Genomic DNA, 57,203 nt, shown 5'->3' with positions numbered 1-57,203 from the left:
AGGGCGGCCCGCTCGTCACCCTGGTCGAGGTCGGGGAGAACCCCGAGCGGGAGAGGCGCCTGGGGCCGGGCGAGCATGAATGAGGCCGCGCTGACGATGTCGCCGCTGGGGTGGCGGAAGACCTTACTGGGACAGTAGGCGGGCCCGGACGCTACGAAGCCCATCGCGCCACCCGTGGCAGGAAGCTTCTCTGCGGGGTGCGGGGTGCGGGGTTCGGCGAAGGTGGAGTAGCCCGCGGTCGGCGCTCTACCCGGGATGCGTCACGAGAACGGAGATCCCGGGCCTGCGAGTGTGTGAGCGTCGAGTCGGAGGCGCTCGGCCATGACGTTCACGTGGTGGCGGACGCGGTGGTAAGTGTCCTCCCCGGGGACTGCCGGCGGACGTGCACGGGCATGTCGACCTGGCCGACGGGGTCCCCGCTCGAACTGGTCGATGGTCAGCGGCGCCAAGAACTTCCCGTCGGAATCGATCAGTTCATGACGGTTCCTCCGCCGCGTGGGATGCGTTGCATCCGGGCGGGCAGCGCCTTCGAATCAACCTCTCGGAGTCGCCGGCCGTCTACCGGCAGGGTCTGGATCTGTTCAGGCACAACGCAACCAATCCGGCTCCTGACCCGACGTCAGCGGGCGGACCGCGCAAGACCCTGATCGGGTGTCTCGGAGTGCCACTCCACTCGAACGTGTGAGTTCAGAATCCGCTGTCCCCGGAGGAACTGACCTGCACCCCCGCTTCGCATATCAGTTCGAAGAATTCCCCCTTCCGTGTCCGTTACGGCACCCGGGCGTGAGGGGTTGTTCGACCAACGATCGGTTCCACGTCAACTCAGGGAGGACCCATGCCGTCAGCACGACACCCCCGTGCGGCTGCTGCCCGAATCGAACAGGCGGGGCCGGGCTACCGGCCGCTGATGAAGGTGGTGCTGCTCGCGCTGCGTTCGGACGGGCGGGTGGCGCTGGTCCGGCGGGCGCGGTGCCCCGACCGGGGGCAGTTGGCCTTGGTGGGCGGGCGCCTGGAGCCGGCGGAGTGGTTGGACGAAGCGGCCTGCCGGGGGGCCGGTCAGCTGTTGGGGATCAGGGTTGGCGTGCAGGATGTCGAGCTCAGTGGTCTCCTGCACTACCGCAGCGAGCGGGGCGCGGGGCGCGTGTGCGCCGTCTTCGCCACGCAGCGCTGGTCCGGCGAGCCCCGCAACACCGAGCTCCGTGAGTACAGCGAGGTGGTGTGGGCCGATCCCGGTGGCCTCCCGGCCGACTCCCGGCCCCTGACCCACGCCGTTCTCAACCAGTACGTGGCGGGCACCCTCTACAGCACCGTCGCCATGCCTTCGGCCGGATCGGTGGCGGTCGAGGGGGCAACAACTGCGCGGGTACCAAGGGGAGACGAGCCGCGCCTGCCCGTCCGCGGAACAGCCGGGCCGATCAGCACCGGTGCACGACCGGATGCGAGGGGGACGAAGTGAGCAAGGAGTCGAGCGGTGATGCGGAACGGACGACGGTGTCCGATTCGGAGCGGCTGCTGTTCGGTGGGGAGCTGGCCTACGACGTCGGATGGGACCAGCACGAGGGTGCGTGGGTCAAGCTGGGCTTGTGGACCATGGCCAAGGGCTTACCCCGGATGGTTGCCACCGGGTTGCGGCTCGCACGTCTCGCCGACGCGCGCGCCCTGCGCGTGGTCCTGGGCGCCGAATTGGGGCGCGGGGTCGCGCAGGCGGCGGGGCTGGTCGCGGTCAACAGTGCCCTGGGGCACATTCTGGACGGTGGTGGGACGCAGGAGCGGCTGACCGGAGCGTTTCCGGCGCTGGTGGTCGTCGCGGTTGTGGCATTGGTGGGTTCGCTGTTCAGGTCGGCGTCCACGGCGGCGACCGGTGAGCTGGAGCCCAAGGTGCAGCGTGTGGCCACGGAGCAGTACCTGGGGCTCGTTCATAGGGTGGAGCTCGCGGCGATCGAGGACGACGAGTTCCACCGGTTGCTGGACGCGGCTCGCTACGGGGCTGATTCGGCCCAGCGGATGATCCGGTACTGCGCCAACACCTTGAACTCCGGGATTTCCCTGGTCGCGGCGGCCGGCGTGCTGACGGTGCTCCACCCGGTGCTCCTGCCGCTGCTCATGCTGATGACCCTGCCGAGCGGCTGGAGGTCGCTGACGATCTCTCGGCAGCGGTACCTCTCCTTCCATGCCTTCGTTCAGCATGCGCGGGCGGGACACCTTCTGGGACAGTTGCTGACCCAGCGGGAGGCGGCCGCAGAGGTCCGCGTGCACGAGGTCGGACCCTTCCTCCTCGGTCATTTCCGGGAGATGGCGGAGAGGAGCGAGCGCGAGCAGACCCGGCTGGCTCGCAGCGCTGCGCGGATCGGGCTTATCGCCGACGGGGCCTCCGGTATCGCGACCCTGCTCACGTACGGGGCGCTGGGGTTGTTGCTGTGGGGTGGACGGATGGACCTTGCGGTGGCCGGTACGGCGGTCCTGGCCATCCGTACCGGTTCTGCCGGCCTGGACGGTCTGGTGCTGCAGATGGCCGACCTGCATCAGGAGTCCCTCTTCGTCGCCGACTTCGAGCGACTGTGCGAAGAGGCCAAGGTGCGGGCGATCCCGGAGACCGGTGAGGATCTGCCCGAGCGGGTGCGGGAAGTCCGTTTCGAGAAGGTGACGTTCACCTATCCGGGCAGCGGTGACCATACGCCCGAACCGACGCTGCGGGAGGTGTCGCTGTCATTCCCCATCGGCAGGGTGATCGCGCTGGTCGGGGCGAACGGCTCGGGGAAGTCGACCGTGGTCAAGCTCCTGGCCGGCCTCCACCAGCCGGACCCGGGTGGCGGCACGATCTGGTGGGACGACGTGGATGCCGCCGGGGCCGACCGCAGCCAGATCTTCGCCCGCGTCGGGCTCATGTCCCAGTCCTTCTTCAGGTGGCCCTTCACCGTCCGCGTCAACATCGGCATCGGAAATCCGGCGCTCCCCATCGATGACCGGGCGGTGCGGGAGGCTGCGGCGTTCTCCGGGGCCGATCGCTTCATCGCCGGTCTGCGGCGCGACCTGTCCACTCTGCTCGGTCGCGGCTACCGGGGCGGGCAGGAGGCCTCCGGTGGGGAATGGCAGATGGTCGGGATCGCCCGAGCCTGGTACAAGAGGGCACAGATTCTGGTGGTCGACGAGCCGACGAGTGCGCTCGACGCCGTTGCCGAGCAGCGGGTCTTCGAGCAGATTCGGGCTCTGGCCGCGGCCGGGCAGACCGTGGTGCTGATCACCCACCGCCTCCATTCGGTGCGTCACGCGGATGTCATCCACGTGATGAAGGACGGGCGGCTCGCCGAGTCCGGAACGTTCTCCGAGCTGATGGAGGAGGGTTTCGGCACGGGGGAGTTCCGCCACGCGTACCGGATTCAGGCTGCCGCGTTCGCCGATTCCGTGCCCGGCCCGCGTACGGAGTCCGCGCCCTCCGATGTGGAGGAGAGGTCGTGACGCGGACGCGTCCCTCGCGGTTCGGGCCGGGGCTCAGCCGGTCCGTATCCCGGGCGCGCGGAGGCGGTCCGTACGAAACCGGTCGCCACTCGCCTCCCTGGCGCCCGTAGCGTCCGTGGCACCCGGCCTCTTCGCCGGAGGCCCGCGGCCCCGTGCCGGCTCCCCCGGTCCAGCTCGCCCACCCACCTACTCCGTGAGGTCCCTTTGTCGCCCTCCGACGCCCACATCCGCGAGCTCCTCACCGCCTACCTGGCACGCAATCCCGCCGAGGCCGACCAACTGGCCGACCTGTCAGCTGCGCTGGAGGCCGGAGCCGAGCTCACGTCCCGCACGACGCACCCCGCTCACATCACCTGCGGCGCGGTCGTCATCGACTCGAACAGGCGTGTCCTGCATGTGCATCACAACGCCAGCGGCAAGGTGCTCGTACCCGGCGGGCACGTCGAGCAGGACGACCGCACGCTCCTCGGCGCAGCACTTCGTGAGGTCCAGGAGGAAGCCGGCATCCCGCCCGGCGCCTTGTGCGCCACCGCCGCGTTCGGGCACGAGCCCATCGATGTCGACGTTCACGACATCGACGCCAACGCGGCCAAGGGTGAGCCTGCCCATCTGCACTACGACTTCCGGTTCGTGTTCTGCCTCGCCGACGACACCGTCGACGTCGTGCCGCAGGCCGAGGAGGTCTCAGGCGCGCAGTGGCGTCACTTCCATGAGGTGACGTCGCCAACCCTTCGGGCCAAGCTCGAAACCTCCGCACTTGACGGCCGGATCGAACCGGTGAACGCGGCCACCATGATTCACGACGGTCGAGGCCGATACCTCCTGCACCTGCAGGACGACATCCCGGGCATCTGGGAGCCGGGGTCCTGGTCCCTGCTCGGTGGTGGTCGCGAGCCCGGGGACGTGTCGCTGGAGGCGACCGCCCGACGCGAACTCCAGGAGGAGGCCGGACTCGCGCTGCCGGTGCTGGAGCCGTTCGCCGTGGAACGGGCCACCGGCACCGACGGCATGGCCGTGCCGATCCAGATCTTCTGCGGGCAGTGGGCCGGTGATCCAGCCGGTCTCGACCTTCACGAGGGGGTCATGCTCGCCTGGTTCCGCCCCGAGACGATGCCCCGGCTCAGGCTGAGCCCGTCCACCCTCGACCTCGTGCGCCGGCACGCGACCCGGCAAGCCGCCGGCACCCTGCCCGAGACGGCGCCCGCGTCCGCTGTGGAACGACGCCGCAGGTCACGGGCGGGCAGTGGCAGCGTCCCGCACATCGTCGGCGTCCACCTCCACCTCCAACGCGAGGACGGCAGGGTCTTCCTCGGACTGCGCCACCCGACCTGCGCGTTCGCCCCCTCCACGTACCACTTCCTCGCGGGCCACTGCGAACAGGAATCGGCGGTCGGCTGCGTGGTGCGGGAGGCCCGGGAGGAAGCGGGACTGCTGATCGATCCGAAGGATGTGGAACTGGTCCACGTGGTGCACATGGTCGACCGGCCCGGGGCCCAACCGCGGATGGGACTGGTCCTTCAAGCCCGGCGGTGGCAGGGCACGCCCGAGGTCCGCGAACCGGACCGCTGTACCTCCTGGGGCTGGTTCGACCCGGGCCGGCTCCCCAGCCCCATCGTGCCGTACGCCGCGGTCGCCATCGAAGGCATCCGGGCCGGCCGCGTCTACAGCGAGCTGGGCTGGACCTGACCCCACCTCTCCCGCCCCGCTCCTCCACTACCTGCAACGCCGTGACGGTCGCTGCCCGCCTCATCCCGAGCTCGTCGAACGCAGACAGCAGGCCTTGACCCGTACCCGTACCCGTACCCGTACCCGCGCCGGCGCCGGCGCCCGTCGCGACGGGATGTTCGTGGGAACCGAACCAGTCACCGCATCCACCGCACTCGAACAGAACAGGAGCAGCAACGTGGGTTACGTCGTCCGCGAGGAATGGCAGCAGCACTACGCCGACGGGAAGGGGTTTCGACCCCTCGGCGATGCCGAGCGGGTGCTGCTCGCCGAGCACGTTCGCGCGCCGGAAAGCGGCGGGCGGGCCCTCGATGTGGGATCCGGGACCGGGGAGCTGGCCATCCACCTCACAACGCTCGGCTACGAGGTGGACGCCGTCGACTTCGCCTTCAGTGCGATCGAACGCGCCCGCCGGGAACACCCGGAGCCGGAGGGCGTGCGTTGGATGTGCCTGGACGTCGAGAACGCCGACCCGGCCGGCCTGCACCCGGACGGCTACGACCTGATCACCTTGCGCCTGGTGGTGCCGTTCCTGCTCGACCGCAGCCGTGTCCTGCACAGGCTCGGGAAACGGCTGAGGCCCGGCGGTGCCCTCGTGATCATCACGCCCACGGCCGAACGGATGGCCAAGGAGCACCGGGACATCGCCCTCGACGAGACGGAGATCCGGCAGATCGGCGGAGGCTGGAAGGAGTCTCTCCGGCTCGACGCGGAAGATCTCGCGGTCCTGGTGCTGCGCGGCTGCTGCCACACCGGTACGACGGCGGTCGAGAAGCCACCGACGACCGGTCACGCCCTGACCGGAGCCGTGGCCGTGGTCACCGACCCTTCGGGCCGGGTCCTGCTCGGCAGGACCACCCGCGGAGTGTGGGAGCTGCCCGCGGGAAAGACCAACGGGTCGGAGGACTTCGCCGCGGCGGCCGTGCGGGAGCTCTTCGAGGAGACCGGTCTGACGGCGGCCGCGTCCGACGCTCATGTGGTCACGATGCTCGTCGACGACAGCCACGGCATGCCGCGTCTCACCGCCGTCGTCCGGGTCACCGCCTTCACCGGCACCCCGACGAATCCGGAGGAGCGGCTCTTCGACCGGTGGGAGTGGCACGACCTGCACTCTTTGGCCTGCCTCGGGCCCGTGTTCACGCCGGCCGCCCAGTCACTGGAGGCCGTCTGGCCCGGGATCCTTCCCGGCCTGCCGGCCATCCACTCCCATCCGCTCGCCACCGTCCACCCACCCGTTCCCGGCGAACCCGCGGAGGCCGTGCGGTTGCGCGAGCAGATGGCCGACGCCGTCATCGGCGGCGGCTGGGCCCCTTCCGAGCCGGTCCGAGAGGCCTTGCGCATCGTCCCCCGTCACCGGTTCGCGCCGGAGATGGACCTGAGGACCACGTACGACGACGACCTGGCGGTCGTCACCCGCCGCGACGACGCGGGCCGAGCCATCAGCTCGGTGTCCGCGCCGTGGCTCCAGGCCGACATGATCGAAGGTCTGCGGCTCACGCCGGGGGCGCACGTGTACGAAGCGGGCTCCGGCGGCTACAACGCCGAGCTGATCGCCCACGTCGTCGGCCCGGAAGGTTCGGTCGTCAGTGGCGACATCGACCCGTACGTCGTGCGCCGCACCCAGCGGTTCACCGCGGAAGCGGGCAGCGGACGAGTCACCGCCTTCCAGGGCGACGCGGCCTTCGGCGCCCCGACGAAGCTCGTTCCCCGCGGCGGGTTCGACGCCTCCGTGATCACCTACAACGTCCGGGACATCTCGCCCACGTGGCGCGAGCAGCTCGCCGAGGACGGTCACCTCGTCCTACCTCTGGAGATCCACGGCTACACCCGCGCGATCAGCTTCCAGCGCCGAGGAGACGTCCTCCACTCACGGAGGTTCACGTACTGCGGCTTCGTCCGTGACCAGGGACGGCACGGGCGGACCGCTCCGCTCGTGGACCTCCTCGACGGCGAGCTGCAGCTCCGGTTCGAGGACGGCCCCCAACTGCCGACCACGGGCCTGGAGGACGCGCTGCGCGGACCACGCCACGAGGTCCCCACCGGACTGGTCATGGGGTTCCGCTTCGACTTCTCATCGCTCCAGCTGTACGCGGCCACGACGCTGCCGGGGTTCTGCCGGCTGGCCGCGCACGTGGACAAGGGCTCCGGCGTCACCCTGATCGCCGAGGGATCCGATGCCCCGGCCGTGCTCGCCGACCGGTCGATCGCCTACCTCGTCCACGTACGGACCCACCACGGGGACACCCCGCAGGAGAGCGAGTGGGAGTTCGTCGTCCACGCCTTCGGCGACCAGGGCCCCCGCCTCGCGCAGCAGCTGCGGGACACGGTCAGGGCCTGGGACCGCGACGTGCGCGCCGGCTCCGAACCCGCCCTGTCCGTCCACCCGGCCGGCACCCCCGATCATCGACTGCCCGCGGGGGATGTGCTGGACAAGCCGCTGTGCCGGCTCGTGTTCCAGTGGCCGGGACGTGACGGCCTCCTACCCGCACCCGTTACTTGGCGAAGTGCCAGGTGACATCGATCTTGCGCTTGTCGAGCGGGGCGAGTGCCTTGAACGCACCCGGGGTGAGGTCGAGACCGTACCGGCTCGCCCCCGGAGCCTCATCGAGGACCGTCGCCGTGATGGACTTCCCCTTGTAGGTGATGACGATCTTGCGCCCGCAGTTGCTCGACGGGTAACCGGGCCCGAACATCGTGGGGTCGAGTGCGACGGCGCGGTCGCTGTCCTTGATCACCTTCCCGCACGCCCCCATGCCGGGGGAGAAGAACGTAGCCGAACCCTTGTGGGTCTCAGTCGGCTTGTCCGGCTGCGGAGACCCGGTCGTGGTCTTGCTCGGCTTGGGTGGGGGTGTGGTGGTCCTGCCCGGCTGCGGGCTGCCCGACGGAGCGGGCGTCTTGCTCGGCTTCGGCGGCGGCGCCGTCGTGCCGCCGGCTTGCGGAGCGAGGGTGGAGCCGGCCGGCTCCGCGACGACCGTGGCGCCCGGCTCGGCCGCGACGGTCGCGGCCGGCTTCGCGGCGACCGTCGCGCCCTGGGCCGAAACGGCGGTGTCGGCGGTCTCCGAAGCGGAGGCGGTGGCTACGGTGATCACGGCGCCGGAAGCGGCGGCGAGCACGGCAGCCGCGACGGCGGCCTTGGCAAATTTTGCTCTCATCGTTCTCTCTCCGAAGGTGTTGCCTTCCAGCGCTGCTCGCGGGAAGTGACTGACGGTGTGCCAACACGCGCACGATCGGTTGCGTCCAACGTTCTTGCCGACGAACGGAATCGTCCGAAGTCCACAGCGGACCCCGATCACGAATGCCGTCGACCGGTCAGTGCCGTACGGCGGACCGACCCCGTTCGAACACCCGCCCAGGGATCGGCTGCGGGCCGGTCGACGAGCACTCCGTACCGCGGGTTGCCCGGGGCCGCCAGGAGGCCCGCGGTGCCGTCGAGGGGGCGTGCCCGTGTCGGACCAGCCCGTCCGCCCGCAGCCGATGCCTCGGGGCGGTTCCACGGTCCCGTACCGCGTCGAGGGGCAGAGGGTGCTGCGAAGCGACGTGTCGACGTCTTGAGCCGAAGGCGCCGGCGCGATGCTCGCGCGCCATCGCGGGCAGGGCTGCCGCCATGGCGCTTCGGATTCTCATGAGGGAGCTCTCTCTCGCCCGGCGCCTGCCGGAGACGTGCTGTGCGTGTGCCCCCAGCCAACCGGCAGCAGCGTGCGCAGACCATGCAGTTCCACCCGCAAAACTCCGCCCGGGCTACTTTTGCGGGCCCCGCCAAGCCGTCCTCCGCCCTCGTGGGCGCCGGTCACCTCGATGCGGACGGTCCCCTTCCCGAGCGCGCAGCGCGCGGAGTCCCGCGCTCCGCCGATCGACCCGGGTCGTACCGGGACGGGTTGTTCGTCGGGGCTGATCGACTCGTCCCGATCCAACGACCGTGCGGGTAGCACGGCCAGAACCACTGTCAGACGCGAGGGCTAGGGTCAGCGGCGTGCAACCAGCAGCAATAGGAGACCTCATGTCGTCAGGGCACATGCGTCAGGACACCCCTCCGGCTCCGGCGGCCGGGCCCCGCACGTTGGCGCCGATACCCTTCGATGTCGAGTCGGTCTTTCCGGAGCTTGCCGGTACCGGCCGCGAGGTCACCCTTCTCCACCCTCGGGCCGGACAAACGGGCCCGGCGACAGCTCCATCGGTGGGCCCCTGCTGTGGCCGGCCGACGAGCCCTGGCCGATGTGCACCGAATCGGACCACTACAAGCCGCTCGCCGCGCCCGTCGGACCCGAACCGGTCGCGATGGTCGCGGTGGTCCAGTTGTACGCGCGTGACGTACCCGGCCTCGTCTTCCCCACCGGAACGGACCTGCTGCAGATCCTGTGGTGCCCGCTCGTCCACAACGACGCCCCGTACGCGGCCAACCCCCGCCTCCACTGGCGCGACACGGCGCTGACGGCCGCCGACGCAACTGCCGGGCAACCGCCCCTCCCGCACACTGCGTACAAGGACTACCTGCCCCGGCCGTGCACGGTGTCCCCCACACCGGCCGTGGAATACCCGAACTGGGACCTGCCGGACGAACTCAGCGAGCTGCTCGATGAGCGTTCCGAAGCCATGCAGGAGGAACGCGGCTTCGGCTACTTCGAGGTGGCCACCACCCAGCAGAGCAAGGTCGGCGGATATCCGAGCTGGACCCAGCCACCGAACTGGCCCGACTGTGCGAACTGCGGCACGCGCATGGAGCACCTGCTCAGCGTCACCGCGACCGAGGCGGGCATGGGCCGATGGCTCCCCCTGGACGAGCGGAACCCTGCCCAGGACCATGCCGCGACCCCATCCTGGCGAGCCGAGGCGGACCCCGCCCTCCTCGACACGTTCGGACACAACATGAGTCTGGGAGATCTCGGTGGCATGTACTTCTTCATCTGCCGTACCTGCCCGGACACTCCGTACACCCATCGATACGACTGCTGAGCCGGCCGCTGCCGCGCTCGGTCGTGGACGGTGATGGGTGCCTGATCACGTAGACCCGTGCGCCGTTCCGGGGACCCGCTGGGACTCACCGGGACTCACCGGGATTCACCGGGACGTGCTGGGATTCGCCGGTATCGACGAGGTGGATGCCCATGCCAAAGCGGCTACGGCCGCGTTCGGGACGGTCGAGGTGGCGGCGAGGCGCCGCGCGACCGGGCCGCGCGACCGGCTCTGCGCGACCGGGCTGCGGCCAATTCTCGGATGCATCGCTACACGTCGACGTCATACAGTCACAAACCATGTCTCACTTGAAGAAGCTCCCTCCCATTGTTGTCACCGGGGCCACTGGGACGATCGGCCACCCGGTCGTCTCAGGGCTGGTTGATGCCGGTCACGCGGTGCGCGGAATTACGCGACACCCGCAACGTGCCTCGCTCCCGGGTGGTGCGGACGTGGTCTTCGGCGACCTGGACGACCCGTCCACACTGGGGCACGCGTTCGACGGTGCCGCGCAACTCGTCCTGATCGCGGTCCCTGAGAACGTTCAGGCGGTCGTCTCTCGCGCGAAGCAGGCGGGCGTCGAGCACGTGGTCGTGGTCTCCTCCGCCGCGGTGACTGCCGGCTACGACACGACGTACAACGCCGCCGTCGAGCGGACCGTCATGGACTCGGGACTGGATTGGAGCATCGTCCGTCCCGGTGAGTTCGCGACGAACTCACTCCTCATATGGGGACCAGCGATCAAGGCGAGTCGCCGAGCCGTGGAGCCCTTTCCTGACCAGATCGGGCACCCCATCCATGAAGACGACGTCGCCGACGTCGTCCTGGCCGACCTGCTCGACCCACACCGCCGCGGACGGATCGACACGATCATCGGACCGGACAGTCTCACCAAACGCGAACAGATCGCGGTGATCGCAGAAGCGATCGGAGAACGGATCGCGCTCGATGAGGTCTCCGCCGAGCAAGCCCGCGACTTCTACCGAGCCCAAGGGGGCTTCGCGGCCGCGAGCGCAGACTTCCTGTTCGGGTTCGAAAGCTACGACGGCATCAAAGGGATCAGAGATGAAGCGCCTGACACGAGGGCCCCGGACGGCGATGCCTACCTCACACTCGACCGGATAACGGGAACTCCGGCCCGCACCTTCCGCGACTGGGCTCACGGTCACGCCTCCGACTTCATGTGAGCGATGGCAGGGGCGAGCATTCTCGGAGGTCGCTTCCTCCCGGTGTTTCATGGCCGGCTGTTCATGGTGATGGATCTCCTGGGCTCCGGGAAGGCCGCGCCCCGGCCGCAGTACTGGCCCGACGCCCGGCGGGCTGCCGACCGGGGAGCCGTCCGCGCGGTCGGCACCGCGGAGCGTCAGGTACCGGAACACCTCGAACGTGCCCATCGAATGCCCGACCAAGGGCCAGAGCAGCAGGGGAGCCTGCACGAGGAGTCCCGGTGAAGAACATCCGTGCCGGATCGTGTGCGTGCAACGGGGGGAGGTGTGCGAGGCGTACATCGGCCTTCGCCGGTGCGGGGCCCATCCTGATGTCCGATCCCGCCCGCCGGAACGTCACGGAGAGCCATGTCCGAGCCCGCCGCCCCCGAAGCCACCGCCGCTGCCCTGTTGCGCCGTCCGCAGCTGTGGCTGATCCCCACGATCCTGACCGGCCTGCTCGCCCTGCTGCTGTCCCTGCTCTACATGGGCGGCATCGTGAACCCCAACGCGGACCTCCGCGACCTCCCCATCGCCCTCGTCAACGACGACATCGGCAAACCGCCGGCCGGACAGCAGCAGAACCTCGGCGCGCAGATCACGGCCGCCCTCGCCGCCGACACCGCGGGCGGCAAGGCCGACTGGCGCACGGTGACCCGTGCGCAGGCCCAGGACCAGCTCGACTCGGGCAAGATCTACGGCGCGCTGGTGATCCCGTCCGGTTTCACGGACTCCGTCACCGCGCTCACCACGCCCGGGGCCACGGGGCGGCCGATCATCACCGTGCTCACCAACCCCGGCAAGGGAAGCCTCGGTTCCTCCCTCGCCGGCCAGATCACCACCCGGGCGGCCCACACCGCCTCCCAGAACATCGGCCGGCAGCTCACCGCCGCCGCGGGCGACCGGGTGAACCCCACGACGAAACTCCTGCTCGCCGATCCGGTCGAGATCGTCACCCAGGTCGGCCACCCCATCGGCACCCACAGCGGCCTCGGCCTGACGGCCTTCTACTACACCCTGCTGCTGGTGCTGGCCGGGTTCATGGGCGGCAACGTGATCAGCAACGGCGTCGACACCGCCCTCGGCTACGCCGACAACGAGATCGGCCCCTGGCACACACGCCGCCCGACCGTGCCGATCAACCGGACCCAGACGCTGCTCCTCAAGATGGTGATGACCGCCGGCATCACCCTGGTCAGCACCGCTCTGGTGATGCTGGCCTGCGTCGTCGTACTCGGGATGGACGCGTCCCACCTGCCGCTGCTGTGGATCTACTCCTACTGCGCGGCCCTCGCCGTCGGCCTGGGCGTACAGGCCATCAACGCCGCGTTCGGCGGGATCGGCCAACTGGTGTCCATGTTCGTGTTCATCGTGCTGGGCCTGCCGTCCTCGGGTGCCACCGTGCCGCTCCAGGCGGTGCCGGACTTCTACCGGTTCCTGTCGCACTTCGAACCGATGCGCCAGCTCAGCGACGGCGTGCGCGCGATCCTCTACTTCGACGCCCGTGGTGACGCCGGCCTCACCCGCTCCTGGATCATGATCGCGATCGGCACCGCCTTGGCCCTGCTCTTCGGGTTCGCCATGACCGCCTACTACGACCGCAAGGGACTCAAGCGCTTCACCCCGCAGCCCGCCTGACATCGCCGGCACGCCCCTGCCCTAGCAGGGGCGTACCCGCGTGACCGGGTGGCCGTACGTTCGCACGTTCGCGCGGCAGTGCGTTCGCCGAGGTGGTCCGGACACGCTCGATCGAGCCGGAGGACGTCCCGAGTGCTGTGGCGCCCTTCTCCGGGCCGCCGGGTGCGGGACTGGATGCTGGGTGCGTCCGTCGGACCTGCCGCGCTCGCCACTGGCGGCGGTAGGGAATGGACCGCGGCGGCACGTCAGGCGCCCACCCGGCGGGGTTCGCGTGCCGAATTCAAGAGGCGAGCTGCGGTTCTGTTCCCTCGGGCGCGGTCTTCGCAGGTGTCCGGCTGCCCGTCACCCTGCGCTCGACCGCCTCTTGGCCTCTCGCCAGCCATCGCACCGGCCAGTACAGCAGGATCGCGAGGCACAGCAACCAGCCGACCGCGTGCACCGCCCACACGCCCGCCATCGTCGGGCCACCCCATGCCTGGTGGTAGTCGGTGTCGTAGTACCAGACCGGATAGGCGAAGTTCCGGACCGAGTTGAACAGCGAATAGCCGATCAGTGCGAATGCCGCCATGTCCAGCGGCAGGCTCAGCATCGCCCGGCCCAGCACCCTTCCACCCGTCCACCCCGAACCACCCGACAGCCGCCCCTGCACACGTGCGGCTCGCCCGGGCTGCCCCAGGAGAACCAGTAGCACCCCCACCAGGCCGACCGGCAGCGCCAGGAACGCACTCACCGCACCACGGACAGTCCTTCGGACCACGTACATGGCCATCCCCCACCCCGTTCACCCGTTGACTTCCCCCTGCCCCGCCGACGAAGTTCCGCGACGTTCGACGAGGGATATCGGCACGGCCCGTGCCGTGCCGATATTGGATCATCATGAGCGTCCGGGCAGGGCATGTCAACGGCACAGAGCGTGCCGATATAGTCGGGTCCATGACGGACGAGGAGGCTCCCCCGCGACGCCGTGGCACCGCACGCACCGACGAACTGCTCCGGACGACCATCGAACTGGGAGCCGAAGTCGGTTACGCAGGGTTGAGCTTCGAGGCACTCGCCCGCAGGGCAGGAGTCGGCAAGCACACGCTCTACCGGCGCTGGCCGTCCAAATCGGCCCTGCTCCTCGACGCGCTCAACCGCGTCTGGACGAAGGGCCTGGACTACCGCGACACCGGCGACGTCCGCGCCGACCTGCGCGAACAGTTCCTCCGCTCGGCCTCCGCCCTCTCCGAGCCTCCGATCGGCCCCCTCTACCGCGCAGTCATCGCCGAGGCACAAGCGGACTCGGCACTGCGGGCAACCCTGCACGCGCGGTTCCTGCGCACGGTGGAGCAGAGCACCCTCGACCGCATCACCCTCGCCCAGCAGACCGGCGAGCTGGACCCGGACGCGGACCTGACGTACGCCGCCGAGGTACTGAGCGGGACGCTTTACTACCGCTGGCTCGTGACCGACCTCCCCATCGACGAGTACGCGGTGGATGGCCTGCTGGCGATGTTCCTGGCGGCGTACGCGAGGTAGCCGAAGGCCGCCCTAGGACACCCGCGCAGCAGCGACGCGAGCGGGCGGCGGGCGGGTCCGGTGCGGGCTACGCCGCAGCGGGAAGTCGGACGTGTTCCGGACGACCGGTGCGGCCTTGCGTTCCTTCGCCGTCCGAGCGGAGGAACGCAAGGCCGCAAGACCGGGGAACCGCCCCGAGCACTGAGGGCCGAGGGCCGGTCAACCAATGGTCGGCGTCTCGGCTCGGGCTCGGACCCTCGGCGACCGCCGGGCACTCCCGCCCTGAAAGCAGAAGGAGCCGCAAGCGGCGACACAGAGTTCCTGCTCCTGTGAATGCCTGCTGGAAATCACCGGAATCCGAAGCAGTTCCAGGAAGTCGGGTTCCGACTCGCGGAGACCGGTGGGAGAAGTGGCAGTAGGCATGGGGACCTCCTGAGGACGAACGGAAGGAGAGGAAATCTGACCCCTCCATCTCACCGACCCTCCTGGTTCATCCCGTCCTCCGAACGGACGAAACGGCGGACGAAACGGCGGACGAACGGCGGACGAAACGGCGGACGGCCCTCGCGAGAGCAACGGAGCGGCACGTTCGCACAGGCCGTCGTCCCGGCCGTCAGCCCGGCCGTCAGCCCGGCCGTCGCGACCGATGGCCCTCCGCACCGCAGCCCCCGGCCGCTCCTCAGCACGCCTGACGATTGCCGGGCCGACCGGGTGCCCGGAGGATGGGCGGATCATCGTGACTCTTCCGTCGGGAGAGGCACGGGACCGATGATGCTTCGGTAGAGCTCCGGGCGGCGGTCGCCGAGCACATCGTTGTGCTCGCCCACGCGTTTGTCCCGGGCCCCGGCAAGCGCGCAGTCGGCGATGAGCAGATCCTGGCCGGTCTCGGTCGCGGGACCGGCGACGGGAAAGCCGTCCAGGTCGACGATCACGGAAGCGCCGGTCCAGAGGACGTCCCGTTCGGTTCCGGCGCGGTCGCAGGCGGCGACGTACATCCGGTTGATCGCCGCGTTGGCCTGCACCCGAATCACTTCTGACGGTCGCTCGCCCTCGGGTCTGGGGAACAACGGCCAGTTGACCGGCACGCACAGCAGGTCCGCGCCGCGCAGTGCGAGCGTGCGCACGTACTCCGGGAACTCCTGGTCGTAGCAGACCAGCAGGCCGATCCGGCCGACGGAGGTGTCGACCACGGGTGGCAGTTCGGCGCCGGGGACGAAGAACTCGTGTTCGATGCCGAAGAGATGGGCCTTGCGGTGGACCGCTCGCAGTCCGGTCGGGTCGACGAGGACGGCCGAGTCGCGGATCAGGCCGTCCTCGTCGAGCTCGCAATGGCCGCCGACGACGATCATCCGGTGGCGCCGGGCGAGCGTCGTCCAGTCGGCGAGGGTCGGGCCGTCCAAGGGCTCGGCCAGCGACGCCGCCTCCGCCGTGTCGTGGAAGACGTAGCCGCTGTTGGTGAGTTCGGGCAGGACCACGACGTCGGCCCCGGCGGCCGCGGCCCGCTCGATGGCCTCGCGGGCGGCGGCGCGATTGCCGTCCCGGTCGCCGACGCGCAGCGTGAGTTGCGCGCAGGCGACGCGGGTGGTGTCGGCGTTCGGAAAGGTCACCTCGGGCCGCCGGTGGAGGAGCCGTTGTGGGCATCGGGGCCTTCCGCGTCCCGACCCTCCAGTTCGCGGTCGCTGGCAGCGATCGCGTCCGCCTCCGCATCCAGGTCGAGGCTGCGGGTGAGCCCGTAGTACAGGGCGCCGGCCACGAGCAGGCCGACCGCGAAGGAGATGTCCGCGCCGCCCAGCGCGCTCGCGACCGGTCCGGTCCAGAACGAGGTGACGAAGAACGGCACCATCGCTGCGAAGCCGACGGTGTAGGCGGTCAGGCCCTGCCAGGACCAGAGGCCGTAGATGCCGCGCGGGTCGAAGATCGCGGTGATCGCGTAGCGGCCGCGGCGGACGAAGTAGAAGTCCACCAGGTTGACCGCCGTCCACGGGATCAGGAAGTAGAGCATCAGCAGCACGAAGTTGTTGAAGTTCGCCAGGTAGTCGGCGGGCAGGAGCAGCGCGACCACGAAGACGATCAGCTCGATCACGACGATGCCGGCGATCCGGGACTTCACCGTCGGGCGGACCTTGCGGAAGGCGTCCACGGCGCTGGTGGAGGTCAGCATCGCGCCGTAGGCGTTGACAGCCATGATCGAGATCAGGGCGAGCGAGGAGACGACGACGGCGAAGGTGCCGAAGCCGGGCAGGACGTCGTTTCCGACCTGGCGCAAGGCGGTGATCGCGTCCGGGTCCGGCAGCGCGGAGGCCAGCAGGGAGCCCAGTGACATGAGCCAGACGGCCGAGCCGGCCGCGCCGAGGTAGGTCCACCAGATGACCTTCTTGGCCGGGACGTCCTTGGGCAGGTAGCGCGAGTAGTCGGAGACGTAGACGGCGTAGCTGATCTGGTAACCGGACGCGGCCGAGAAGACGACCAGGAACGCGGTGAACCCGCCACCGGAGCCGCTCGCGGCCGCGGCCTGCGGGTCGAGTTGGACGATTGCGCCGACGGTCAGCACGCCGAACACGAGGATCAGCAGGTAGGTGAGCCAACGCTGCACGGCGTGCAGCAGGTCGTGGCCGACCACGGCCAGCACGATCGCGAGGCCGATCAGGATCGCGTACCAGAGTGTGGTGCCGCCGGGCAGGATCGTCTGAAGGCCCTGGGTTGCCAGGATCACGTTGAAGACGTTGAAGCCGATGTAGACGAAGACGACGGCCGCGAACGGGACGATCGCGCCGCGGATGCCGAACTGGGCGCGCGACTGGATCATCTGGGGCAGACCCATGCGCGGGCCCTGGTTGGCGTGGAAGGCCATGAAGAAGGTGCCGAAGCAGGCGCCCAGTACGACCGCCAGTACCGATAGGCCCAGGCCCAGTCCGAGCGAGGGACCGATGAAGCCGGTGACCATCGTGGTCAGCACGAAGTTGCCGGTGAACCAGAACGGTCCTTGGTGCCAGACCTTGCCGTGCCGCTCGCGGGCGGGGACGTAGTCGATGGAGCGTGTTTCGATCAGGCCGCCGGACGCGTTGGCGCCCGGCCTGTCGCCGACCGGCGACGGGGGGTGGGGTCCGTTCTCCATGTGGCCCTCCTGAGGTGGTCGCGGAGGCGGGATGGTCAGCAGCAACCTATGCCGCCTCGGGGCTCACAACGATGGATGCCGGGGCGTTTCCTCTTCGGCCTGATGGACGGTGTGCCTGTCCGTGTCGCTCCACCTCGCCGACCTGGTCGCGATACCCGAGCTTCGCGTGTCGGTGGTCGCGCGCGCCGGACCGGCTGGACCGGGCAGACCGGGCGGACCGGGCGGACCGGGCGGTCGAGACGGCACGCGTGTCCGAACTCCTCCTTCCGGAGCCGATCACGCCAAGGCGCGAGCCCGTGGACGACACGAGTTCGTCGAGTTGGGGACGCCGAGGAGCGGGCCGAGTTGGCGCAGCGTCAACCTCGTGCGCCAGTGGGGCGCGGCCAGCAGCACCCGGTCCTCCAACGGCAGGCTCCACGGGCGGCCGTGCCGCGGCTCGTCCGGAAACCCTGTGCCGCACCACGGTCATAGAGTTGCCGAAGCTGCGCGGGCCCAGCCCGGTGAACAGGACTGTCCAGGACGGCTCCGATGCCATGGTCACATCCGCCACAGCAAGATCATTTCACTGTGGCCGAGCCCTCCAGCCGGCCAGGATGGGCCCCGGACGCGAAGGCGAGGATCTCCGGGGCTGCCTCCCACAGACTGCCGAAGTGACGATGCACCCCATCGACCGCCGCGGGGGTGTTGACGCCCCACACCGCCATCCCGGCGCGCAGCCCGGACTGCACCCCGGAGGGAGCGTCCTCGATGACCAGGCAGTCTTCCGGTTCGGCACCGAGTTGTGCGGCCGCCCGCAGATACGGCACCGGCGACGGCTTGCCGTCCGCCACGGCGGCCGCATCCACGACGACCTTCGGGACCGGCAGGCCCGTCCGTGCGAACCGCCCCCGTACCCGGTGCTCGTAGTTCGAGGTCACGAGGGCCCAGCCCCCGGGCTCCAGGGCGTTCAGCAGTTCTGAGGCCCCGTCGAAGGCCGAATATGAGCCGGCCCGGACGTCCTCGTCCTCCAGCTCGTGCAGTGCGGCCAAGCACTCTTGAGGGTCCCGGTCCGGGGCCACCTGCGCGAACGTCTCCGTCGGCCTCGTCCGCAGCGCCACTCGGTGGACCTCATCAGGGTCGAGTCCGTACCGCTCTGCCCACGTGCGCCAGACCAGGCGCTGATTGTCCACGGCATTGATCAACGTGCCATCCACATCGAACAGGACATACCGCTTCGCAACGGGACGGCCTCGGCCGCGTTCACTGATCACGCCTCGATCATGCCATCAGGCCCCGAGCACGCAGTTTGCGGGACGAGGCCGAGGAAGGCTTCGTGGATGTCGTCGCGCCCTTCCCACCGGATGCGGAGCCGACGGAAGCCGCGGAGCCGGGCGATCGTCCGCTCGACACCACATCGGTGGATTCCGTGACCGGGTTCGTACGGGGCGCCGCGGCGGGCGATCACCGGTTGGCTGTTGAGCGCCCGAACCGGGCGGCGGTATTCGTCGCGGTCGTAGCCACCAAGTGAGAGCAGGGGACCGGCCGGCCGGCCGGCCGATACGAGCCCGCCGAACGGATGGGGGCAGGCGGAATGAGCAGGGTCTACAGGAACGTCGACCAGTTCCTCCAGTGTCCGGTCGCCGCGAAGGTCGTCCCCGACGACCTGGAGGACTTGGTCGCGAGCGCCCGGTTCCGTCGTCAGGCAACCACCGGCGCTCGGCTCCGGATGTGGTGTCCTGCCGGGGCACACACCGCGGGGACCCACACCCTGGTGTCGCCCGGTCAAGCCGCGCCGAAATCGTCGGCACACCCCGAAGACCGGGCAACCGGCAAGCCGGTCCGCCAGTTGAGTTGTCGGACCGATCCCACTGCGGAGGCTCTTGTCAGAGCCCCTCGGTCACCCTCAGGGTCGAGGCAAGGGCACGCAGGAAACAACACCCCCACCTGTGCCCCTTGCACAGGTTCCAGAGGAATCCTGCGACCAGGAGTGCGACGAAGACTCCCGCCACGATCGCCGCTCCCACCACGTGCCAGCCGAAGAAGACGAAGATTCCGACAGAGACCCAGACCACGGAGGCCAGCCACTCCGACCGCAGCACGGCGAGCAAGGAGACCCGGGTGCTACGCGGCTCACCGGCCGGAGGACGGTCGAGCCTGATGTGCTCGGGCGTTCCGCAGAGCCTCCGTTCCACGGATAATGCCGTCACCCCCTCGTCCATCGTCATGCGGCCTCCTCGTCCCGCTCCGCCCAAGACGCCGTCTGGGCACCGACGTATCGACACTAGCCCCGCGCGCCCGGGCGACCGGGGGGCGCTCAGACTTCCTCAGCCACCGGACAGGACCAAGGGTCCGCCGGGGCGAAGGCGCAAGCCCTGCCTCCACCCGGGCGCCGGGCCGATCAACCCTTCGGGCAGGGCCGGCAGGTCACGTCACGACCCGCGCGCAGTCACACGGGCGTACCGGACGTGAAGGCGTACGTTCACGGCGGCCGTCGTCACGAGGTGCGGCAAAGGCGGCTACGTGCTCCTTGGACCGGTTGCAGCAGCAGCCTTGGTCATCCGGCTCCCCCACTGATGGGCCGGCCACGTCCACGTGGTGTCCTTCTGCCTGACGGCGGACGGAGCGCGTAGCGGCCGGCGTTGCGGCCCGCGTCACCGGCGGGGTGGACGCCCGACGGCGGAACGGGCCGGAGCCGAGGAGAGGCGCTCGGGATCCCGGCGGGCACCGCCCCGGAGGCGGCCGTCCGGGCTAGGGCCTGTCGTCAAAGTCCCGTTGTCGCCCGGAGGGCGGCCTCGCGGTGTCCGGTCCGTGCTCCCGGCGTGCCGGGCGGAAGCCGGTGCACCGGACGCACTCGGGCTTTCGCTCGGTGCGGCGGGAGTGCGTGCCGGACACCGCAAGGCAGACGGGATTTGACGACAGCCACCAAAGGCCTTCGCGGCCCGCTCATGCGGGGCGAGTCGTCAGCGAACCGGCCGCCCGCCTTCGCGAACTCGCCACCCCGACCGGCCGCGGACGGCGCGGAAGCCGCCCGGTTCGACAACCTCCGCGACCAGGCGCCGTCCCGCCGATCGGAAGGATCCGAGACGGACCCGCCGAACCTCCCCGCCGACGCCCAGCAGGGTTCTAAGGTCGGCTGCCGGCTTCCGATGTGAGACTGAAGGATCCGAAGGTGCCCCTCGTCACGAAGAACAGCCCACCGTCACCCGCGGCCGCGAGGGCATCGAGGCGTTGGCCCCGCAGGGAACACCGCTCCGCGGGTCCGCTGTCGGGTCCGACGCTCCGCAATCCGCCGTTGGCGTCCCCCACCAGCAGGCCACCGGAGTACGGCACCGGATCGGCCACCACATGCCGCCCTGTTCCGGCCGACCACACCGGCGTCCCATCGGCGGGATCCACCCCAAGGAATCCCTTGCCTCCCCGAAACATCCAGACCGCCCCGGCGGCGTATCCGATCCTGCCGAACGAGTCGTACGATCCGAGCCGGGCAGGCCCCTCCGAGCCGACCCCGAACGTCACCAACGACCCTCCCTCGCATACCGCCACCACCCGTTCCTCACCCAGCGGGACGAACGCTGTCCCGTCGGACTCCGCGAGCGGCTCCGGCAGCTGCCACCGCGCAAGGACGCTCCTGTCTGTCGGATCGAGCAGCGACACCTCCCTCCCACTGCCGGTCAGCACCCCGCCGGCCCACACCAGGGTGGTCACGGACTCCACCCGCGACGGAGTGGCCCAACGCACGCGCCCGTCAGCCAGGTCCAGTCCGGCCATCGGGGTGTATCCACGCCAACCACCGATCACCACGGTGTCCGCGCAGACCACGAGATTCCCCGTCCACCTCGGTGTGGGGACGCTCCACAGCAACGCCCCGGTCCGCAAGTCGAGGCAGGACAGCAGGTCCGGTGTCTGCGGCAGTACCAGGACCCTGTCGCCCGTGAGCACCATCCCCCGCAGCCAGGTGCCCATCGGGACGTCCCAACGCACCGCGCCATCGGCTCGCTCCAGGCAGACCAGCCGGGTGCGCCGCTCGTGCAGGACGACGCAGTCCGGCCCGACGGCGAAGGCGGAGCCGCGTCCCCTTTGGTACAGGTCGCGCCGCCAAAGCACCGTTGCGATCATCGGACCATCTCACCACACCCGAGACCCGCGTCCGGCTGCGGGATCAACCCGCCGCATGCTGCTCCACCGCCACCCGGCCGCCTCGAACTCCGATGGCTCTTGCACCACTTCACGCAGTCCCTCCGCATCGCGGACCGGAACGGAACGAACCGCGAACCTTTCAGGCTGCGCCGGCGCGTCGCCGGCGTCGCCGGCCAGATTGACGTGCCGTTGACGGGCGACGGCGACGGCGACGGCGACGGCGACGGCGACGGCGACGGCGACGGCGACGGCGACGGACAATAACGATCCGTCGAATCGCCTCGCTCCGTTTACGGGATTACTCCTGCGGTGGGCCGATGACGGAACCGCCGATCTGCTCCGCGAGCCAGGAGGCGTGTCGTTCCTCGGACCCATCGCGACTACCGCGGCGCACGTGAACGAGCACAGTGTGGTGATCGGAGCGTTCGTCAAGGCTTTTGGTCCGGCAGTTGAACAGCAGGGAAACGCGGGCGTTGTTGGCCTCGCCGGGAATGTCACGGTCCGGTACGTCGGGCCAGATCAAGCTCGACCACCAGATCTCGCCGATGTTCGAACCAACCAGGGCGGCGAACTGTTCCTCGATGCTGTCAACGGCCCGGTATTCCATCGATGCCCAGAGCGGCAGGTGGGAGGCAAGGAAGTCCGGATCCGTGGAGAGTTCGGGTGCGTGGACACCGCCGTGCAGGCCCGTCGGGTCGGAAGGATCCCGCGCCCAGTCCTCGACATCCACCTTGCGGAACCAGGCATCCGGCAGCGCCTCGCGCATTCGCAACACTTCCGGGACGGTGCACAGCTCGACGTCCACCGACACCTCCGCGTACTGCTGGTCGCCCACTGCCACGAGCTGACGCGCCACGCTCAGAGCCAGGACCGGGTCGGTGGTGCGGTGGACCGGGTACGCGATGGGGTTGGACATGCGAGCACCCTGCCACAACCGACATCGGACGAAGATCCCTTTTTGCTTTCGGTCAGTCAGAACGAACCAAGTCCCGTTGAACCGTCACATGAGCGGCATGACAGAACCGGTCCTGCCGCGCCGTCAGCCCGGGCACGGGTGCGCACCGTGCGCTCGCAGTCGGCTCGTCGGCTCGTCGAGCCGTCGGGTCGTCGGGTCGTCGGGTCGTCGGGTCGTCGGGTCGTCGGCGATTCCGCCGCCCTGAGGCCATCGGTGCAGGCTGGGTCTGTTCAGTCAGCTCCAGGGGTGGACGACCGCTCGCTCGGCCCGCCTGCGCACGATACGCGAGGCGCACGCCAGGGCTCCGCTCGCGACGATCATGGCCGGACCACCGACGAAGGCGACCTCCGCCGCCGTCCGGGCCGTCGTGGGGTTCCCTTCCGAGCCCACGACGCGGTACTGCACCGCCGAGAGGGGGAACGTACCGGTCTCGGCGGTCGGCGCCGTTCCTTCGTCGGGTTCGAACTGGTCGCTGACCGGGCTGCGGCGGCCGTCCCCCAGAACGATCAGCCTTCCCTCGGGCACCTTCACCTCGAAGTCGGCCGAGCCACCACTCACGACCGCGTGATCCACGTACGGTTCGTCGAGGACCTTCCCGTTCAGCGTCAGATGGCCTTCGCCGCCCCGATAGGCAAGCGTGTCCCCTCCCAGCGCAACCACCCTGCCGATCACCGAGCCCCCGTCGGGATGCTCGACCGTCACGTCGAAACCGATGACGTCCCCATGGCGCACCTCATCCCCCGTGGTGGTCTCCGCGTAGAAGACCTCGCCCTGCGGGTAGGCCGGAGCCATGGAGTCGTCACCCATCCGGTTCGTGAAGGTGTACGAGTGCGCGAAGAAGGAATGCACGAGTCCGAGACAGAACCCGGCCGCGCCGACGGCCAGCGTCGAAACAGCCGCACGCCGCAGCCACCGCCCCGGTCTGCGCACTTCGACGTTCCCGGACTGCCCCATGTCATCTTCCTTCTCCCGGTGGTGCAGGAACCCTACGATCCGGCCGCAACCGGCGTGTCAGCGGGAGTGGAGGGCGAAGTTCAGCCCGCGACGCGGGTAGCCCCGCGCGCAGGTTCCGGTTCAGGAGAGCGAGAGCGTGTCGCGGCGATCCCCTCGTTCATGGCCGTGAACGACCAGGCCAGGGTGTTCACCGCGGTGGTGGCTGTGCCCTTCCCGGCCGCGGCGGTGGGCCGTTCCCGCGCTGCGGCGACGGCCACCTCGGCCATTACTTGAGAACCACCCTCTTCAGACAGGTCGCAAGCCGACTCGGGCCAATCCGGAACAGGTGGACCGGGGTCTGGTGGTCCGTCGCCGCGGGTTCGGCCTGACCGGATCGATCATGGCGGTCCCCGGACGGATGGGAGTCGGCCTGGCCTACGTCGATCCACGCCCTGGGTCGGGGAAGCTTCCCCCCGGGTCCCGGGCAACTGCGCGGACACGCCCCCGGTATGTCGGTGGCGTGTCCGGCGACAACACGCCCCCGGATACGAAGCGGTACATCACATGCCGCAGCGAGACCTTCGGCGGCGCGTACCCGTCCACGATCTGCTGCGGGCGTTTCACGAAGCCATATCGATACAGGGGCCCCGTCGGATGGCCGTCAGCCCGGGATATGGATGCCGTCTTTCCTCGGCTATCGCGAGGAATGGCACCTCATGCAGTCGGAGCACTCAAGTAGCTCGGGCCGCGCTCGCCGACGGCCGCCCAGCCCAAGCCCGGGTGCCGGTGCGCAGACGTTTCCTTGTGCCCACCCGCACCAATAAGAAACAAATAAGATCGAATGCATGGCCGGGGTGGGGTCGGGCACACGGTGCCTCGGAGGTTGATAACCATGGTTCCCCTGCTTCTCGTTCTTCTGCTGGCACTGATCCTCTTCGGCGCGGGTTTCGCGGTGAAGATCCTTTGGTGGATCGCCATCGCCGTCCTGGTCCTGTGGCTGGTCGGCTTCGTCGCCCGCCCCAAAGGCAGTAGTGGCCGCTGGTACCGCTGGTAGCCGCGACCGCACAACGCAGCCACAAGCTGCATGCCGGTGGCCTGGCCCCCCGATCGTGACGGGGAGCCAGGCCACCGGCATGTTCGCCTACCCGAGCTAGGGGCCGGTCGGTGTGAAGTCCCACCGCGGGGGTACCCGCATGACAGCCGGGACGGTCGCCGTGACGCAGCAGGGGACCTGCTCACCTCCAACGATCGACGGCCGCCCCGGTCCCGAACCCAATCCGGGCGGGGCGGGTGTCGGGTTCTCCGCAGCACCGGCCCGCGGCATCCGGTCGGGCACCTTGAGGCCCTCTCCGCGTTCGCGGCCTTCGGCGACCTCGCATCGCGGGCCGACTACGACAAGAAGATCGCCCGAGGGAACCACCACGCTCAGGCTTTGCTCTGCCTCGCTGCGCGCCGTGCCGACGTCGTCTTCGCGATGCTCCGCGACCGCACCGGCCAAAAACCCGCAGCCCGTTCGGGCCATCGTTCCACGGGCCTGGACCACGGTCAGGAGGTGGTCCGTGGGTCCGTAGTCGATCTTCCAGTCGGCATAGACCCCCACTGCACCATCCCACCGGCACCGCAGCCCAACCGTCACCCAGCGGACCGATCCGTCGTCGGCAAGCGAGAACGCGACTGCCGCCTCGAACTCCCGGCTTCCGCAAGGGCAGCCGGCCTCGCCAGGATCCACGTCCTCCCAAAACTCCTCACTGTCCGCAATGAACGCGCGGCCGCCGCAAGCAACACACATGTGCTCGGCCCCGCCCTCGACATCGTCGAAGAGCACGAGGAACGCACGCCCGCCACAATCGCCACAGACCGAAGGAACGATCGTCACCGGACGACTGTCGTCGGCACTCCGGAGAAGCACCGCGAGATCCGCAGAGACACCCTCGCCAACCTGATCATCAGCATGCACGGGCACATCGCTTCAGACGCCCGAGCCAACACCCATCCACCTCGACCAGGTGACGTCACCATGCGAGCACCGGTCGGAACGGTGCGCAGACGACCAGGCCCAGAGGGAACAGGAGAGGGTGGAGACGGTGACCCAGCGGAGTCAGGCGATGCGTAGGGCCGGCGGCCCGGTCATGGTGCGGACTCACGATGCTGCGCGGGCGCGCTCGTGAGGAACGTTTCGATTTCGGCGGCCAGGTGCCGCAGGTCCTCGCCGGCTGCGTGCACGGTTGTGGTCTCGAAGTGCCAGTCGTCGCGGTGCGGGCGGCCGTGGATTCCCCAGGTCAGGTGGACGTGGCCACCGGAGCGGTGCACGGCGGACACGGTCAGGTCGTGTTCGAGGGAGCGCCAAGTCCGTGCCCCCTCCCAGCCCCTGAAGTCCTCGGCCAGTGAGGAGAGAAAGATCCCGAGACCATCGCCGTCCCAGGTCCGCACCACGGTCTCGATGCTCAGCCCTTGCCCCTGTGCCTTCACGAGGAAGTCGAGCATCAAGTCATCGTCACCGTACGGGCGGGTCGGCTCGGAGAGACGGAGGTGGACCGGCCCCGGTCCGGGTTCTCCCACCCGGACCGTCGGCGCCGCGTCGGGGGCATCGTCGTCGTCGAACATCCGGACAGGCTAGAAGACCGGGCGTGATGATGCTTGCTGCTTTCGGCCGGAAAATGCGACCTGGCTCGGCTACCGGTCCGTGGGCGGACCGGAGCGGGGTGGGACGACGCCGTTCCCGGTGGTGTGCGCGCCTTCCGGACGCAAGGGCACCGGTCCGCCCGCCATGCAGGGGCAGCCGCAGGGGTCGTCGAGTCCACCCGCCCTTCAATGCCTGGGCATCGTGTGCTGGGAAAACGCAGTCGGCCCGGCCGAGTAGGGTTTCGCCAGTCGTCAGAGCGTCACCCGGGCAGTACCGAGATCCGCCTGACCCGGCACGAAGAGATTGGGCAGATCATGGCAGAGCGGGGCATCGCGGTGTTCGGCGCCGGATACATCGGCCTGGTGACCGGAGCGTGCCTCGCCGAGCTCGGCCACCGCGTGGTGGTCCGTGACATCAACCCCGAACGCGTCCGCATCCTGCGCGCCGGTGACGTCCCCATCCACGAACCCGGACTCGGCGAGATGATCGCCCGGAACAAGGAACGTCTCACGTTCACCGAGGACCTCGATCAGGCCCTCGCGGGTGCCGAAGTCGCCTACGTGTGCGTGGACACGCCGCCCTCGGCCTCAGGTGACGCCGACCTCAGCCGCGTCTGGTCCGTCATCCGCTCCCTGACCAATGCCCAGGGCCTGCGCGCCGTCGTGATGAAGTCCACCGTCCCCGTCGGCACCGGCGCCCGCGCGCGGGTCCTGCTGGACGAGCACGGCCTGTCCCACGTCGGATACGTCTCCAACCCCGAGTTCACCGCCGAGGGGCGGGCAGTCACCGACTTCATGTCCCCGGACCGGATCGTCATCGGCCAGGACGACGCCACCGCCGGCGCCCTCGTCGTCGCCCTCCACACCGGTATCGACGCCCCCGTGGCCACCATGGACGTCAAGTCGGCCGAGATGGTCAAGCTCGCGTCCAACGCGCTCCTCGCCACGAAGATCAGCTTCGCCAACGAGATCGCCACCCTCTGCGAGAACACCGGCGCCGACGTCGGCGAAGTCCTCGGGGCCGTCGGCATGGACCACCGACTCGGCGCGCACTTCCTGCGCCCGGGGATCGGCTGGGGCGGCTCCTGTTTCCCCAAGGACTCCGAGGCCCTGCGTCAGATGGCCTCAAACACGGGATTCCACCCGCAGCTCCTCACCGCCGTCATCAACGTCAACAACATCCAGAAGCGTCGCGCCGTCCAGCACCTCAAGGACGAACTCGGCGATCTCGCCGGCAAGGACATCGCCCTCCTGGGCATGGCCTTCAAGCCCGGCACCGACGACATGCGCGAAGCCCCCTCCACCGTCCTCGCCGGCCGTCTGCTCGCCGAAGGCGCACAGGTACGCTGCTGGGACCCCCTGGCCCGCCCCGCCGCCGGGGAACCCTGGGACTCGGTGACCCGCTTCGCCACCCCTCAGCAGGCCCTCGACGGCGTGGACGCGGTGGTGATCGTGACCGAATGGCCCGAACTCGCCCGGCTCGACTGGACCGAGGCTCACACCTTGATGCGCACACCGGTCATGTTCGACGGCCGCAACCTCCTCGACCCGGCCCGCCTGCGCGAAATCGGGTTCCGGTACACCTCCGTCGGTCGCCCCTGAGGATCGTGCCGAGGGCTCGTCGTCCCCGGGAGTCCTGAGCTGGGTCCGACCTGCTGGTTCACCGGGCCGCGGCGTGCATACGAGCCTTTCGGAGCCTGGAGGAGGTCGGCGCACGGCACCGAGGTGTGCGCCTACCCGAACGGCTTCACCCATCGCCGCCAGTGGTCCTCCCGGTGATACCCGGCCGCGGCCCAGGCTGCCTGCGCCTGCTTGTTCTCGACCAGCACCATCGCGTCCCCGCGTCGACCGCCCAGCTCCAGGAACCGCTGCTCGGCGGTATCGAGGAGCCTCTTGGCGATCCCTTGCCGTCGGTGGGAGGGGCGAACGGCAAGACGATAGAGCGAAGCTCTCCAACCGTCCCAGCCCGCTATCAGAGTGCCGACGAGGAGCCCGTCGGACTCAGCGAGGATCAGAGCGTCCGGATCACGTCCGATGAGCCGAGTCACCCCCGCGATGTCATCCGTGATCGACGTTCCCTCCGCCGCTTCCTCCCAGAAGGCAAGAACGTTCGCGGCATCATCCACCGTGGCGCTGCGTGTCTCGATCATGGAGCTGAGCCAAGCACAGCGGCGTACGGGACGGCGACCGCCTTTCGTGGAGCGCGACGGCGGGAGCGGGCGTGAAGCACGAGGACGCCGGTCCGGGCCTACGGTTCGTCAAGGTTCGACGTATCGGCGCGACTCGGCAGCGTCGGTGGCCTTGGTGGCCTTGGTGGCCTTGGTGGCCTTGGCGGAGCGATACGTCCGGCTGTCGCAGTTCGAGGGCAGGCGGAGCATGAAGTGGTCGGGGACCTGGGGGACGCGACGGTGTCCGGCCGGTCGCTCTTGGCCCTGCGGCCCGAGCTGAAGAAGTGTCCCACTGAGCCCCTCTTGCCCCAGTGGGACGCACTGCTGAGAGGCCCGGCTATCGCAGGCTCGAGACATCGTCTCCGAGGGAGTAGAAGAAGACGTGCTCGGGCCAGGGGTCCGCGTGCGCGGCTCCGGAAGGCGACAGCGCGGCCCCCGCGAGGGCCAGAGCAACAAGTACGCGCTTCATGATGGTCATGGCCCGCCAACGATCAAGGATGCCCGTAGACACGACGGAGCGTGCCGGAGGGGCTGACCGCGTGGTCGCCCCTGGATGCCGTCCGGGTGGAGGGGGTCGACCGCACGCTGCCGCCGGCCGAGTGCGCGGGTTGGCGGCGCTGCTGGCCAAGGCGGGGAGGCCGGCGAGGCGATCACCGTACTCCGCCGCACCTGAACAAGGAGTGGATCCTCTCCGCCCTCGTCGAGCCGGCACAGGACCAGGGTCGCGATGAACAGGTTCTGGAGCTTCTTCTGCGCCACGGGCGCCTGGAGTAACTGCGTGAGCTGAGCACCGGCACGCATGCGGGAGACACGCTCGCGTACTACGCGCGCACGGTGCGGTTCCGCCGCCGGCTCGCCCCTGGACAAGTGCGGAACGGACGCCGAGGATGATCCACCAGGACAGCCGGAATGAACGCTGTCAAATGGCTCGGAAAGGACGCCCGTTCGGGTGACCAGATGTCAAGCCGGTGGAGACGCGGGCGTTACGCCTGCAGGTCCGGTTGAGGAGAGCAGTGAGCAACAAGCATGGGTGAGACGCCTTCCCGCCGGGGAACGCTCTCAGAGCGTCTCAAGTTGCTCATGGACAACCGGCACCCGAACGGAACCGGCCCCGGCAACGCCGACGAGGTCGCCGCACGCAGCAAGGACACGGCTGCGCGAACGAATAGCCCCACCGCCGGTCATCCAACCGTCCACGACATCCGACGGGCCAAGGTCTCCAGTCCTGGCCTGGACACGCTCGAGGCTCCGGCCAACCGGTTCCAGGTCTCGGTCGGCCATCTCCTCGGCGAGACCAACACGGTTCATCCCGCGCGGCCGAACGAGCCGACCGAGCCGGCCGAGCCGACCGCTCAGCGGCCTCAGATCCTGTGGGGTACCCCTGCCGGGTTCTCTGTCGAAGACCTGACGACCCGCCTCGACCGCCCCCTCGTCGCTGCGGCCGGCATCGTCATGCCCGTAGCGGATTCGCTCACCCGCGTGGCGCAGGCTGACGGCCACTCCCCCTTGGCGGCCGCGTTCTTGTCGAACACCCGAGTCGCCGACCATGCGGTGAACGCGTGACCATCCCCATCTTCGACGACGCCCTCATGACCAACCCGCATGGCAGGTACGCCGAGCTGCGCGGCGCGGGGCCCGTCCATGAAACGATCACACCTGACGGGGAAGCCGTCTGGGTCATCACCGGCTATGCCGAAGCCCGCGCGGCACTGGCCGACCCTCGGCTCTCCCTGAACAAGGCAAACGCTCGTACCCGAGGCGCCTACCTGTCGTCCATGCCGCCCGAGCTCGACTCCCACCTGCTCAACATGGACGCGCCGGACCACACGCGCCTGCGGAAGCTGGTGTCCAAGGCGTTCACTCCCCGCCGCACGGCCAACCTTCGTCCACGCATCGAGGCGATGGCCGACGAACTACTGGACGCGGCCCCGCCGGGCCCTGAGGTCGACCTGATGACCGTACTGGCGAACCCACTCCCGATGAACGTGATCTGCGAGCTGCTCGGCATTCCGGACGGCTCCCGGCGTGATTTCCGGCGGTGGACCAACACCCTGCTCTCACCCGCTCCAGGGTCGGCCAACGACTCTCGACGGGCCATGCGCAGCATGTACCGCCACCTCCTCGACATCATTCGAGCCAAGCGCGAGGACCCCACGGACGACCTCCTCACCGCCATGATCCAGGCCCGCGACGAAGACGACGGCCTGACGGAGTCCGAGCTGGTCTCCATCACGTTCCTCATCCTCTTCGCCGGCTACGACAACGCCGTCCACCTCATCGGCAACACCATCACGGCTCTGCTTCTTCACCCCGAGCAGCTCAGTGCCGTCCGCGTCGGCGAACTCGCGATCCGTGACGTCATCGAAGAGACGCTGCGCTCGGATCCGCCATTCCCCCTGAGCGTCCGCCGATTCGCGCTGGAGGAACTCACGATCGCCGGTACTCGCGTCCCGGTCGGCGGACGGGTCTGGATTTCGATCATCTCTGCCAACAGCGACGAGGCTCAGTTCCCGACTCCTCGCCGCTTCGACCCGATGCGTGCGCCCTCCCACCTGGCCTTCGGGCACGGCATTCACCACTGCCTGGGCGCCCCGCTGGCCCGCCTCGAAGCGGAAGTGGCCGTCGAGGCCCTGCTGCGGCGCAGTCCCGAGCTACGTATGGCGGCGCCGCCCGAGGACGTTCAGTGGTGGCCCTCGTTTCACAAGCGTGGGCTTCGGTCCCTCCCCGTCTCGTGGTGACGTGCCGCTGGACGGGGCGTCAGGAGCGGCACCCGCGGCGCCCTGGCCACAATGATCGACCTCGGCGCCGACAGTCGCTGTAACCGCCCGCCCCGGCTCGCACGCCGTACGAAGTCGTCAGGATCCGGCAGAAGCCGGCGCACCGGTTCCGGGTCCGTCGTCCACCGTCGGGCGCACGGCGCACGGCGAAGCCATCGGCTGAGGGCCGCAGTCGGCCGGTCGGATCACTCCAGCGGGATGACAGGCCGAGCGAGGGTGCCGCGGGTGTGCGGGCGTTGTGCGACGAAGTCGCCCTGTTCGGGGTCGCGGTAGGAGCTCGCCCGGATCAACCACTTGGCGAACCAGGGTTCGGCGCCGCATTCGGTACCGCCGCCGTCGGCGCCGCGGACCTCGCGACGGTCAGTGGTCAGCTCCCACTTGTAGGAGTTCTGGGCCATGTGCAGCCCTGACAGCATCGGTGATGCTGCGGCCGTACGGACACCGTCGGGCATGACGAGGGTGTTGTCGTCTTCGAGCCATCGGGTCGGCATCCGGTCGCCCCACGGAAACAGGCTCCGAGCGCCGAATGCGTAGGCGTGTTCCCATTCATCGGGGGTGGGCAGGCGTCGGCCGGTCCGTGCCAACTCATCGGTGATCGCGCCATGGGTGGTGTGGGCCGCGAACCATGCCGCCGTGGGCTTGCCGTCCGGGTCGAAGCGAACTCGGCCGTGGGTGCCCGTGTCGGTTTCGGGCAGGATGAAATCTCCGATGAGTTCCTGGTGTCCAGGCTTCCACTTCTGGATGAGCGCCGTGATGATCGGGTGGTCGAGTGGGGCCTCGCTCACGCCCGCCTCGTCTGCGTGCTTCGCAGCAAGGAACGCCTTCAAGCGGGTGGTCCGGGGGCGCGAGGTGATGGCGGCGATGTGCCGGCGGATGTCGTCGACGGTGCTGTCGGTCCGGCGAGCACGAGCCTCGGCTCGGTCGTCCGACTCGAGGTCGGCATACTCGGGGAACGGGTCCAGTGCTGTGTGGCTACCGAGATGGGAAAGGACCTCATCGTCGGTCGGCGTCCAGGCTTCGGGTTCGAAGCCGAGTCGGGCATGTCCGCCGGGGACGAAGACGTACGGTCTCCCGTCGACTTCGATGATCGCGTTGTAGGCGGTTCGCCCGGCGTATTCGTGAAGGCGGACGGAAGTGACGATGCCGCCCACCGTTCGCGCGGCAGTCCTGGCGGTGGCCGCCGCTGCCCTTCGATCGAAGGTGAGCCACTCGTCGAGGGTGATATCGGCAGTTGACATGCCGCGGAGCATGCCGGAACCCACTGACAGTCGGGACGACGAGTCCTCGGTCACTCGGAACCTCGCTCGGGCGCAAGCGGTCAGGTATCCACCAACATCGGTCGCGGGGAACGTGTGCGGACGACGATGTGATGCGACCCGGCACACCCTGGACGCCACAACGGTCGTACGCGCTCGTAGCACCAGACTGCCACGTTGACTCGAACGGAAGGTCGGGAGGCGGTCCGGCGCCCGCATCCGGCCAAGGATGCTTCCCGGGCGCCGGAACCTGCCGGAACCTGCTGCCCGGCTAGTACTCCACGATCGTCACGGACTCGACACCGAAGGTGCAGGAGGACGTCCACTTCGTGTACGTGCCGTCAGTCCATCCTCCGCCGCTCACGGAATGGAGCGGGCTCCAGGCGCATTCCGCCCGAACGACCCATCGCCCCGTCCCCGAGCAGGTTCCCCAGCCCTTGTTCCCCGAGATCCCCGTGGTGCAGTTCATGTGGTACACGGGCGTGGTGGCGGCCGATGCGGCCGGGGCGGCAACGACCCCTGCCGTGACAGCCGTTACTGCGAGCGCTCCGACTGCGGGCGCCTTTCTCATCCATGATCGAAGATTCACGTCAGGTCCCTTTCTCGCGAACTGGAATTGCAAGTGACATTGCGATTAAAGGATTTGGATACGACGACGGTCACGAGTAGTTCCTACTCACCATCCATCCGGTCGGGCCCCTGATGCGCCCGCAGTCACGAAGGGCGGGCTGCGACAGGGCGACTCCTCGCCGGGCCGCCGTCGGCGGGTTCGGACGGCCGTCCCGTTTCGGTCGTCGCTCCGGTCGCGTCGACTTCGTCCGAGGTGGGCCGTGGTCAGGCCCGGCCACGCGCCAAGGGGTTATGTGATGGCTCCGGGCCATCCCGGTCTGCTTGGATGCGAGCATGACCACCGATCTGCCGGCCGGCTTCGACATATCCACCGACCCTGCCCGCCTCGACCGTGCGCTCGTCCATCAGTGGCTTTCCGAGGACTCGTACTGGGCGCAGGGGCGGTCCCGGGAGAAGCAGGAGGCGGCCATGGCCAACTCGTTGAACTTCGGGGTCTATGACCGAGCCGCCGGTGTTCAGCACGGTTACGCTCGCGTGGTCACGGACCATGCCACGTTCGCCTGGCTGTGCGATGTCTACATCGCTCGCGACAGCCGGGGGAAGGGCTTGGGGCACGCCTTGGTTGCCGCCGTTCGCGACCATCTCGCGCCCTACGAACTGCGTCGAGTGCTGCTGGCCACCGCGGACGCACACGCGGTCTACGCCAAGGTCGGCTTCGAATCCCTCACGATGCCGGCGAAGTGGATGACACTCGGCGCACAGTGAGGGCCGGGCGGGACGGGACCTGTTCCGGCCGCCCTCGTCAAGCGTCCGGCCGGTGCCGGGCGTTCGGCCCCCGTCGAGCGCCCGACGGTGCCGAGCGTCGCGCCGGTGCCGAGCGTCGCGCCGGTGCCGAGCATCCGGCCGGTAGCGAGACGAAACGTATTGCGTGACTCCGGGGCGTGCGTCATGATGGTGACGTCAGATAGCGAGACGGTCCGTCTCGTCTCTATTCGTGGGTGTGGGGAGCGGTGCCATGAATCAGCGGTTCGTCCAGGTCGACCCGACGGTGCGGTTGTGGTCCGAGGTGCGCGGCGACCCCCGGAATTCGGTCCTGCTGCTGATCATGGGGGCCGGGGCGTCCGGGCTGGCGTGGCCGGAGGAACTGGTCGACGCGTTGGCCGTGCGCCACCGCGTCATCCGCTACGACCACCGGGACACCGGCCGCTCCAGCTGGAGTTTCGACACGCACCCGTACCGCGTCGTCGACCTCGCCTCGGACGCGATCGCTGTCCTCGACGCGCACGAGGTCGAGCGGGCGCACATCGTCGGCCACTCTATGGGCGGCATGCTCGCCCAACTGCTGATCGCCGATCACCCCCAACGGCTGCTCAGCGCGACAGTGATGGGGACCGCCGCTCTCAGCAGCACCCCGCTGTCACACCCGGACGGCACCCGAACCCCCGTGGACCGGCTGCCCCCCATCGACGCCCGGTTGCTCGAAATGTGGTCCCGGCCCCACGAGGACCGCGGCCCGGAGGGCGAGCTGGACCACCGCGTGGAGCATTGGCGACTGCTCAACGGCGACCGGATCCCCTTCGACCCCGACGAGTTCCGGGCCTCGGAACGCCGCATCATCGAGCACGCCGGACGCTACGAGGCGCCCATGACCCACGGGCGCGCGGACCACTCCGGCATGGACCGCACCGAGCAACTCGCGCGTACCGAGGTACCGACCCTGGTCGTCTCCGCCACCGCCGAGCCCGTCTTCCCGCCGCCGCACGCCGACCATCTCGCCCAGGTGATCGCCGGGGCGCGGCTGGTCGAGATACCGGGCATGGGTCACGCCCTGCCCCGCGCCGTCCACGTACCCCTGGCCGCGGCCGTGCTCGACCACACCCGGGCCACGGATGCCCACGTCCGACCGGGGGCGGGGACGTAGCCCCGATCGCCCCCTCCTCCGTACGCGGGGCCCGGAACAGAACCGGTCCGCGATGTCCGGACGGGACGGCCGGACGGGACGGCCGGACGGGACAGCCCGGTGCTGCCTACGATTCCGAACGCAGTCCCAGAACACTGTGCTGGACCAGGCCGGCGGGGACGTCGCTCCTCCCCGATGCCCGGGCGGTCAACTCCACGAGCCCGGCGCGGAGCTCGGCGGCGGGCTCACCAAGGATGATCGCGCTGACGACCAGTTCCATCATCAGGCTGTCGTACTCGTCGCCCTTTCTCCGATAGCGCTCCACATCGCCTTCCACCACGGCGGAGGCGATCCTCCTCCCGCCGCCGGTCACCGGGGCGAAGGAAGCCTCGTAGACGCCACGGCCGGTCCAGCTCCGGTGCATGAAAAGGACATCGCCTTCCACGAAGGCGTTCCACTTCTGGTCCATGTCCTGGGCCGCGTATCCGCGCCGGATACGGTCCCACTGCTCGTCGGTCCAGACGCGGCCGGGAAGTTGAGCCACCTGAAGGGGCGTGCTGATCGGCTGGAGGCGCCGGAACGACTCTCGGGTGAGCGGGGCATCGGCAGTCATGGCGTGATCATATGACCGCATTGCTCGAACGCGACGGCCCACGGCCCCGATTGCCCTCTCGGCCGGCCGGGGGTCCCGGAGCCGCATCGGCCGTCGGGCCCGCACCGAGGACGGAGGACGTCCGCGGGCCGGAGTTCGGACGGGTGGGCTCAGCCCTGCCGCGTCGCCCGGGTCACGCGGGCGGCCAGGGCGGCGGCGCCGGTCCGGGTGAGGTTGCCGTGGAGGCGCAGGCGGGCCAGGCCTCCGTCGGGGTGGATGTCCAGGCGGGCGTGGGTGGCGGTGACGGGGACCGGCAGGGGGAGGCGGTGCAGGGTGTCGGGCTGGAGAGCGGTTCGTGACAGAACCTCGGTCCAGTCGGCGGCCTCGGAGGCCTCGTCGTCCTTGACCGACAGTGACACCCAACCGGCGGCGTTGCCCTTGAGGTTGGCGGTGTCGACTTCCACCGCACGGATCTCGCTCCGGGCGGCGAACCGGTACTCGATCCAGTCGTTGCCCTTGTCCCGGCGCCGCCTGGTCTCCCAACCGTCGTCCTGCTTCTGCGAGAGTCCGGGCATGATGGTGTTGCCCGGCGAGGAGTAGAAGCCGTCGGACGCGTCCGTCACACTGCCGCCGTTGGTGACGCAGGCGACGTCGAAGGTTCCGAGCAGGTCCAGCCATGCCGGGTCGGGGACGACCTCGCCGTGGACGCGGAGGCGGGCGATGCCGCCGTCGGGGTGCTGGTTGATCCGCAGGTGCGTCCAGCGGCGGTCCGAGGCGACGGGGAGGGCGTTGGCGGCGTGGCCGCGGATGGGGGTGCGGGGCACGATCACCTCCCACGCGCCGTCGTCCTCCAGGAGTTCGGTGACGGAGGGCGTGCCGGCGAACGCGGCGGCCTCGACGCCGACCTGCTGGGGGAAGTTCCCGCGGAAGTGGGCGGTGTCCACGACGATGCCGCGGACGACACCGGCCGCGCCGAGGCGGATCAGGGCCCAGTCGTGGTCGGTGTCCGTGGGGAAGGGGTGGTCGGCGTCGGCCCCGCGGCGGCGGCGGGTCTCCCAGCCGTCCATGACCTTGCCCTTGTTCCCGTAGTCGTGGACGTCGAAGGCGGCCGGCGTGCGGGAGAGGAGGTTCTCGCGGTCCGCGAAGAACTCGTCGTTGGCCGCGACGACGCCCGCTCCGAGCCGGCGGTCGGCGAGGTCGGTCAGCCGGGTGAAGGGGGCGTCGCTGCCGCGGTAGTCGGCGTACGGGTCGCCGGAGACGTAGGGGGCGGCGAATGCGGAATCGGTGGGAACGGAGTTGTCGGCGGGGGAAGGGCTCATGGGTGAGGGACGCCTCTCTGTGTTCTCCTGCTGGGGAGTTGGGGTGACACGGGCAACTTTCGCGGCCCGCGATCACTTACGTCCATCGAATGTTTTCGATCCTTCATTTCAGTGAATCCGAACGGTCTGGCTCTACGGCCCCTCGGCCGGCGGCCGCCGGGTGGCCTCCGGCGGGCGCGGACGCTCCCGGCCGGTCATACCGCCGTTCGAGCCCACCGCCGCCGTGGGGCGGCTGCCCGACGGTCGTTCATGAGCGCGTCCCCGCGCCGGCCGTAGCGCGTCGTGGTCGTCATCGTCTCCCCCGCATCGGATCGATCAGGCCTCCGGGGCCGCCGCCCCCACGGGCCCCAGTCGGAGTTGCTGCGGGGCCGACTTGAGCCGGGTCGAGAGGTCCGGGAGGAGTGGCGCGCGCCCGGCCGTGAACCAGAGCAGAACGTCCGCATCGGTCCGGATCGGCAGCGCGGGGAAGGTGTTCTCCGCGTGCTCGGAGCGGTGTACGGCCTGCGCGGGGGTTCCGGCAGCGGTCAGAGCGGGGCGCAGGCGTCGCTCGAAGTGGTCGGCGAACGCCGCGGGGTCCAGGGGGTGGCAGATGGTCGCGACGACGGGTCCCGTGGTGCTCGGTGCAGCGAGGCCCGGTCCGCGCAGCAGGAGCACATCGTCCGAGTCGATCATGGTCGCGTTGGCCCTCTCGCGGTGTGCCCGCCAGACGGAGCCGCCGTAGAAGGCGTGCAGGGCCCGCTCGCGTGTCGCCATGTCAGGGAAGCTGCGTAGCCATACGAAGCGGTCCGGGTCGTCGAGATCCCGGAACCGCCCGCCCACGGTGATGCCGACCTCCTCCTGCCCCGTGACGAATTCCCGCTCGAAGAGGTCGACCAGGGTGTCCCGGGCGCCCGGGTGGAGGGTGTACTGGCGGAGTTCGACGATGTCGTTCATGACCCGGAGGCTGTTCATGACCCGGAGGCTAGGGCCGGTCCACTGACACCTCCTGTCAGTGGACCGGCCGCTCGTGTTCGGTGTCGCTCATCGAGTCGAGGGCTTGCGCGCCACGATGGCCGCGTTCGCCCCGGCCGCTGCGAGCGGGACGGTCGTGATGTCGGTGAATCCGGCCCCGGTGAGCCAGTCGGTGTACTCGGCGTAGGTGTAGTTGTGGCCGGAGCGTGTCTCGATCAGCATGTTCAGTCCCATGAGGGCGGCCGGTGCGGGGCCCCTCTCGTCGTCGTCGAGGACGAGTTCGCAGATGATGACGGCGCCGCCCGCAGGCAGGGCCGCGTGGCATTTGGCGAGCAGGGCGCGGTTGGTGGCCTCGTCCCAGTCGTGAAGGATCATGCTCAGCAGGACCACGTCGTGGCCCTCGGGCAGGGCCGGGTCCGTGAGGAAGTCTCCGTCGTGGGTGGAGATGGCGTGGTCTAGGCCCAGTTCGGCGATCTTTTCGCGGGCCATCGCGGTGACGCGCGGCAGGTCCAGGACGGTTGCCCTCAGGTGGGGGTAGTGGCGGCAGAGGCCGGTGGGGAACGCTCCGGTGCCGCCGCCCACGTCGAGGAGCTTGCGGTGGGCCGTGAAGTCGTGGGCGGTCGCGAGGGCGTTGGCCGTGAAGGAGGAGAGCGTGAACATCGCCCCCCAGAAGTCTTCGAGGATCACGGCGTCGGTGGTGACGAAGGCGGACTGCTGGGCGTCGGAGTCCCAGGTGGTCGGACGGTTGGTGCGCAGGGCCTCCTGAAGGCGGTGCCAGGCGGGGTAGGCGTGCCGGTCGGAGTAGCGGACGAAGCCGCCGAACCAGTGCGGTCGCCCTTCGACGAGGAAGTGCTCGGCGGTTTCGCCGTTGCGGTACCGGTGGTTCTCGCGCACCAGGAGACCGAGTGACGTGCAGCTGGCCAGGAGCATCCGGGTCGGCCGGGGGTCGAGGTCGAGCGCGACGGCCAGTTCTGCGGCGGACGCCTCGCCGAGTCCGGACAACGTGGTGAACAGGCTGAGGTCGACGGCGGCGGCCAGCGCCTTGAACCGCCAGAAGCCGGTGGTGAGTTCCATCAGCGGAATGGGCGTGGGAGCGGGTACGCCCGGGGGGAGGACAGCGGCGTTCGGCGCGGCTTCCGGGACGGGGTGCACGCGGGGCACGGTCGACAACTTGGCATCCGATCTGGCCCGGGTGGGCTCGGTGGGAACAGAGGTGGGCCGGAGCACCACACTGAGCCACTTAGAGTAGTCGAACCGACTCGGATAGTAACCACTGGGGTTTTGGGAGACTGTTGTGACTCATGTTTCGAACGTCAGTGCGTCGATCGCGCTCCGGCTGCCACTCCCGGATGAACTACCCATCGGCACGGCAGCCGTCGGGCGGGCCCTGGGCGCCTTGCTGGAGCGGGCCCCCGTGGCATACGGCGCGGCGATGGCCGACGTCGTGGCCGCCCGTCAGATGCTGGCCTGGGCGACGCCGGCACCCGACGCCGACGCGCAGGCCCTCTTCGAGCCGCCGGCCGGCAGCCGGATCCACGACCGGCACTTCGAGGTGGAGCGGGTACGGGGCGACAGCGCAGCCCTCCTTGCCGAAGCCGTGCTGGTCAGCGACCTGCTCGTGAGCGAGGACCTGGCGGAGAGCGGGACCACGCTCGACGAGGACCCGGGCGGAGCGTTGCTGGGCGTCACGGCGTTCCTCACCGGGGGCCTGTCGGTACCCGTCAAGCACCGGGAGTGGGCCCCGGTCGACCCCTCGGCAGCAGCGCATCAGCGCTGGCTGATCGGACATCAGCGATTCTTCGTCATGCTCCAGCTGCTCGCCTCGGCCCTGTCGGGGGTGGACCGGGCGGCCGGATCCGTGCGGGAGGAGGAGGCGGTGCGCGAGTTCACCTGGCTGTGCGGCAGCGCCACGGCTTCGATGAGGTACGCCGCCGACTTCCCCCCGCACGGCTACGGCGGCGTACGGGACACCATGGTGCCGCCCGCGGTGAACGCCGGGTTCAGCGGCCTGCAGACCCGGGACCACCAGCAACTCGTGGCCGTCATGCGCATGTTGAAGCGTGACGGTGGGCTGGAGCGCCTGGCTCCGGGATCGGCCGGCGCCGTGCACGCGGGCGTGAGCCGGCTCTACGACGCGCACGTGTGGGTCTGCGACCGGTTCGGCGGCGCCACCGAGCCCAGTCTCCTGATGGCCCAGACCCGCCAGGGCGCCGACCGACCCGCCTCCGCACGGGATTCCGAGACCGCCCCTTCCGACGCACGGACGTCCGGGGCGCCGACGGCGGCCGGAACCGCGGAGAGTGGCGTCACGGCGGCCCGCAAGCTCGCCGATCAGCGGCTGCGGCAACTCACGCCCGAGGCGGGCCTCCCCGAGCACTGAGGGGTTCCGACCCGCACGGCGGCGGCCGGGCAGGGTCCCTGCTGCCTGCTCCCTGCTGCCGGGCTCCCTGTCGAACCGTCGAACCGTCAAACGAACCGTCGAACCGTCGACTCAAGCTCCCGTCCCGCTCAGTTCACCGTCCCCTCCCCTCCCCCGGTCCCACAGCCCGTCGGTACGGTCGGGAGCGGCGGGCATCGTCCGTCACGCAGTCTGGAGACCACAGGTGTCCCTCCCCGAGTCCCGTCCCGGCCTCCGCACCGCGAACGTGCCTGATCCGGCGCCCGCGCAGGACGCGCTCCACACACCGCCGGCGGGACCGAACGCCTCGCTCGCGTGTGCTTCCTGCGGGTCCGGAGGTGGGGGCCCGCAGCCGGCCCGGCCCGAGCGGCTCGGTCCGGAAGCGGGGCGGTTCCGAGCGCGGCGGGTGGCCGGGGTGCTGCGGCCCACGTCCGTGGCAGAGGTCGTCGCGGCGGTGCGGGCAGCCGCGGCGGACGGAGCGGCTCTGCACCCCGTCGCCACCGGCCGCAATTGGGGCCTCGGCTCCCGCAGCCCCGTCCGCGACGGCGCGACCGTACTCGACCTGTCCGCACTGGACCGGATCCGCGAGGTCGATGTCCGGCGCGGGTACGCGATCGTCGAGCCCGGGGTCACCCAGGGCCGGCTTGCCACCCGCCTCACCGGGACTCCCCGCATCGTCAACCTCACCGGCGCGTCCCAGAACGCCGGGGTCGTCGGCAGCCTGCTGGAGCGCGGTGTCGGTCTGCAACGGGGCCGGACGGAAGACCTGGCCGGGCTCGAACTCGTCCTCGCCGACGGCCGGACGGCCCGTACCGGCTGGTGGCCGGGGACGGGTCGCACAGCAGTGCGCCCACACGGGCGAGGGCCCTCCCTGAACCACCTCTTCACGCAGTCCGGTTGGGCAGCCGTCACGGCCGCGACCGTCCGGCTCCTGCCCCGCCCGGACAGCGTCCGGGTACTGCCGGTGCTCCTGGACGAAGGGCAGTTGGAGCGCGGCGTGGAGAGCCTGCGCGGATGGACCGAGCAGGGCTTGATCCCGCCGACCACGAAGATCTACGACCCGGTGGCCGCACGGACGTACGGCACTCCGGGCCGCCACCTGGCCCACATCGGCCTCGCGGGAGACGCGGATCTGGTGCGGGCGACGACGGAGATCGTCTCGGGACGGCTGCGGGACACCGACTGCGGCCTCGGTCCCGGCCCCGCGCACGCGGCCGACCCATGGGTGCAACACGCCTACGCGGGCGGGGCCGACCCGAACGACACGCTCTTCCTGCGCAAGACCGGGCACTGCGCGCGCTGCCTGGACCAGGCGCGTGGACTGCTGTTGTTCCTGCCGATCGTTCCGTTCGAGGGCGAGGCGGTACGGCGGGCGGCCGCGTTGACCCGGAGCTGCCTGGTCGGACGTACGGCAGCGCCGGGAATCACCATGAACGTGCTCGATTCCGAGGCCCTCGACCACGTCGTCACCCTCGGGTTCCCGCCCGAGGACGCGGAGGCGGTTCGAGACGCTCACCGCACCCTCGACCGACTGCACGAATCCTTCGCGCGCGAAGGGTTCGGCGTCTACCGCACCGACATCGACCACCCCATGACGCCAACCGGACCGGGACCGGACACCGCCGTGCGCGACCTGCTCGGACGGGCCCTGGACCCGCACGGGATCTTCGCCCCCGGTCGCCACTGACACCACCGACATCACTGGCACCACGGGTACTACTGGCCATCACTGGTAGCGCCGACAATCGGACCGCACCCGCGCAAGGCGGGGGCGCGGCCCTGGCCGGACCGGGGTCCGGCCTTCCGTCCGCCCTTCCGCCCTTCCCCTCTTCCGCTCTTCCGCCCTTCCGCTCGCCGTTGGCTGCTCGACACGGCCGGGTCATCGTCCGACCGGGAGCAGCCTCGGCCGGCCGGCCACGGCGGCGTGGCCGGAAGCGACCGCGGCGGGTGAGGGGTGCCGTCCGGTCCGGGCGGCCCGTCGGGCGCCCGGCCAGAGGAAGTGGCCCATCAGCAGCGCGAGGGAGCAGCCGATCAGGCTGTCCCACATGAGCTGTCCCACCAGCTCTCCGCCTTCGAGGTTGCTCAAGTCCGACAGCAGGAGGATGACGGGGGTGATGGCCGCGGTCTGGAAACCGTAGCCGCGGCGGGACAGGGCGGGGAGCAGTGCGCCCAGCAGCATCAGTACGGGCACGTCCCACCAGCCTCGCGGGACGGCCGTGAACACCGCGATGCCGGTCAGTAGTCCCGCGGCCGTGCCCGCTGCCCGCAGCAGGGCACGCGAGAGGATCGATCCGAGGTCCGGCTTGAGAACGAAGACCACGGTGACGGGCACCCAGTAGACCCGTTCGTAGGGCAGCAGTGTGGCCAGGAGCTCCGCGCACCCCACGCAGAGGGCGAGCCGGAGACCGTAGCTCCACGGGGTGGGTGAGGAGAGGTGGGCGCCGAATCGGCGGGCCGGTGTTTCGCCTGCGGCTGCCGTCCGCAGGGCGGGTTGGGTCGACACCGGTCCAACCGACGCCGGTCCAATCGATGCCGGTCCAATCGATGCAGGTACATCGGTGCGGAACCGGCGGGGCGATGGTCCTGGAAGCCGGGTGGGTGCGCAGAGGAGCAGGGCCAGTACCAGGACGCCACCGCTTGCCACGAGGAGCGGCGGGATCCACCAGGGCGTGGTGGAGGGTGGCACTCCGGCCGCCAGGACCGCGTTCAGCAGGAACATCAGCCCTGCCAGGGAGGCCGCGCGTCCAAGCGCCGACAGTACCCCCGAGAGCAGTGCCAACGTCGTCAGTACCGCGAACGCCGTCCAGCCGCGACCGTCGACGAGGCCGCCGAGGGTGGCTCCCGCAGCGCCGAACAGCAGGCAACCGGTGACCGTACGTAGCCGTTTCCGGCGGTCGGGAGCCGTGGCGGCGAGTACGCCGAGGAGTCCGCCCAGGGAGGCGAGCGCACCGTACCCGGGTTGGTGAAGCGCGAGTCCGACGGCGAGGGGCACGGCAAGGGCGAGGGCTGCCCGGACGCCGGCGGCCCCGGGGGCGGGCGGACACGCAGGATGTGTCGTGGGGCGAGGGCCGGGGCGGTCCATACGGAGTCCTTCGCGGGCGTACAGGTCACGCGGTCGCCACCAGCACACCAGCGATCCACCGCTCCGCGTGTCCTGCCTTCGGACCATCCCCCGGAGGATCCTCCCTCCCGAAGCGCGACCCCGAAGCGAGGCTCCGAAGCGCGTACGTGTGCGTGGCTCACGATCGGAGCCGACGCCCGAGCTCCAGGGCAGGGTCGGGCCGGCGATGACGGCGTTCCTGCCGCGCTCCGGTCCCTGCGGTAACAGTGCGGGGGCAGGGAAGGTCGTCCGGGCGGGCGGCGCCGGCGAAACGCTGGACGTTGTGCCAGGTCATGCCGAGCTGTGGCCATCGCGGAAGCGCGGTCAGAACCCCCTGATGGGCGCCGCTGGACGACTACGGCGCGTAGCGCTGTCGACGCCGGTACCGAGTGAGCCGGTCACCAGCGGGCGCGCAGTACACCGTCGCTGTCCGGTAGGGCAGCACAGGCCAGGGGGTGGCGTTCGTCGACGTACGGGGACAGGGCGCAGGCTGCCTTCGCATCGGCCACGAGGAACGCGAGTTCCTCGTGGTCGGAGCTGTCGGCGGACACGTGGGTGATCTTTCCGTCCTGTGTCTCCCAGACGAACTCCACGGACCCGTCCTCAGGCAGCGCGGCGAGGACCGCGTCGACGTCGGGATTCAGGTCCGGCCAGACGGTCAGCAGAGCGCGTGGGGTGAGACCGGCGCGCACCGCGTCGAGGTTCGCCTCCGTGAGGCGGTACCAGCGGGTGGCGTTGCGAACGTGGTTCTCCTCCAGGAGCACCGCCGGCGCCGACGCCGACATGGTGCGAAGGCGCGTCCAGAAGTCGGCGTCGGCGGCCGCTGTCACCTCGCGTTCCTCAAGATCCGCCGTATGGGGCGAGGCCGTTACCGGTTCCGGGAAGAGACCGAGCGCCCGTGTTCGGGCCACGGCATCCGGGCACGGCCCATCGCTGCCCACGTGCACGTACAGGTCCCACCCCACGTGCACGGCGAATCTGTTCTCGGCCTCCAGTCCGCACCAGGCCCCTTGGCCGCGGAGCATGATCCGCACCAGTTCCAGCGCCACCGGGAGGGAAACCTTCGCCCCGTCGTGGAAGCCGGTGAGATCGGGGGGAAAGAGCCCTCCGAGGCCGTGCCCGGCAACCAGCGGCTCCCCACCGAAATGGACGGCCCCCGCGACGCCGGGTTCCCGGATCTCCAACCGGTCGACGTCACAGGCTTTCGCGAAGGCGGCGATCGCTTCGAGGTATGCCGCCTCCACCGGCCCGTGATCACTTTCCGTGCCCTCGACCCCGACGTAATGGCCGTGCTCGTCCCGGTCGGCGGGGTCGTACTTGGTTATCCGGTGAACGAAGGCAGTCGGCACGCTGCTCCCTGGTCTGACGAAGGGCCGCGGGCGTAGTCGGCGGACCCGTCTCCGAAACTCTCGGAGGTCAAGGATCCACCCTCTTGCGGGCGCACACGTCTCCGGCCGGACTGGGGAGGCACTGGAGCAGCACCGGGTCTGCGCTCATATCCTGAGCCGATGTACGAGAACTCCGCCGCTCGGGCGGCCGCCCGCTGGCCGCTCGCCGCGTCCGCGGAGACCGACTGGCTGAGGGAACTGGTGGCCGAGGACGGGCTCACCGGGTTCATGCCGCCGGCGCTGCCCGACGCGGCCTGGGTGCTCCATGCCATGTACGAACACGAACTCGGGCCCTTCGACATGTCGTACGTCGAGTACCAACGGGCCTTCCTGAACAGTTGCGGCAACAGTGCCGGCGCCGGCGCCGCGATCATCCCGGGGCTCGACCCCGCGGACGTGTTCACCGACCCCTCGGACCCCTTCGCCAAGTCCACGGGCGAGCACCCCGGACCACGCCATCGCCGCCTGCGCTGGGCGGAGCTCGCCCGGCGGACCGGAGATCCCGTTGTCGCCGAGGGGCGACTGCCCGGCCCCACCTCCTTCCCCTCGCTCCGCGAGTCGGGCGGGTGGCCGGTCGGCATCACGAGTCCGTCCGAGGGCAGCCTGGACCGCTCCGACTGGAACCGGCTGGTCGAGATCCTCATCGAACACAGCCCGCAGGGCGCCGGCAGCCGCTGCCTCGCCTACTACACCCCGCTGGGGCAAGGGGCCGAGGACTTCGACAACCTGCACGTCCGCGCAGGCCGGCTCGCAGACGCGAAGGTCCTGTACGACCACCCCGAAGAAGACGCGTGGACCCCCTCCAACCTCTGGGCCGACGACCGGTCCTGGGTCCTGTGCACGGACTACGACCTGCGGGCCACCAAGGTCGCCGGCCCGGCCCCGCTCGTCGAGGCTCTGCTCACCGACTCGGAGATCGAGGCCGTACGACTGCCCTGGGCCTCCTGATCCGACCGCCCGACCTGCGGCCGATCCAGCGTCTGGCAGTTCCCCACCAGGTGGTCGCGCCCCCTCACGGGGACACTCGCCACCCCCGGCCGCCATCTGACGGAAGGTCACATGTTGGCGAAATGGGTGACCTTCGTCGATCCGCTGCAAGGGAGGCACCGACCGGTCCACCAACCGTTGCACGCAGAATCAGCGCGAGCGCTCACCACATGCCGGTGGGCGGTCACCGCCCGCGGACCTGCTGTACGTTCCATCGCCGTGCCGACCACGACCGAGCCCCATCACCCTCTTCACCGAGCCCATCACTCTTCCTGGAGAACCCGTCATGCAGTTTCGTCCGTTCTGCATCACCTTCCTCGCCGCCTCCGCGGTCGTGCTGACCGGCGCGTGCGGCAGCGCGGAAAGCACCACACCCCGCGCCGCCAAGCCGTCGGCGAGCACGCCCTCAACTCCCCCTGAGGCCAAGCCCATGAGCGAGGAGCAGTTGTCCACACTCCTTGTGGCCGGACAGGACCTGCCCGGCCACAAGGTCGAGGAGGCGATGCAGGGAGGACTCGTATCCGCCGACCGGCCGGAGTGTCGGGACCTGGCCACCCTCCTCCTGGGCGGCGCGATGACCGGCACCGGGGGTCAAGTGCACACCCAAGCGGTGAAGGGCGGAACCGTCACCAAGGTGTCCCTGCATTCTTGGTTCGGCACCAAGGCCGGCACGATCCTCGCCGACGTCAAGGCCGGCGGGGCCAAATGCGGCAGCGGATTCAACGCGCTCGGGGGCACCGGCACCATAAGGATCACCAAGGTGGTGGCCGACAGCACCACCAGGGTCGGCGACGAGAGCGTGGCCATCACCGCCGAGCAGCAGTCGGACGGGAAGAAGTCGGTCATCGAGGCGGTCATGGTGCGCAAGGGCACCACCATCGCGAGCTTCACGGCACACAACGCATCCGCAGCGACCGAGAAGCCGGCCGTGGTCGTCACAGCACAGATGAGCAAGCTCAACTCGTGACGTCGCACGACGAACGGAGCAACGGCCGATCGACATGGCGAACCCGCGGACCCGCGAACCCGCCCCGCGCGGACGACCGGCGTACGCGAGAGCGCCCGCGCGGGAAGGATCCGCGCGGGCGCTCGGTGTCGGTCGGCAGGTCAGGACAGGCGCGTGATCCGCGCCGTGAACGACGGCTCGACGAGGGCCGACCCGAACGCGACCGGCACGCTCTTGGCCCCGGCGCCGTCGCCGACCGTCAGCACGCCCACCACGGTGCCCGCCTTCGCCTCGCGCGGCAGCGGCTTCGCAGCACCTCCGGGGCCCGCGGCGGTGTCGAGGGTCAGCCGGAGCCGCTGGCCCGGGACACCGATCGCGGCGACATCCTGCGTCGCGACGAGCGGCGTCGAACCGCCGAGGCCGTCGGAGACATGGCCCACGAGTTGCCCCTTGCGGATGACCGGGGTCGAAGCCAGGGCCGCCCGCACGGCCTCGATCACCTTGCGGCTGTTCTCCTTCACCAGGGTCAGACTGTTCGCGCCGTCCTCGTCAGGGCCGTCCACGTGCTGGTCCATCATCGTGCCGAGGATCAGCGGGGTCTGGTCACCGACCGTCTTGTACGCCGCCCACATCAGCGTTCCGCCCGCCGGGGTGCTCGAACCGGTCTTGATGCCCTTGATGCTCAGACCGTCGGCGAGCAGCAGATTGCCGTTGTTGTTGATGAGCGGCGCGGATAGACCCTCGATGGGGGCCTGCGCCAGGGAGACGACCGCACGGAACGCGTCCTCCTTCATCACCGCCTCGGCCAGCTTGAGCTGGTCGGCGGCGGTGCTGACGGTGCCGGCGTCCAGACCGCTGGGGTCCGTGTACGTCGTGTCGTTCATGCCGAGCTCCTTGGCGGCGGCGTTCATCTTCGCGACGAACGCGGCCTCGGAGTCCGAGCCTGTGTCCCAACGGGCCAACAGACGCGCGATGTTGTTGCCCGACGGGATCATCAGCATCTTCAGCATGTCCGACTGGCTGAACTTCGACCCCTGCTTCAGCCCCTGAATCCGGGACTCGTGCTCGGCCATGCCCTCCGCCACCGTCTTGGCGTCCACCTCGATCCGCGGACCGGGATCGTTCTTGCGCAGCGGATGCCCCTTGAGGACCACGTACGCGGTCATCACCTTGGCGACGCTGGCCGTGGGCACCGGCTTCTGCTCACCGAAGAAGCCGACGTCCCCGGAGCCCGAGACGCGCACGGCGGCCTGCCCCTTCTCCGGCCAGGGCAGCGTCGTCGTACCGTCCACGACGTGCTCGTCCCGCAACCCGACGAGCTGCGGCTCGGGCAGCGGACGCAGCAACTGCACACCGGCCGCCGAAGCGGCGAGCAGCAGCAGGATCGGTGTCCACACCTTGACGCGACGCGTGAGGGTCCGGCGCGGCGTCTCCGTCCGGGGAGCGGTGTTGGTCAGCTCGGCCAACAACTCCAGGGGAGGCAACGGGGCCTCGCGCGTCGTCTCCGCAGGGGGGTGGGTCTGGTGCTGAGGCTGGGGCTGGTGCTGAGGCCGGGGTCTGGCCTCGGGCTCGGGCGCGCGTGCGGCTTCGGGCTTCGGGGCGGGCTTCGGAGCGAGGTCCTTGAGGGAGAGGAACTCGCTCGTGCGCTCGGCGTCGCGCTCCACGACGGCGGTGCCGTCGTCGCCGCCGCCCTTCGGGACCTCGGACTCCTCCGAAACCTCCGAAACCTCCGGAGCCGCAGGGGCGGCTTCATCGGCCTTCGCAACCTTCTCGGGTTCCGCAGGCTGGTCGGTGTCCTGTTCCAACTCCTCGTCAGGCTCGGACTCCGCGGTGGATTCGGAGTCACGCGCGGGTGCGGCGTCCGACCCCTCCGTCTCGTCACCGGTCGGCTGGTCTCCGGCCAGTCCAGTGCCCTCCGGTTCGACAGCCGACCTCAGCTTGGAAACGGCTTCCGCTTTGGCCTCCTTATCGAGCCCAGCTGCGGTCCCTGACTCCGGATCGGACTCCGAATTGGGCGACGTCTTCGGCGCGCATTCCTTCTTCCCTTGCTTCCCACCCGAGTCATCGCCCTGGTCCGCGGGCTCCTCCCCCGGCTCCCCGCCATCCTTCGCACCCTCGCCCCCGGCCGGCTCAGCCGATTCCGCATCCGCATCCGCATCCGCATCCGCATCATCCTCGAAGGTGGATTCCGATTCATCGGTCTCCGGGTCCAGCGCCGGCGCCTCGACGCCCGCCGCGAAGGTGTCCGATCGGTCGGTGTCGGGCCGTCGATCCTCGTGCTTCTCCTCCATCGCGGGAGCCTCCTCCGGCTTCCGCCCCTTCACACCCGCGCCCGCCACCGTTTCCGCGTCCATCCCGCGCCCCCACCTTGCTCTTGCATCCGGCGCCCGCGCCGGTTCTTCCCCGATATCAAGGGCCCTCAGACGACCCTCCGTCGACGTAGAGGCCCGCGACGACCTGCGCGTTCCGTCCCCGATCGGCTGTGACCGTTCGGTCACATTCCGAAGACTTGGCGTGCCGGCGTCTGCCTGCGGCTCGTCCCACAGGCCCCGGACGGGCCCTGCCGCGGCCTCCTTCGTATGACGCTCGTTCTCCCACCGAGAGGCAATGGGTGATCCGCTTCTGCGCGCGAGCCATCCCCGCGAAGGCGGGGAGCAGATCCCGCACAGGTAGACGTATCCGGCGAGCAGGGGACCATCCCCGCAGGTGCGGGGAGCAAGTTTCCTCAGCTGCGCGCTTGTCTGCGGTCGGGGCTGTTCTGACTCGCTCGCAGAGATAGCGGCATATCAACCAAGAGGATCAACGCGTACCGAATCGTCGGCGCTTGGAAGCCTTGCTCCAGCCCTGGGTCGGGGATGGGGGTCGTGTGTCGCGGTCGCTCGGGCGGTGGATCAAGGTGACGCCCTCTCGGTCGATCGGGTGCCACTTGTGGTCGTGGGTTTCGAACGCGAAGCCTTGTTCGTTGTTCGTGTTGTAGGCCATGAGGGCGCGTCCGTTCCCCGCGTACTGCTTCACCTCCTCCCACAGCACCGCCCTGATGCGCGCCGACGGTCCTCCGATGAACACTCCTGGAGAGATTTCGAGCAGCCAGCGGGTCAGGAACCCTCGGAGTCCGGCCGGGCAGAGGGTGAGGACGATGACCGTCACCAGGTCACCTCGTCCGCGTAGTTCCGGCCGCCGGGGACCGTTACCTCTCGGTCCGACTGGAGCGTGACCACATCGGCGAATTCGCCTTCCGCGGGAGCCGAACCGGCGGGGAGCAGCAGCATCTTGATGTCGTCGACGCAGCGGTCGAGCAGGCGTGTCTTGTTGATCCGGTCCCTCAGCGCACGCCGCGTGCGGGATCCGATGTCCTCCTCGCCCTCGGCCGCCACGTCGAAGGCGACGGGAATTCCGATCTCCGTCTTGTAGAGGTCGGCCACGTCCAGCACGAACGACAGCTCGTGCCCGGAGTGGACGAAGCCGAGGCCGGTGGCACAGCCCAGCGCGGCCACGACCGCGTGGGCGACGCCGTACATGCACTGGGCGGCGGCGGTCACCGCCTGGTTCGCGGCATCGCCGGCGGTGAAGTCGCCCGGCACGTAATGGCGCCCGTGCCAGGGGACCCCGGTGCGTTCGGCCTGGAGCCGGTAGCACTCCTTGAGGCGACGGCCCTCGTGGCCGAGGAGCTCCTGCCTGTTCAGGCCCGCCGGGTCCTCGTCCGGGAACCGCAGCTGGTACATCGCCCGGGCAACCTCCAGGCGGGTGCGGCGGTTGGCCCAGCGGGTGGCCTGCGCTTCCACGAGAGCGGACGACCGGTCCAGCGCCCGCCCACTCGCGTAGTACCGCACTCCCTGCTCGCCGACCCATGCGACGGCGGCCCCGCTGTCCGCGAGGACACTCATCGCCTGGTGGGTGACGCGTGTCCCCGGCCCGAGCAGCAACGTGCCGATCGTGGCGGAGGGAATGTGGGTGGTGCCTTCGGCGTCCTCGGCGGTGATGGCATTGTCGTCGCGGTGCACGACGCATCGTTCGAGGTAGATGAAGGAGATCCGTTCCCCGACTCGTGTCAGATCGCGCGGGGACGAGGCGCGGCGTTGTGCCACGGTGCCCATCGCTCACCCGGCCTGGGCGAGTGTCATCAGGCCACAGCCGTAAGCCTTGGCCTTGCCGAGTCCCAGCGTGAGGGTGCGCCGGAGGGCCACGGGATCCGTGACTTCCAGGCGGCCGTCGAAGGTGACCGTGACGAGGGGCACCCGGTTGGCTCTGCCCGTGCCGGTCTCGGTCTTGCCGAACTGGTGGCGCTGTTCGTCACGGACGGTCAGCTGGTGCTCGTCGCCCTGCTGGAGTCGACGTCGCTCCGTAGGGGTCTCCAGGACGCGGAACCCTGCATGTTCCTGGTGGGTGAGCAGCCAGCCCATCTGGTGGCGGGGCGTGCGGTGCGCGGTCCGCTTGAGGGGCTCGTCGGGTGTGCGGCGCACGTTGTGGACGGGATTCGCGGTGAGCCTGAAGGCCCAGGTACTGCCGGCGGTGAGCCCGTCCAGGAAGGTCTTGTACTCGTAGGTCTGCCAGGTGGCGGTGGTGGGCCATCCTGCCTGCTCGACGAGGTGGGTGAGGTCGGGGCGCTCTTCACTGACGACGAAGAGCAGCACCTCTGCCCGCGCGTTGCGGTCCAGGCGCCACAGGATCCGCGAGGCGTTGTCGTCGCCGGGCAGTGCCCCGGCGAAGGAGGACATCACCGCGGCGTGCATGCGCTGCGGCGAGGACAGCAGGGGGCGGGCTCCTTGGCGCGCGGTGTTGATGCGGAATCGGGTCAGGAACATCAGTGACCGTCCAACGGGGACTGCGGGGGCAGCGGGGTGAGGAGGGCTTCGGGGTTGTGGCGAGGCACCTGTACGGGGGCGTCATGCCTGCCCTTGGACCGCTGCGGCGCAGGTCGGAATCCGGGATTCGGGATGTCGACCGTCGTCGTCACGACGTTGCGCAGCGCATAGCGGCGGTGTTCGGGGGCGAAGCTGAGCGGTTGGTCGCGAAGGACGGTGCCCAGCGGCCCGCCACCGACCGAGTCGCTCAGGAGGGAGAGCGGGACGACGGCCCGGCGCTGATGGAGTGTCTTCTGCCAGTCGGCTGCCTGCCATGGTTCGTCGCGCAGTACGGCAGTCGGGTCGTCGCCGCTCCTCGTGCCCAGGTCGATCGGGCCTTGCGGTGGGCAGGACCGTCGCCCGAGGTAGGGAAGGTGGACGGGGGCGCGCACTGCCTCGTGGAGGGAACGGATGAGGTTGTCCTCCCCGGCGACCGCCGCGACGAAGACGGCGTCGGCGAGGTAGAAGCGTTCCGATACGGGCATGGCCTTGCCGGTGTCGGCATGATGGGCCGTTTGGAAGTCACGCAGTCGGGTGCCGGGTTGATCGATCCGTACGGCGAAGGACAGTGCCGCGAGGTCGGACAGGTCGGCGGTACGCTCCCGGCCCAGTGCGGCGGCGAGCAAGCCGATGACACCACTCTTGGTGGGAGCCGTTTCGGTGGTGCGGCGGGCGAAGCGGGCCGACGATCCCCACGACTGCAGGGGTCCGGCCAGGCGGAGGGCCAGGACGCTCATCCACGCTTCTCCAGCTGGCCCTCCACGGCCTGTCCGACCTGGGTGACGAGTTCCCGCAGGTTGACCTCGTCACCCAGGGGGGCGAGGTCCTGGGTCTGCTTGCCGACGCGGACGATCCAGGTGCGTTCGGCCGGGGCGCCGAAGGCACCTTCGACTGCCGGAATGTGTTCTGCCAGGGCTTGGCAGGCGGCGCGGACGTGGCCGTCGGCCGTGTCCTGGGCGACCGGGTTCTCGAAGGCGCCGACGAAGCTGATCGGGCGGGCGGACCGGAGCTTGACGATGACGGCGTCAGGCAGGGTGTTGTTGCCGAAGGTGTTGAGCTTGCCGGTGGGCATGGAGAGGGCGAAGCCCTCGACGAACGCTTCCACGGCGCGGCGGACCGGCTCCCCGCTGCGTTCGCCGTCGGCGAGGCCCGCATCGAGGTTCTTGGTCAGCTGATCGATGTCGACGGCCGCGTACCGGTAGAGGGTGGCCGAATTGAAGTCGACGGTACCGATCATCCCGGCACCGGATTCGGCATCGCTGTTCTGATCGTCGACCGCGGTGAAGTAGTCGGTCTCCAGGTCCACGGGGTGCACGCTCAGGGCATGGGCGACCTGGGCCGCGGCGTCGACGTTGATGTCGGTGGTGTCCGCCACCATGCGGCCGAAGAGGGCGATGTCGACGGAGTGCCGCGTGGCCGCGATCTGCTTGGCCTTCGCCTTCAGACCGGGTTCCTTCACGAACACCTTGGGCTCTGCCTTCCTGGCGAGGCCCTCGATGGCCAGTTCCGCCAGGCCGTCGAGTTGGCGGGCACTGAGGAACAGCAGGTAGGAGGATTGCGGGGCTCGAGGCTCCGGCGGCGCGTCGTCCTCGTTGTCCGCCTTGCCCTTCCCGTTCGCCTTGGCGGACCCGCGGACGGATGCCTCGATCCTGGCTCCTGTGGCGGCGCTGATGATCTCGGCTGCCATCGGCCAGACGGCGTCCGTGGTCAGTGACTCCTCACGGGCCTGGATGCGGTGGGTGAGGGCTTCGACCACCTTCTTCGTCCGTACGCCCAGTTCCGCGGGATCCAGCAGTTCCTCGAAGGCCTTGCGGGTGGCCTTCTTCCACGCCTGGCTGGACACGCGGGAGCGGCGCACTCCGCCGTACACGGCGCTCTTGGGGGCGCCCGTATCGTCCCTGTTGATGTTGCTCGGCGGAACGGTCTGGAGGATGTGTACGTCGAGGATGGTGCGGCTCATGTCTGGTCCTTCGTCTCGATCTCGTTGGCGCCGGTGTCGGGCACTTCGGGTGCGTCGCCCTGCTGCGCTCCGGAAGCGGTACGGGGGCGGAAGGCGTGGAAGCTGCGCCCCCATGCCTGCCGGACGAGGCGGGGGCCGCCGGGCTGCTGCCACTGGTCGAGTTGCTCGGCAAGCAGGCCGTAGTCGAGCGGGATCTCGGCCTTGCGGAGCAGGACGACCAGTTCGCGGAGCCGTTGGCCGAGCACGTCGAAGGTCGTGGCGGTCCCGGCTCGTAACAACCGCTTCTGGATCGGCTCGTCGCGCTCGGTGCCGGACATCAGTCGGCGGACGGCGGTTCCCAGGGAAACCCCGTCATCCACGTGCATGCGGTGGGAACGCTGCGACTGCTGGTGCAGGGCCCACAGGGTCACGGCCACGTGGGCGGCACGTTCGGCGCGCAGGGCTTCGGCATCGGTCAACCGGTGGCCGTCCGGCTGGGCGGAGTAGAAGGCCTCGATGCCCACGAGTCCCCACAGGTCGGGGGTCTCGTTGGCCTGACGGCCGATCCCTCGACGGAGCCGCGCGAGGGCTTGGACGGCCTGGGGGCTGTCCCGGTGATAGGCGTGCTGGAGCGTCCTGACGTGCTGCGCCACGGCCTTGCGCAGGGGTCCGAGTTCCTTGGCGGTCGTGGAGGCCGGCCCCGACGTCCGTTCTGGCTCAGGCGGTGTTGCGGGCGCCGGGATCGGCGGCGCGGGCTGTGTCATTGCACGGTCTCCTTGACGGGCTCGTTCTCCTCCCCGGGTGTTGCCGGGTCGGGGGGAGCGGAGTGACGGTGGGGAAGGGCCTTGCTGAGCCGTGAGAGGAAGACCCGTTCGGAACCGGCGGTGTCCAGCCAACCGCGCTCGCCTGCGTCGGCCAGGAGCCCGGAGGCGGCCTTCCGCACGATCCAGTACGTGGTCCGTTGCCAGCCGGCCCGGGCAGCCGATGGCTCTTCGGAGCCGTCCAGGGTTACCATCCACTGCCGGTACGGGCCGTCGAGCAGGCCGAAGCCCAGGTCGCGAGCGGAGTCACTCGGAGGCTCGGGGAGGCGCCCCGCCGACCGGGCGAGGTCGGCTGCGAGGTCTCCCAGCGCGTTGACGGCCTTGGTGCTGTCCTCGACCGCCCCGATCGCTGCCTGCCCGTACTTCTGGTCGCGTTCGTGCAGCAGCACCACTGCCATCGCCACGCTGTCGTCGACGACCTCGTCGATGACCGACTGCTGCGTTCCGTAGACGGCGCAGATCAGCCGAGGACGGATGAGCGTGTGCCAGGGCAGCAGTCCCACGTGCATGAGTTCGGCGATCCACTTCAGCACGCCGGCCCGAAGGTACTTCGCGGGCTCCGCCCCTTGCAGGGTCCCCTCCTCCGTTCTGGAGGTGAGCAGGGCATCGAGGCTGCGCCAGGCGGAGCGGGCCGGATGGTGTTGACGGGGCATGTACACCCGAGGCAGGCCGAGTTTCTTCTCCTGCGGAATGCTACGGCGCCACCCGCTCATGGGTTCGCGCTGATGACTGTTGAAGGCCGGCAGGGGATCCCCGTAACAGAGGACCACTCCGTGGACGGCCTGCCCGTCGTGGTGGAGCCGGATGCGGCGGGACTGCCACGTGTACAGGTCACGGGGCCCGGTGGGCCTCGATACCAGGTCGCTCTGGACCTGGGGTCCGCACTGTTCACGACGCCAGGCCGGCCGATCGTCCTTGTCGATGACGAATCCGTGGGAATCGGAAGCGACGAGGTTGAGGAGAAGGGTTTGCTGCAGATCGTCCGCCTCGACGAACACTCCTCCGATGTTCCCGGCCCACCCCACTCCCTGCGGGTATCCCTTGCCTCCCTTGACCCGTGGGTCGCCCACGGCACCGGATTTGATCCCGGCCGTGTCGAAGGCGTGGGCGTGGACGAGCCAACGGGCGGCCTCGGCGAAGGGGAGCTGTTCGACACCGGGTTGGCGCATCGTGAAGAAGGGCTCGCCGTTGGGAACGTCGGCGACGATGCGGTTGAGGGAGGCCACCTCGTCCTTCTGCGTCCGCAGGTCGGCCACCTGGAAGAACGGCTGCGTGGGATGGAGGAGGTCGAATCGCTCGCGATGGCGATCGAGGTAGGGGCCGACCGCGGCGAACGGCTCCGCACTCTCGCTGAGCTCCTGCCACACATCGATGTCCTCGGGCCCCTCCACCGCATCGTGGAGGATGGCCAGCAGGAGGCGCATCAGCGCGAATTCCTGGGTGGGAACGTCACCCACGAGCCTCCGGATGTCGGCGGCTCGCGCGAAGACCTCCTTCAGGGAGAACTCCGCTGCTGTTCCGTCCCGTAACTGAACGGGTAGCCATGGTCGGGAGACCAGGTCAAAACCCGGCACGCCTCTCACCAACTTCACATCCTGGGTATTGGCCGGAACGACTTCCAGGCCGTCGGTCTTGCTGTATCGAAGGTCGAAGCCCGCCAGCCGGGTCTGACAATCCTCATCGAGGACGAGGAACAACTCCCCGGCCAGCATGTGGCTTTCCTTGCCCTGCCAGGCCTCGGGGCAGAACTTCTCCAGCTCGTCGATCACGCGATCGATGAGCCATGGCCGGTAGAAGTGGTACGAGAGCCTCAGCGCGCTCGCGGCCACGGCCCGCGCCGCCCGCGGGGGCGGCACCGCGTCGGTCGGCAGATCGAGCCCCCCGAGGCCGCGTTCCAGCCAGGGGAGCGTGGCGTACGAACCATCGCGGCGGCGTTGAACGACGAGCACTTCGAAGGACTCCTCACCGTCCCTGACCTGAGCGCGGCCCGACCTGCTGTCGTCGGCATCACCGACGCCCGCGTCGAGCCAGCCGACAAGTGAGCGTCCGGGCTTGCGGACGTCGTCGATCCTGAACGTCTGCGCTCGCCGGCGTTGCTCGGCCATGGTCCGCTCGTGCGCGGCCAGTGCGGTGTCCATGGCTTCGGCCCAGCTCTCGGGCACCGGCGGCGAGGAGGAATCGTAGGCCTGCTGCACGAGCGGACTGATGTGGTCGGGCAGTACGACCGGACGGCCGGCCAGGTGCGGCCGCAGTACGGCCAGTGAGCGCATCAGGGCATGGCTTCCGTACACGGCGTCCGACCCGGCCACGGGGGCAGGGGTTTCCGCCGTCCGATCGACGCCGGTGATCAGGCATTGGGCACGACGCAGCCGGACGGGTCGATGGGACTGGCCCTCGCCCCGACGGTGCCGGTGCAGGCGCCCCATGCGTTGCAGGATCAGATCGACGGGGGCCAGATCGGTCACCAGAAGGTCGAAGTCGATGTCGAGCGACTGCTCGGCAACCTGGCTGGCGACAACGATGTGCCGATCTTCCGGTCGCGTGCCGGACGGTCCGAACCGGTTGACGAGATCGTCGTCCTTGCGTGCCCGGTCCAGGTCCACGAACCGGGAGTGCGCCACGGTGACCGCGTCGGCCCCGAACCGCTCCCGCAGGACCTCGGCCGCCGTCAGCACGCGGTCGACCGTATTGCGGACCACCAGCGCGCAACCGCCTCCGGCCAATTCGCTCTCCAGACGGTCCACGAGGGCACCGAGGCCGTCGTCCAGGTGTTCCACCCGGATCTCGGTACGCCGGTCGGCCGCCGCCATAGGGGTGCGGGTGATCGTGGCGCGGCCCTCGGACACGAGGCTGATCAACGGATAGGAGTGGGCTGCGGCCAGTTCAGGGCGTCCGTCGGCTGAGCCGGCGTACGCCACGGCCAGTGCCTGCCGGCGGCCCGCCGGCAGGGTCGCGGACAGCATCACCACGGGCACCCTGTACGCCCCGAGCCAGTTCAGGACACGTTCGAGGTACTCGTTCATGTAGGCGTCATAGGC

The 57,203-nt window shown here is 69.7% G+C and carries 50 protein-coding genes and 1 pseudogene (2 of these 51 running past the window's edge); 21 read left to right on the top strand and 30 right to left on the bottom strand.

Annotation, left to right across the window (positions count from 1 at the left end; translation table 11 throughout):
- Nucleotides 1–164 carry the 5' portion of a hypothetical protein gene (locus tag ACFVS6_RS05875; RefSeq protein ID WP_389700996.1) on the bottom strand. The gene continues 310 nt to the left of window position 1, outside the view, so the window shows 164 of its 474 coding nt (coding positions 1–164); the start codon lies at nt 162–164; its stop codon lies off the left edge, out of view.
- Nucleotides 165–835: 671 nt separating this feature from the next.
- Here ACFVS6_RS05875 and ACFVS6_RS05870 point away from each other — a divergent pair.
- From ACFVS6_RS05870 to fxlM, 4 genes are all read left to right on the top strand, one after another.
- On the top strand, nt 836–1,456 hold the full coding sequence (locus tag ACFVS6_RS05870) for an NUDIX domain-containing protein (protein ID WP_389700994.1): 621 nt from the start codon (nt 836–838) through the stop codon (nt 1,454–1,456).
- Nucleotides 1,457–1,590: 134 nt separating this feature from the next.
- A complete protein-coding gene (locus tag ACFVS6_RS05865; protein ID WP_389701136.1) occupies nt 1,591–3,456 on the top strand; it encodes an ATP-binding cassette domain-containing protein in 1,866 nt (621 codons plus the stop codon).
- A 204-nt stretch (nt 3,457–3,660) separates the two neighbouring features.
- Complete coding sequence (locus ACFVS6_RS05860; protein WP_389700992.1) at nt 3,661–5,142, top strand: NUDIX domain-containing protein; 1,482 nt, start codon at nt 3,661–3,663, stop codon at nt 5,140–5,142.
- A gap of 217 nt (nt 5,143–5,359) precedes the next feature.
- Nucleotides 5,360–7,696, top strand: coding sequence for a methyltransferase, FxLD system (gene fxlM / locus ACFVS6_RS05855; protein ID WP_389701134.1), 2,337 nt, complete (start codon nt 5,360–5,362; stop codon nt 7,694–7,696).
- Here fxlM and ACFVS6_RS05850 read toward each other — a convergent pair.
- Entirely contained in the window at nt 7,674–8,333 is a 660-nt protein-coding gene (locus tag ACFVS6_RS05850; RefSeq protein ID WP_389700990.1) for a hypothetical protein, read from the bottom strand. The two genes, fxlM and ACFVS6_RS05850, sit on opposite strands and share 23 nt — an antisense overlap.
- A 1,060-nt stretch (nt 8,334–9,393) precedes the next feature.
- Here ACFVS6_RS05850 and ACFVS6_RS05845 point away from each other — a divergent pair.
- The 4 genes from ACFVS6_RS05845 to ACFVS6_RS05830 all read left to right on the top strand — a co-directional run bounded on the left by ACFVS6_RS05845 (nt 9,394) and on the right by ACFVS6_RS05830 (nt 12,974).
- Complete coding sequence (locus ACFVS6_RS05845) at nt 9,394–10,131, top strand: hypothetical protein (RefSeq protein WP_389700988.1); 738 nt, start codon at nt 9,394–9,396, stop codon at nt 10,129–10,131.
- A gap of 299 nt (nt 10,132–10,430) precedes the next feature.
- Nucleotides 10,431–11,318 (top strand): SDR family oxidoreductase, encoded by an 888-nt coding sequence (locus tag ACFVS6_RS05840; RefSeq protein ID WP_389700986.1) that lies wholly within the window; start codon nt 10,431–10,433, stop codon nt 11,316–11,318.
- A 63-nt stretch (nt 11,319–11,381) separates the two neighbouring features.
- Nucleotides 11,382–11,582 (top strand): hypothetical protein, encoded by a 201-nt coding sequence (locus ACFVS6_RS05835; protein WP_389700984.1) that lies wholly within the window; start codon nt 11,382–11,384, stop codon nt 11,580–11,582.
- A gap of 123 nt (nt 11,583–11,705) precedes the next feature.
- On the top strand, nt 11,706–12,974 hold the full coding sequence (locus tag ACFVS6_RS05830; RefSeq protein WP_389700982.1) for a DUF3533 domain-containing protein: 1,269 nt from the start codon (nt 11,706–11,708) through the stop codon (nt 12,972–12,974).
- A 280-nt stretch (nt 12,975–13,254) separates the two neighbouring features.
- Here ACFVS6_RS05830 and ACFVS6_RS05825 read toward each other — a convergent pair whose 3' ends face one another.
- Nucleotides 13,255–13,743 (bottom strand): hypothetical protein, encoded by a 489-nt coding sequence (locus ACFVS6_RS05825; protein WP_389700980.1) that lies wholly within the window; start codon nt 13,741–13,743, stop codon nt 13,255–13,257.
- A 164-nt stretch (nt 13,744–13,907) separates the two neighbouring features.
- On the opposite strand from ACFVS6_RS05825, the gene ACFVS6_RS05820 reads away from it, so the two are divergent.
- A complete protein-coding gene (locus tag ACFVS6_RS05820; protein WP_389700979.1) occupies nt 13,908–14,492 on the top strand; it encodes a TetR/AcrR family transcriptional regulator in 585 nt (194 codons plus the stop codon).
- Nucleotides 14,493–15,202: 710 nt separating this feature from the next.
- On the opposite strand, the gene ACFVS6_RS05815 is transcribed toward ACFVS6_RS05820, so the two are convergent.
- From ACFVS6_RS05815 to ACFVS6_RS05800, 4 genes and pseudogenes are all read right to left on the bottom strand, one after another.
- Nucleotides 15,203–16,078: a nitrilase-related carbon-nitrogen hydrolase gene (locus tag ACFVS6_RS05815; protein WP_389700977.1), complete on the bottom strand. Its 876-nt coding sequence runs from the start codon at nt 16,076–16,078 to the stop codon at nt 15,203–15,205.
- On the bottom strand, nt 16,075–17,586 hold the full coding sequence (locus ACFVS6_RS05810; protein ID WP_389700976.1) for a purine-cytosine permease family protein: 1,512 nt from the start codon (nt 17,584–17,586) through the stop codon (nt 16,075–16,077). Before ACFVS6_RS05810 ends, ACFVS6_RS05815 begins: the two co-directional genes overlap by 4 nt.
- A gap of 315 nt (nt 17,587–17,901) precedes the next feature.
- Nucleotides 17,902–18,136: pseudogene (locus tag ACFVS6_RS05805) on the bottom strand (IS5/IS1182 family transposase); the annotation flags it as partial.
- Nucleotides 18,137–18,143: 7 nt separating this feature from the next.
- Nucleotides 18,144–18,836 carry an HAD-IA family hydrolase gene (locus ACFVS6_RS05800; RefSeq protein ID WP_389700975.1) on the bottom strand — a complete coding sequence of 231 codons (693 nt, stop codon included), beginning with the start codon at nt 18,834–18,836 and terminating at the stop codon, nt 18,144–18,146.
- A 62-nt stretch (nt 18,837–18,898) separates the two neighbouring features.
- Between ACFVS6_RS05800 and ACFVS6_RS05795 the strand changes: the two genes are divergently transcribed.
- Nucleotides 18,899–19,093: a hypothetical protein gene (locus tag ACFVS6_RS05795; protein ID WP_389700973.1), complete on the top strand. Its 195-nt coding sequence runs from the start codon at nt 18,899–18,901 to the stop codon at nt 19,091–19,093.
- Between the two features lie 355 nt (nt 19,094–19,448).
- Here the strand turns inward: ACFVS6_RS05795 and ACFVS6_RS05790 are convergent, their stop codons facing one another.
- Entirely contained in the window at nt 19,449–19,790 is a 342-nt protein-coding gene (locus ACFVS6_RS05790; protein ID WP_389700971.1) for a hypothetical protein, read from the bottom strand.
- 898 nt (nt 19,791–20,688) lie between these two features.
- Nucleotides 20,689–21,681 carry a PQQ-binding-like beta-propeller repeat protein gene (locus ACFVS6_RS05785; protein WP_389700969.1) on the bottom strand — a complete coding sequence of 331 codons (993 nt, stop codon included), beginning with the start codon at nt 21,679–21,681 and terminating at the stop codon, nt 20,689–20,691.
- A 99-nt stretch (nt 21,682–21,780) separates the two neighbouring features.
- Here ACFVS6_RS05785 and ACFVS6_RS05780 point away from each other — a divergent pair, with 99 nt between their 5' ends.
- Nucleotides 21,781–21,966, top strand: coding sequence for a hypothetical protein (locus ACFVS6_RS05780; protein ID WP_389700967.1), 186 nt, complete (start codon nt 21,781–21,783; stop codon nt 21,964–21,966).
- 34 nt (nt 21,967–22,000) lie between these two features.
- Here ACFVS6_RS05780 and ACFVS6_RS05775 read toward each other — a convergent pair whose 3' ends face one another.
- Both ACFVS6_RS05775 and lepB read right to left on the bottom strand, forming a co-directional pair.
- Nucleotides 22,001–22,618 carry a hypothetical protein gene (locus tag ACFVS6_RS05775; protein ID WP_389700966.1) on the bottom strand — a complete coding sequence of 206 codons (618 nt, stop codon included), beginning with the start codon at nt 22,616–22,618 and terminating at the stop codon, nt 22,001–22,003.
- Between the two features lie 273 nt (nt 22,619–22,891).
- Nucleotides 22,892–23,611, bottom strand: coding sequence for a signal peptidase I (gene lepB, locus ACFVS6_RS05770; protein ID WP_389700964.1), 720 nt, complete (start codon nt 23,609–23,611; stop codon nt 22,892–22,894).
- A gap of 871 nt (nt 23,612–24,482) precedes the next feature.
- Here lepB and ACFVS6_RS05765 point away from each other — a divergent pair.
- Entirely contained in the window at nt 24,483–24,644 is a 162-nt protein-coding gene (locus tag ACFVS6_RS05765) for a hydrophobic protein (RefSeq protein ID WP_389700962.1), read from the top strand.
- A gap of 96 nt (nt 24,645–24,740) precedes the next feature.
- Here the strand turns inward: ACFVS6_RS05765 and ACFVS6_RS05760 are convergent, their stop codons facing one another.
- Together ACFVS6_RS05760 and ACFVS6_RS05755 are read right to left on the bottom strand one after the other, a co-directional pair.
- Nucleotides 24,741–25,466 carry a hypothetical protein gene (locus tag ACFVS6_RS05760; protein ID WP_389700960.1) on the bottom strand — a complete coding sequence of 242 codons (726 nt, stop codon included), beginning with the start codon at nt 25,464–25,466 and terminating at the stop codon, nt 24,741–24,743.
- Nucleotides 25,467–25,717: 251 nt separating this feature from the next.
- Nucleotides 25,718–26,194, bottom strand: a complete 477-nt coding sequence (locus ACFVS6_RS05755) for a DUF6228 family protein (protein WP_389700959.1) — start codon at nt 26,192–26,194, stop codon at nt 25,718–25,720.
- A gap of 333 nt (nt 26,195–26,527) precedes the next feature.
- Between ACFVS6_RS05755 and ACFVS6_RS05750 the strand changes: the two genes are divergently transcribed.
- The gene (locus ACFVS6_RS05750; RefSeq protein ID WP_389700957.1) at nt 26,528–27,814 is read left to right on the top strand and encodes a UDP-glucose dehydrogenase family protein; all 1,287 of its coding nucleotides are present in this window, start codon (nt 26,528–26,530) and stop codon (nt 27,812–27,814) included.
- Between the two features lie 131 nt (nt 27,815–27,945).
- On the opposite strand, the gene ACFVS6_RS05745 is transcribed toward ACFVS6_RS05750, so the two are convergent.
- Both ACFVS6_RS05745 and ACFVS6_RS05740 read right to left on the bottom strand, forming a co-directional pair.
- Nucleotides 27,946–28,362 (bottom strand): GNAT family N-acetyltransferase, encoded by a 417-nt coding sequence (locus tag ACFVS6_RS05745; protein WP_389700955.1) that lies wholly within the window; start codon nt 28,360–28,362, stop codon nt 27,946–27,948.
- 355 nt (nt 28,363–28,717) lie between these two features.
- Complete coding sequence (locus ACFVS6_RS05740) at nt 28,718–28,858, bottom strand: hypothetical protein (RefSeq protein WP_389700953.1); 141 nt, start codon at nt 28,856–28,858, stop codon at nt 28,718–28,720.
- Between the two features lie 602 nt (nt 28,859–29,460).
- On the opposite strand from ACFVS6_RS05740, the gene ACFVS6_RS05735 reads away from it, so the two are divergent.
- Both ACFVS6_RS05735 and ACFVS6_RS05730 read left to right on the top strand, forming a co-directional pair.
- A complete protein-coding gene (locus ACFVS6_RS05735; RefSeq protein WP_389700951.1) occupies nt 29,461–29,943 on the top strand; it encodes a hypothetical protein in 483 nt (160 codons plus the stop codon).
- Nucleotides 29,940–31,118: a cytochrome P450 gene (locus tag ACFVS6_RS05730; RefSeq protein WP_389700949.1), complete on the top strand. Its 1,179-nt coding sequence runs from the start codon at nt 29,940–29,942 to the stop codon at nt 31,116–31,118. The genes ACFVS6_RS05735 and ACFVS6_RS05730 overlap by 4 nt, the downstream gene beginning before the upstream one ends.
- Before the next feature lie 224 nt (nt 31,119–31,342).
- On the opposite strand, the gene ACFVS6_RS05725 is transcribed toward ACFVS6_RS05730, so the two are convergent.
- Complete coding sequence (locus ACFVS6_RS05725; RefSeq protein ID WP_389700947.1) at nt 31,343–32,449, bottom strand: hypothetical protein; 1,107 nt, start codon at nt 32,447–32,449, stop codon at nt 31,343–31,345.
- Nucleotides 32,450–33,316: 867 nt separating this feature from the next.
- Here ACFVS6_RS05725 and ACFVS6_RS05720 point away from each other — a divergent pair.
- On the top strand, nt 33,317–33,748 hold the full coding sequence (locus tag ACFVS6_RS05720) for a GNAT family N-acetyltransferase (RefSeq protein ID WP_389700945.1): 432 nt from the start codon (nt 33,317–33,319) through the stop codon (nt 33,746–33,748).
- A 250-nt stretch (nt 33,749–33,998) separates the two neighbouring features.
- Nucleotides 33,999–34,904 carry an alpha/beta fold hydrolase gene (locus ACFVS6_RS05715; RefSeq protein ID WP_389700943.1) on the top strand — a complete coding sequence of 302 codons (906 nt, stop codon included), beginning with the start codon at nt 33,999–34,001 and terminating at the stop codon, nt 34,902–34,904.
- A gap of 106 nt (nt 34,905–35,010) precedes the next feature.
- Here ACFVS6_RS05715 and ACFVS6_RS05710 read toward each other — a convergent pair whose 3' ends face one another.
- The 4 genes from ACFVS6_RS05710 to ACFVS6_RS05695 form a co-directional block, all read right to left on the bottom strand.
- Complete coding sequence (locus ACFVS6_RS05710) at nt 35,011–35,496, bottom strand: hypothetical protein (protein ID WP_389700941.1); 486 nt, start codon at nt 35,494–35,496, stop codon at nt 35,011–35,013.
- Nucleotides 35,497–35,645: 149 nt separating this feature from the next.
- Nucleotides 35,646–36,794: an allantoicase gene (gene alc / locus ACFVS6_RS05705; protein WP_389700939.1), complete on the bottom strand. Its 1,149-nt coding sequence runs from the start codon at nt 36,792–36,794 to the stop codon at nt 35,646–35,648.
- A 315-nt stretch (nt 36,795–37,109) separates the two neighbouring features.
- A complete protein-coding gene (locus ACFVS6_RS05700) occupies nt 37,110–37,745 on the bottom strand; it encodes an NIPSNAP family protein (RefSeq protein WP_389700937.1) in 636 nt (211 codons plus the stop codon).
- Nucleotides 37,746–37,814: 69 nt separating this feature from the next.
- A complete protein-coding gene (locus ACFVS6_RS05695; RefSeq protein WP_389700935.1) occupies nt 37,815–38,819 on the bottom strand; it encodes a methyltransferase in 1,005 nt (334 codons plus the stop codon).
- Between the two features lie 220 nt (nt 38,820–39,039).
- On the opposite strand from ACFVS6_RS05695, the gene ACFVS6_RS05690 reads away from it, so the two are divergent.
- Nucleotides 39,040–40,125 (top strand): hypothetical protein, encoded by a 1,086-nt coding sequence (locus ACFVS6_RS05690; RefSeq protein WP_389700933.1) that lies wholly within the window; start codon nt 39,040–39,042, stop codon nt 40,123–40,125.
- Nucleotides 40,126–40,558: 433 nt separating this feature from the next.
- A complete protein-coding gene (locus ACFVS6_RS05685) occupies nt 40,559–41,830 on the top strand; it encodes an FAD-binding oxidoreductase (RefSeq protein WP_389700931.1) in 1,272 nt (423 codons plus the stop codon).
- A 192-nt stretch (nt 41,831–42,022) separates the two neighbouring features.
- Here ACFVS6_RS05685 and ACFVS6_RS05680 read toward each other — a convergent pair whose 3' ends face one another.
- Nucleotides 42,023–43,135, bottom strand: a complete 1,113-nt coding sequence (locus ACFVS6_RS05680) for an FUSC family protein (RefSeq protein ID WP_389700929.1) — start codon at nt 43,133–43,135, stop codon at nt 42,023–42,025.
- Nucleotides 43,136–43,641: 506 nt separating this feature from the next.
- Nucleotides 43,642–44,592, bottom strand: coding sequence for an RNA-binding protein (locus tag ACFVS6_RS05675; protein ID WP_389700928.1), 951 nt, complete (start codon nt 44,590–44,592; stop codon nt 43,642–43,644).
- A 159-nt stretch (nt 44,593–44,751) separates the two neighbouring features.
- Between ACFVS6_RS05675 and ACFVS6_RS05670 the strand changes: the two genes are divergently transcribed.
- Nucleotides 44,752–45,579 carry a hypothetical protein gene (locus tag ACFVS6_RS05670; RefSeq protein WP_389700926.1) on the top strand — a complete coding sequence of 276 codons (828 nt, stop codon included), beginning with the start codon at nt 44,752–44,754 and terminating at the stop codon, nt 45,577–45,579.
- Between the two features lie 325 nt (nt 45,580–45,904).
- Nucleotides 45,905–46,585, top strand: coding sequence for a hypothetical protein (locus ACFVS6_RS05665; RefSeq protein WP_389700924.1), 681 nt, complete (start codon nt 45,905–45,907; stop codon nt 46,583–46,585).
- Nucleotides 46,586–46,725: 140 nt separating this feature from the next.
- Here ACFVS6_RS05665 and ACFVS6_RS05660 read toward each other — a convergent pair whose 3' ends face one another.
- The 8 genes from ACFVS6_RS05660 to casA form a co-directional block, all read right to left on the bottom strand.
- Nucleotides 46,726–48,369: a D-alanyl-D-alanine carboxypeptidase family protein gene (locus ACFVS6_RS05660; protein WP_389700922.1), complete on the bottom strand. Its 1,644-nt coding sequence runs from the start codon at nt 48,367–48,369 to the stop codon at nt 46,726–46,728.
- A gap of 994 nt (nt 48,370–49,363) precedes the next feature.
- Nucleotides 49,364–49,711: a type I-E CRISPR-associated endoribonuclease Cas2e gene (cas2e, locus tag ACFVS6_RS05655; RefSeq protein ID WP_389700920.1), complete on the bottom strand. Its 348-nt coding sequence runs from the start codon at nt 49,709–49,711 to the stop codon at nt 49,364–49,366.
- Nucleotides 49,708–50,658, bottom strand: a complete 951-nt coding sequence (cas1e, locus tag ACFVS6_RS05650) for a type I-E CRISPR-associated endonuclease Cas1e (protein WP_389700918.1) — start codon at nt 50,656–50,658, stop codon at nt 49,708–49,710. Before cas1e ends, cas2e begins: the two co-directional genes overlap by 4 nt.
- 3 nt (nt 50,659–50,661) lie before the next feature.
- A complete protein-coding gene (gene cas6e / locus ACFVS6_RS05645) occupies nt 50,662–51,366 on the bottom strand; it encodes a type I-E CRISPR-associated protein Cas6/Cse3/CasE (protein WP_389700916.1) in 705 nt (234 codons plus the stop codon).
- Nucleotides 51,366–52,142 carry a type I-E CRISPR-associated protein Cas5/CasD gene (gene cas5e, locus ACFVS6_RS05640; RefSeq protein ID WP_389700914.1) on the bottom strand — a complete coding sequence of 259 codons (777 nt, stop codon included), beginning with the start codon at nt 52,140–52,142 and terminating at the stop codon, nt 51,366–51,368. The genes cas6e and cas5e overlap by 1 nt, the downstream gene beginning before the upstream one ends.
- Complete coding sequence (cas7e, locus tag ACFVS6_RS05635) at nt 52,139–53,365, bottom strand: type I-E CRISPR-associated protein Cas7/Cse4/CasC (protein ID WP_389700912.1); 1,227 nt, start codon at nt 53,363–53,365, stop codon at nt 52,139–52,141. Before cas7e ends, cas5e begins: the two co-directional genes overlap by 4 nt.
- Nucleotides 53,362–54,108 (bottom strand): type I-E CRISPR-associated protein Cse2/CasB, encoded by a 747-nt coding sequence (gene casB, locus ACFVS6_RS05630; RefSeq protein ID WP_389700910.1) that lies wholly within the window; start codon nt 54,106–54,108, stop codon nt 53,362–53,364. Before casB ends, cas7e begins: the two co-directional genes overlap by 4 nt.
- On the bottom strand, nt 54,105–57,203 hold the 3' portion of the coding sequence (gene casA, locus ACFVS6_RS05625) for a type I-E CRISPR-associated protein Cse1/CasA (protein WP_389700908.1). 1,443 nt of this gene lie beyond the right edge of the window; 3,099 of the gene's 4,542 nt are visible here — the last part of the coding sequence; the start codon falls outside the window, past its right edge; it ends in the stop codon at nt 54,105–54,107. Before casA ends, casB begins: the two co-directional genes overlap by 4 nt.

Source organism: Streptomyces sp. NPDC057939, assembly GCF_042887545.1.
Taxonomy (GTDB): domain Bacteria; phylum Actinomycetota; class Actinomycetes; order Streptomycetales; family Streptomycetaceae; genus Streptomyces.
This window is presented reverse-complemented; position numbering and strand designations above follow the sequence as displayed.

Coding starts and splice junctions, on each gene's coding strand:
- ACFVS6_RS05870 (WP_389700994.1), top strand. CDS start 836: ATGCCGTCAGCACGACACCCCCGTGCGGCTGCTGCCCGAATCGAACAG.
- ACFVS6_RS05865 (WP_389701136.1), top strand. CDS start 1,591: ATGGCCAAGGGCTTACCCCGGATGGTTGCCACCGGGTTGCGGCTCGCA.
- ACFVS6_RS05850 (WP_389700990.1), bottom strand. CDS start 8,333: ATGAGAGCAAAATTTGCCAAGGCCGCCGTCGCGGCTGCCGTGCTCGCC.
- ACFVS6_RS05845 (WP_389700988.1), top strand. CDS start 9,394: ATGTGCACCGAATCGGACCACTACAAGCCGCTCGCCGCGCCCGTCGGA.
- ACFVS6_RS05840 (WP_389700986.1), top strand. CDS start 10,431: ATGTCTCACTTGAAGAAGCTCCCTCCCATTGTTGTCACCGGGGCCACT.
- ACFVS6_RS05835 (WP_389700984.1), top strand. CDS start 11,382: ATGGTGATGGATCTCCTGGGCTCCGGGAAGGCCGCGCCCCGGCCGCAG.
- ACFVS6_RS05830 (WP_389700982.1), top strand. CDS start 11,706: ATGTCCGAGCCCGCCGCCCCCGAAGCCACCGCCGCTGCCCTGTTGCGC.
- ACFVS6_RS05825 (WP_389700980.1), bottom strand. CDS start 13,743: ATGGCCATGTACGTGGTCCGAAGGACTGTCCGTGGTGCGGTGAGTGCG.
- ACFVS6_RS05820 (WP_389700979.1), top strand. CDS start 13,908: ATGACGGACGAGGAGGCTCCCCCGCGACGCCGTGGCACCGCACGCACC.
- ACFVS6_RS05810 (WP_389700976.1), bottom strand. CDS start 17,586: ATGGAGAACGGACCCCACCCCCCGTCGCCGGTCGGCGACAGGCCGGGC.
- ACFVS6_RS05790 (WP_389700971.1), bottom strand. CDS start 19,790: ATGACGATGGACGAGGGGGTGACGGCATTATCCGTGGAACGGAGGCTC.
- ACFVS6_RS05785 (WP_389700969.1), bottom strand. CDS start 21,681: ATGATCGCAACGGTGCTTTGGCGGCGCGACCTGTACCAAAGGGGACGC.
- ACFVS6_RS05775 (WP_389700966.1), bottom strand. CDS start 22,618: ATGTCCAACCCCATCGCGTACCCGGTCCACCGCACCACCGACCCGGTC.
- lepB (WP_389700964.1), bottom strand. CDS start 23,611: ATGGGGCAGTCCGGGAACGTCGAAGTGCGCAGACCGGGGCGGTGGCTG.
- ACFVS6_RS05765 (WP_389700962.1), top strand. CDS start 24,483: ATGGTTCCCCTGCTTCTCGTTCTTCTGCTGGCACTGATCCTCTTCGGC.
- ACFVS6_RS05755 (WP_389700959.1), bottom strand. CDS start 26,194: ATGTTCGACGACGACGATGCCCCCGACGCGGCGCCGACGGTCCGGGTG.
- ACFVS6_RS05750 (WP_389700957.1), top strand. CDS start 26,528: ATGGCAGAGCGGGGCATCGCGGTGTTCGGCGCCGGATACATCGGCCTG.
- ACFVS6_RS05745 (WP_389700955.1), bottom strand. CDS start 28,362: ATGATCGAGACACGCAGCGCCACGGTGGATGATGCCGCGAACGTTCTT.
- ACFVS6_RS05740 (WP_389700953.1), bottom strand. CDS start 28,858: ATGACCATCATGAAGCGCGTACTTGTTGCTCTGGCCCTCGCGGGGGCC.
- ACFVS6_RS05735 (WP_389700951.1), top strand. CDS start 29,461: ATGGACAACCGGCACCCGAACGGAACCGGCCCCGGCAACGCCGACGAG.
- ACFVS6_RS05720 (WP_389700945.1), top strand. CDS start 33,317: ATGACCACCGATCTGCCGGCCGGCTTCGACATATCCACCGACCCTGCC.
- ACFVS6_RS05715 (WP_389700943.1), top strand. CDS start 33,999: ATGAATCAGCGGTTCGTCCAGGTCGACCCGACGGTGCGGTTGTGGTCC.
- ACFVS6_RS05710 (WP_389700941.1), bottom strand. CDS start 35,496: ATGACTGCCGATGCCCCGCTCACCCGAGAGTCGTTCCGGCGCCTCCAG.
- alc (WP_389700939.1), bottom strand. CDS start 36,794: ATGAGCCCTTCCCCCGCCGACAACTCCGTTCCCACCGATTCCGCATTC.
- ACFVS6_RS05700 (WP_389700937.1), bottom strand. CDS start 37,745: ATGAACAGCCTCCGGGTCATGAACGACATCGTCGAACTCCGCCAGTAC.
- ACFVS6_RS05695 (WP_389700935.1), bottom strand. CDS start 38,819: ATGGAACTCACCACCGGCTTCTGGCGGTTCAAGGCGCTGGCCGCCGCC.
- ACFVS6_RS05670 (WP_389700926.1), top strand. CDS start 44,752: ATGTACGAGAACTCCGCCGCTCGGGCGGCCGCCCGCTGGCCGCTCGCC.
- ACFVS6_RS05665 (WP_389700924.1), top strand. CDS start 45,905: ATGCAGTTTCGTCCGTTCTGCATCACCTTCCTCGCCGCCTCCGCGGTC.
- cas1e (WP_389700918.1), bottom strand. CDS start 50,658: ATGGGCACCGTGGCACAACGCCGCGCCTCGTCCCCGCGCGATCTGACA.
- cas6e (WP_389700916.1), bottom strand. CDS start 51,366: ATGTTCCTGACCCGATTCCGCATCAACACCGCGCGCCAAGGAGCCCGC.
- cas5e (WP_389700914.1), bottom strand. CDS start 52,142: ATGAGCGTCCTGGCCCTCCGCCTGGCCGGACCCCTGCAGTCGTGGGGA.
- cas7e (WP_389700912.1), bottom strand. CDS start 53,365: ATGAGCCGCACCATCCTCGACGTACACATCCTCCAGACCGTTCCGCCG.
- casB (WP_389700910.1), bottom strand. CDS start 54,108: ATGACACAGCCCGCGCCGCCGATCCCGGCGCCCGCAACACCGCCTGAG.